This is a genomic window from Pseudorhodoplanes sp., assembly GCA_032027085.1.
GTDB lineage: Bacteria > Pseudomonadota > Alphaproteobacteria > Rhizobiales > Xanthobacteraceae > Pseudorhodoplanes.
On record JAVSMS010000001.1, the window covers coordinates 573498 to 629948 of the forward strand.

61 protein-coding genes (2 of these 61 running past the window's edge) are annotated in these 56451 nt (G+C 61.1%); 34 read left to right on the top strand and 27 right to left on the bottom strand.

Annotated features, from left to right (window positions below; all coding sequences use genetic code 11):
* The 3 genes in view from RO009_02810 to RO009_02820 are tightly spaced (at most 3 nt apart) and all read right to left on the bottom strand, a layout consistent with a single transcriptional unit that may run on beyond the window.
* A protein-coding gene (locus RO009_02810) for a DUF4159 domain-containing protein (GenBank protein MDT3683958.1) crosses the window boundary here: on the bottom strand, positions 1-2154 show its 5' portion. It extends 726 nt beyond the left edge of the window; the window shows 2154 of its 2880 coding nt (coding positions 1-2154); its start codon is at positions 2152-2154; the stop codon falls past the left edge of the window.
* A complete protein-coding gene (locus tag RO009_02815; GenBank protein ID MDT3683959.1) occupies positions 2151-3104 on the bottom strand; it encodes a DUF58 domain-containing protein in 954 nt (317 codons plus the stop codon). The genes RO009_02810 and RO009_02815 overlap by 4 nt, the downstream gene beginning before the upstream one ends.
* Before the next feature lie 3 nt (positions 3105-3107).
* Complete coding sequence (locus tag RO009_02820; protein MDT3683960.1) at positions 3108-4118, bottom strand: MoxR family ATPase; 1011 nt, start codon at positions 4116-4118, stop codon at positions 3108-3110.
* A 204-nt stretch (positions 4119-4322) separates the two neighbouring features.
* Between RO009_02820 and RO009_02825 the strand changes: the two genes are divergently transcribed.
* Genes RO009_02825 through RO009_02840 form a run of 4 tightly spaced genes read left to right on the top strand, consistent with a single transcriptional unit; the run spans position 4323 to position 7082 of the window.
* On the top strand, positions 4323-4922 hold the full coding sequence (locus RO009_02825; GenBank protein ID MDT3683961.1) for a DUF1285 domain-containing protein: 600 nt from the start codon (positions 4323-4325) through the stop codon (positions 4920-4922).
* On the top strand, positions 4922-5584 hold the full coding sequence (locus tag RO009_02830; GenBank protein ID MDT3683962.1) for a CoA pyrophosphatase: 663 nt from the start codon (positions 4922-4924) through the stop codon (positions 5582-5584). Before RO009_02825 ends, RO009_02830 begins: the two co-directional genes overlap by 1 nt.
* Entirely contained in the window at positions 5581-5844 is a 264-nt protein-coding gene (locus RO009_02835; GenBank protein MDT3683963.1) for a DUF6111 family protein, read from the top strand. Before RO009_02830 ends, RO009_02835 begins: the two co-directional genes overlap by 4 nt.
* Positions 5844-7082, top strand: a complete 1239-nt coding sequence (locus RO009_02840; protein ID MDT3683964.1) for a CCA tRNA nucleotidyltransferase — start codon at positions 5844-5846, stop codon at positions 7080-7082. Before RO009_02835 ends, RO009_02840 begins: the two co-directional genes overlap by 1 nt.
* A 48-nt stretch (positions 7083-7130) precedes the next feature.
* Here RO009_02840 and RO009_02845 read toward each other — a convergent pair whose 3' ends face one another.
* On the bottom strand, positions 7131-7832 hold the full coding sequence (locus tag RO009_02845; protein MDT3683965.1) for a porin family protein: 702 nt from the start codon (positions 7830-7832) through the stop codon (positions 7131-7133).
* 98 nt (positions 7833-7930) lie between these two features.
* Positions 7931-8269, bottom strand: a complete 339-nt coding sequence (locus RO009_02850; GenBank protein ID MDT3683966.1) for a hypothetical protein — start codon at positions 8267-8269, stop codon at positions 7931-7933.
* Positions 8270-8272: 3 nt separating this feature from the next.
* On the opposite strand from RO009_02850, the gene RO009_02855 reads away from it, so the two are divergent.
* The 3 genes from RO009_02855 to RO009_02865 all read left to right on the top strand — a co-directional run bounded on the left by RO009_02855 (position 8273) and on the right by RO009_02865 (position 11212).
* The gene (locus RO009_02855) at positions 8273-8587 is read left to right on the top strand and encodes a DM13 domain-containing protein (protein ID MDT3683967.1); all 315 of its coding nucleotides are present in this window, start codon (positions 8273-8275) and stop codon (positions 8585-8587) included.
* Positions 8588-8862: 275 nt separating this feature from the next.
* On the top strand, positions 8863-10269 hold the full coding sequence (locus tag RO009_02860; protein ID MDT3683968.1) for a hypothetical protein: 1407 nt from the start codon (positions 8863-8865) through the stop codon (positions 10267-10269).
* A 1-nt stretch (position 10270) separates the two neighbouring features.
* On the top strand, positions 10271-11212 hold the full coding sequence (locus RO009_02865) for a methylenetetrahydrofolate reductase (protein MDT3683969.1): 942 nt from the start codon (positions 10271-10273) through the stop codon (positions 11210-11212).
* A gap of 72 nt (positions 11213-11284) precedes the next feature.
* Here RO009_02865 and gtdA read toward each other — a convergent pair whose 3' ends face one another.
* Positions 11285-12352, bottom strand: a complete 1068-nt coding sequence (gtdA, locus tag RO009_02870; GenBank protein ID MDT3683970.1) for a gentisate 1,2-dioxygenase — start codon at positions 12350-12352, stop codon at positions 11285-11287.
* Between the two features lie 109 nt (positions 12353-12461).
* Positions 12462-13238, bottom strand: coding sequence for a glucose 1-dehydrogenase (locus tag RO009_02875; protein MDT3683971.1), 777 nt, complete (start codon positions 13236-13238; stop codon positions 12462-12464).
* A gap of 126 nt (positions 13239-13364) precedes the next feature.
* Between RO009_02875 and RO009_02880 the strand changes: the two genes are divergently transcribed.
* Positions 13365-13964, top strand: coding sequence for a nuclear transport factor 2 family protein (locus tag RO009_02880; GenBank protein ID MDT3683972.1), 600 nt, complete (start codon positions 13365-13367; stop codon positions 13962-13964).
* A 38-nt stretch (positions 13965-14002) separates the two neighbouring features.
* On the opposite strand, the gene RO009_02885 is transcribed toward RO009_02880, so the two are convergent.
* The 6 genes from RO009_02885 to RO009_02910 all read right to left on the bottom strand — a co-directional run bounded on the left by RO009_02885 (position 14003) and on the right by RO009_02910 (position 19704).
* Complete coding sequence (locus RO009_02885) at positions 14003-14566, bottom strand: NADPH-dependent FMN reductase (protein MDT3683973.1); 564 nt, start codon at positions 14564-14566, stop codon at positions 14003-14005.
* Between the two features lie 140 nt (positions 14567-14706).
* Complete coding sequence (locus tag RO009_02890) at positions 14707-15693, bottom strand: tripartite tricarboxylate transporter substrate binding protein (protein ID MDT3683974.1); 987 nt, start codon at positions 15691-15693, stop codon at positions 14707-14709.
* 134 nt (positions 15694-15827) lie between these two features.
* A complete protein-coding gene (locus tag RO009_02895; protein MDT3683975.1) occupies positions 15828-16898 on the bottom strand; it encodes a malate/lactate/ureidoglycolate dehydrogenase in 1071 nt (356 codons plus the stop codon).
* Positions 16899-16905: 7 nt separating this feature from the next.
* Positions 16906-17919: an ABC transporter substrate-binding protein gene (locus RO009_02900; GenBank protein ID MDT3683976.1), complete on the bottom strand. Its 1014-nt coding sequence runs from the start codon at positions 17917-17919 to the stop codon at positions 16906-16908.
* 3 nt (positions 17920-17922) lie between these two features.
* Positions 17923-18798, bottom strand: coding sequence for a fumarylacetoacetate hydrolase family protein (locus RO009_02905; protein MDT3683977.1), 876 nt, complete (start codon positions 18796-18798; stop codon positions 17923-17925).
* Between the two features lie 30 nt (positions 18799-18828).
* Positions 18829-19704 carry a polysaccharide deacetylase family protein gene (locus tag RO009_02910; GenBank protein ID MDT3683978.1) on the bottom strand — a complete coding sequence of 292 codons (876 nt, stop codon included), beginning with the start codon at positions 19702-19704 and terminating at the stop codon, positions 18829-18831.
* 139 nt (positions 19705-19843) lie between these two features.
* Here RO009_02910 and RO009_02915 point away from each other — a divergent pair, with 139 nt between their 5' ends.
* Complete coding sequence (locus RO009_02915) at positions 19844-20572, top strand: GntR family transcriptional regulator (protein ID MDT3683979.1); 729 nt, start codon at positions 19844-19846, stop codon at positions 20570-20572.
* 9 nt (positions 20573-20581) lie between these two features.
* Here RO009_02915 and egtD read toward each other — a convergent pair whose 3' ends face one another.
* The 3 genes from egtD to RO009_02930 form a co-directional block, all read right to left on the bottom strand.
* On the bottom strand, positions 20582-21556 hold the full coding sequence (gene egtD / locus RO009_02920; GenBank protein ID MDT3683980.1) for an L-histidine N(alpha)-methyltransferase: 975 nt from the start codon (positions 21554-21556) through the stop codon (positions 20582-20584).
* Positions 21557-21570: 14 nt separating this feature from the next.
* Positions 21571-22779 (bottom strand): ergothioneine biosynthesis protein EgtB, encoded by a 1209-nt coding sequence (gene egtB, locus RO009_02925; GenBank protein MDT3683981.1) that lies wholly within the window; start codon positions 22777-22779, stop codon positions 21571-21573.
* Positions 22780-23353: 574 nt separating this feature from the next.
* Positions 23354-23503, bottom strand: a complete 150-nt coding sequence (locus RO009_02930) for a hypothetical protein (protein ID MDT3683982.1) — start codon at positions 23501-23503, stop codon at positions 23354-23356.
* A gap of 290 nt (positions 23504-23793) precedes the next feature.
* Between RO009_02930 and RO009_02935 the strand changes: the two genes are divergently transcribed.
* Together RO009_02935 and RO009_02940 are read left to right on the top strand one after the other, a co-directional pair.
* On the top strand, positions 23794-24579 hold the full coding sequence (locus RO009_02935) for an alpha/beta fold hydrolase (protein MDT3683983.1): 786 nt from the start codon (positions 23794-23796) through the stop codon (positions 24577-24579).
* 92 nt (positions 24580-24671) lie between these two features.
* Positions 24672-25940, top strand: a complete 1269-nt coding sequence (locus RO009_02940) for a citrate transporter (GenBank protein MDT3683984.1) — start codon at positions 24672-24674, stop codon at positions 25938-25940.
* On the opposite strand, the gene RO009_02945 is transcribed toward RO009_02940, so the two are convergent.
* A complete protein-coding gene (locus RO009_02945; protein MDT3683985.1) occupies positions 25937-27361 on the bottom strand; it encodes a sodium:proton antiporter in 1425 nt (474 codons plus the stop codon). The genes RO009_02940 and RO009_02945 overlap by 4 nt on opposite strands.
* Positions 27362-27523: 162 nt before the next feature.
* On the opposite strand from RO009_02945, the gene RO009_02950 reads away from it, so the two are divergent.
* The 14 genes from RO009_02950 (at position 27524) to RO009_03015 (ending at position 40087) form a co-directional block, all read left to right on the top strand.
* Complete coding sequence (locus RO009_02950) at positions 27524-28489, top strand: amidohydrolase family protein (GenBank protein MDT3683986.1); 966 nt, start codon at positions 27524-27526, stop codon at positions 28487-28489.
* An 18-nt stretch (positions 28490-28507) separates the two neighbouring features.
* Positions 28508-29296: an IclR family transcriptional regulator gene (locus RO009_02955; GenBank protein MDT3683987.1), complete on the top strand. Its 789-nt coding sequence runs from the start codon at positions 28508-28510 to the stop codon at positions 29294-29296.
* Between the two features lie 58 nt (positions 29297-29354).
* Positions 29355-30200: a cyclase family protein gene (locus tag RO009_02960; protein MDT3683988.1), complete on the top strand. Its 846-nt coding sequence runs from the start codon at positions 29355-29357 to the stop codon at positions 30198-30200.
* Positions 30197-30538: a cupin domain-containing protein gene (locus RO009_02965; GenBank protein MDT3683989.1), complete on the top strand. Its 342-nt coding sequence runs from the start codon at positions 30197-30199 to the stop codon at positions 30536-30538. The genes RO009_02960 and RO009_02965 overlap by 4 nt, the downstream gene beginning before the upstream one ends.
* Positions 30539-30697: 159 nt before the next feature.
* Positions 30698-31501: an SDR family oxidoreductase gene (locus RO009_02970; GenBank protein ID MDT3683990.1), complete on the top strand. Its 804-nt coding sequence runs from the start codon at positions 30698-30700 to the stop codon at positions 31499-31501.
* Position 31502: 1 nt separating this feature from the next.
* Positions 31503-32414 carry a 3-hydroxyacyl-CoA dehydrogenase family protein gene (locus tag RO009_02975; GenBank protein MDT3683991.1) on the top strand — a complete coding sequence of 304 codons (912 nt, stop codon included), beginning with the start codon at positions 31503-31505 and terminating at the stop codon, positions 32412-32414.
* 30 nt (positions 32415-32444) lie between these two features.
* Complete coding sequence (locus RO009_02980; protein MDT3683992.1) at positions 32445-33749, top strand: ABC transporter substrate-binding protein; 1305 nt, start codon at positions 32445-32447, stop codon at positions 33747-33749.
* Positions 33750-33886: 137 nt separating this feature from the next.
* A complete protein-coding gene (locus tag RO009_02985; protein MDT3683993.1) occupies positions 33887-34612 on the top strand; it encodes an ABC transporter ATP-binding protein in 726 nt (241 codons plus the stop codon).
* Positions 34605-35309, top strand: a complete 705-nt coding sequence (locus tag RO009_02990; protein ID MDT3683994.1) for an ABC transporter ATP-binding protein — start codon at positions 34605-34607, stop codon at positions 35307-35309. Before RO009_02985 ends, RO009_02990 begins: the two co-directional genes overlap by 8 nt.
* 3 nt (positions 35310-35312) lie before the next feature.
* Positions 35313-36176, top strand: coding sequence for a branched-chain amino acid ABC transporter permease (locus tag RO009_02995; protein ID MDT3683995.1), 864 nt, complete (start codon positions 35313-35315; stop codon positions 36174-36176).
* Positions 36176-37192 carry a branched-chain amino acid ABC transporter permease gene (locus RO009_03000; GenBank protein MDT3683996.1) on the top strand — a complete coding sequence of 339 codons (1017 nt, stop codon included), beginning with the start codon at positions 36176-36178 and terminating at the stop codon, positions 37190-37192. Before RO009_02995 ends, RO009_03000 begins: the two co-directional genes overlap by 1 nt.
* Before the next feature lie 173 nt (positions 37193-37365).
* Positions 37366-38373, top strand: coding sequence for an amidohydrolase family protein (locus RO009_03005; protein ID MDT3683997.1), 1008 nt, complete (start codon positions 37366-37368; stop codon positions 38371-38373).
* A gap of 26 nt (positions 38374-38399) precedes the next feature.
* Positions 38400-38906, top strand: coding sequence for a DUF3551 domain-containing protein (locus RO009_03010; GenBank protein ID MDT3683998.1), 507 nt, complete (start codon positions 38400-38402; stop codon positions 38904-38906).
* Positions 38907-38917: 11 nt separating this feature from the next.
* On the top strand, positions 38918-40087 hold the full coding sequence (locus RO009_03015) for a glycosyl hydrolase family 28-related protein (GenBank protein ID MDT3683999.1): 1170 nt from the start codon (positions 38918-38920) through the stop codon (positions 40085-40087).
* Between the two features lie 6 nt (positions 40088-40093).
* Here RO009_03015 and RO009_03020 read toward each other — a convergent pair whose 3' ends face one another.
* Positions 40094-40930 carry an N-acetylmuramoyl-L-alanine amidase gene (locus RO009_03020; protein ID MDT3684000.1) on the bottom strand — a complete coding sequence of 279 codons (837 nt, stop codon included), beginning with the start codon at positions 40928-40930 and terminating at the stop codon, positions 40094-40096.
* 68 nt (positions 40931-40998) lie between these two features.
* On the opposite strand from RO009_03020, the gene RO009_03025 reads away from it, so the two are divergent.
* The 4 genes from RO009_03025 (at position 40999) to RO009_03040 (ending at position 43502) form a co-directional block, all read left to right on the top strand.
* Complete coding sequence (locus RO009_03025) at positions 40999-41229, top strand: hypothetical protein (protein MDT3684001.1); 231 nt, start codon at positions 40999-41001, stop codon at positions 41227-41229.
* Between the two features lie 22 nt (positions 41230-41251).
* Positions 41252-41533: a hypothetical protein gene (locus RO009_03030; GenBank protein ID MDT3684002.1), complete on the top strand. Its 282-nt coding sequence runs from the start codon at positions 41252-41254 to the stop codon at positions 41531-41533.
* A gap of 418 nt (positions 41534-41951) precedes the next feature.
* Positions 41952-42983, top strand: a complete 1032-nt coding sequence (locus RO009_03035; GenBank protein ID MDT3684003.1) for a DUF4344 domain-containing metallopeptidase — start codon at positions 41952-41954, stop codon at positions 42981-42983.
* A gap of 120 nt (positions 42984-43103) precedes the next feature.
* Positions 43104-43502: a hypothetical protein gene (locus RO009_03040; protein ID MDT3684004.1), complete on the top strand. Its 399-nt coding sequence runs from the start codon at positions 43104-43106 to the stop codon at positions 43500-43502.
* 87 nt (positions 43503-43589) lie between these two features.
* Here the strand turns inward: RO009_03040 and RO009_03045 are convergent, their stop codons facing one another.
* The 5 genes from RO009_03045 to RO009_03065 all read right to left on the bottom strand — a co-directional run bounded on the left by RO009_03045 (position 43590) and on the right by RO009_03065 (position 49722).
* A complete protein-coding gene (locus RO009_03045; protein ID MDT3684005.1) occupies positions 43590-44783 on the bottom strand; it encodes an NnrS family protein in 1194 nt (397 codons plus the stop codon).
* Positions 44780-45523, bottom strand: coding sequence for an ATP-binding cassette domain-containing protein (locus tag RO009_03050; protein ID MDT3684006.1), 744 nt, complete (start codon positions 45521-45523; stop codon positions 44780-44782). Before RO009_03050 ends, RO009_03045 begins: the two co-directional genes overlap by 4 nt.
* On the bottom strand, positions 45520-46338 hold the full coding sequence (locus RO009_03055; protein ID MDT3684007.1) for an ABC transporter permease: 819 nt from the start codon (positions 46336-46338) through the stop codon (positions 45520-45522). Before RO009_03055 ends, RO009_03050 begins: the two co-directional genes overlap by 4 nt.
* Positions 46335-47303, bottom strand: a complete 969-nt coding sequence (locus tag RO009_03060; protein ID MDT3684008.1) for an ABC transporter substrate-binding protein — start codon at positions 47301-47303, stop codon at positions 46335-46337. The genes RO009_03055 and RO009_03060 overlap by 4 nt, the downstream gene beginning before the upstream one ends.
* Before the next feature lie 82 nt (positions 47304-47385).
* The gene (locus tag RO009_03065) at positions 47386-49722 is read right to left on the bottom strand and encodes a TonB-dependent receptor (GenBank protein ID MDT3684009.1); all 2337 of its coding nucleotides are present in this window, start codon (positions 49720-49722) and stop codon (positions 47386-47388) included.
* A gap of 363 nt (positions 49723-50085) precedes the next feature.
* On the opposite strand from RO009_03065, the gene nirK reads away from it, so the two are divergent.
* Positions 50086-51213 (top strand): copper-containing nitrite reductase, encoded by a 1128-nt coding sequence (gene nirK / locus RO009_03070; GenBank protein ID MDT3684010.1) that lies wholly within the window; start codon positions 50086-50088, stop codon positions 51211-51213.
* Between the two features lie 30 nt (positions 51214-51243).
* Entirely contained in the window at positions 51244-52173 is a 930-nt protein-coding gene (locus RO009_03075; protein MDT3684011.1) for an SUMF1/EgtB/PvdO family nonheme iron enzyme, read from the top strand.
* Positions 52174-52185: 12 nt separating this feature from the next.
* On the opposite strand, the gene RO009_03080 is transcribed toward RO009_03075, so the two are convergent.
* On the bottom strand, positions 52186-52806 hold the full coding sequence (locus RO009_03080; protein ID MDT3684012.1) for a Crp/Fnr family transcriptional regulator: 621 nt from the start codon (positions 52804-52806) through the stop codon (positions 52186-52188).
* Here RO009_03080 and RO009_03085 point away from each other — a divergent pair.
* From RO009_03085 to RO009_03095, 3 genes are all read left to right on the top strand, one after another.
* Positions 52693-52941, top strand: coding sequence for a hypothetical protein (locus tag RO009_03085; GenBank protein ID MDT3684013.1), 249 nt, complete (start codon positions 52693-52695; stop codon positions 52939-52941). The two genes, RO009_03080 and RO009_03085, sit on opposite strands and share 114 nt — an antisense overlap.
* A gap of 181 nt (positions 52942-53122) precedes the next feature.
* On the top strand, positions 53123-53782 hold the full coding sequence (locus RO009_03090; protein ID MDT3684014.1) for an alternative oxidase: 660 nt from the start codon (positions 53123-53125) through the stop codon (positions 53780-53782).
* 75 nt (positions 53783-53857) lie between these two features.
* Positions 53858-54010: a hypothetical protein gene (locus RO009_03095; protein MDT3684015.1), complete on the top strand. Its 153-nt coding sequence runs from the start codon at positions 53858-53860 to the stop codon at positions 54008-54010.
* 174 nt (positions 54011-54184) lie between these two features.
* On the opposite strand, the gene RO009_03100 is transcribed toward RO009_03095, so the two are convergent.
* The 3 genes in view from RO009_03100 to RO009_03110 are tightly spaced (at most 16 nt apart) and all read right to left on the bottom strand, a layout consistent with a single transcriptional unit that may run on beyond the window.
* Entirely contained in the window at positions 54185-55123 is a 939-nt protein-coding gene (locus RO009_03100; GenBank protein MDT3684016.1) for a U32 family peptidase, read from the bottom strand.
* Between the two features lie 13 nt (positions 55124-55136).
* The gene (locus RO009_03105) at positions 55137-56132 is read right to left on the bottom strand and encodes a peptidase U32 family protein (protein ID MDT3684017.1); all 996 of its coding nucleotides are present in this window, start codon (positions 56130-56132) and stop codon (positions 55137-55139) included.
* Between the two features lie 16 nt (positions 56133-56148).
* On the bottom strand, positions 56149-56451 hold the 3' portion of the coding sequence (locus tag RO009_03110) for an SCP2 sterol-binding domain-containing protein (GenBank protein MDT3684018.1). It continues 129 nt past the right edge of the window; the window shows 303 of its 432 coding nt (coding positions 130-432); the start codon falls outside the window, past its right edge; the stop codon is at positions 56149-56151.

The following is a 56451-nucleotide window of genomic DNA, read 5'->3' on the forward strand; positions in this document are numbered from 1 at the left end:
GTAAGCGAGGCGCGTTTCCAGCGCCGCCTTCATCGCAAAATCGTCCGCCTGCGCGGAATTTTGCGGAGGAGCAGCCGGCGCGGGCCCTGCCGGATTTGGCCTGATTTGCGCGACGGACGGCACCGGCATTGCGACGGCGCCCGCAAGGATGGCAAACAAGATCGCCGCGGTAGCCGCGCGGCGGCGGCGCATCAGGCGACCGATGCCGCCTGAGAGCCAGAATACGATCAGCGCATCCATCAGCAGCATCGCAAGCGAAGCCAGCAGAATGGGCCCCCGCAGATCGAGCGGCTCGGTCAGCCGATAGGCTTCACGGCGCGCGTTCAGGCCGGCATAATCCATCGGTTGCAAGCGGTCGGCCGGCGCGAGTGTATTCACCGCCAGCAATCCTTCCGGTGGACCATAAAAGCCTGGCGGAAAATCTGCCGTTGCGCGCGCGCTGAAATTGGCCGGGACCGGCTTTGCGCTCGCCGTCGACGCAGTGAAGGCACCGAAGCCGTCCAGCACGCGCGCCGGTGCCAGGGTCTCCCGCTCGCGCGCGGCTTTCTCGCCCGGCTCGGTGGCCGCCACCGCTGTTCCCGACAACGCGACGACGCGCTTCAGCATGTCAACAAAGGCGCCCGACAGCGGCAGGTCGGACCAGCGCGTATCGGCAGTGACGTGAAACAGGACCACCATTCCTTTGCCACGCCGCGCGCCGGTGACCAGCGGCGTGCCGTCGGCAAGAGTCGCCCAGGTACGATCGGACAAGCCAGCTTCCGGTTCGGCAAGTACCTGGCGATTGACGGTGACATCATTCGGCACCGTCATGCCGGCAAACGGGCTTTCGCGCGAAAAAGCCGCGAGCGCCTGCGGCTTTTCCCAGCTCAGGCTGCCGCCGAGCGTGCGGCCGCCGCGGCGCAGCCGCACCGGCACAAGATCGTCGTCGGCCGCGGCAAGCCGCGGACCGGCAAAGCGCACCAGCACGCCGCCATCCTCGATCCATTTCGACAGCCGCTCGCGCGCGCCGCCGACGACGTTGCCGACATCCGCAAGGATCAGCATGGGCACATTCTGATCGAGGAACCGCACCACCGCCTCGGACGGCGACACCCGCTCGCCCATGCGCACATCGGCGAAGGGACCGAGCGCACGCGACAGATAATAGGTGGAGGCAAGCAACGGCTGCGCCGTATCCGCAGTCGCGCCCGTGATCACGCCGACGGTACGGCGCCGCCATCTATTGTCGAGCAATTGCACCGCGCCGGCCGAACGTTCATTCGCGATCTCAAGCCGTGCAATATCGTTGCGTATCTCTACCGGCAGGGTGAATTCGGCATCGGCCTCGCGCTCACTGCTCTTGTATTGATAGCGTGCTTCGCCGAGCGGCAGCCCTTTCAGGTCGAGCGCACGCACCACGCCTTGATCGGCGCCGGCAGCGGCCGATCGCAACACCTTCACTGTCAGCGAACCGGCGGCGTTGTTGGCCGCCGTCAAAGCCTGCGCCGGGGCCACCCCGCCCTCGACCACCGTGATCGAGCGATCGTCGAGCAATCCGGCCAAGGCAGTCACAAACTCGCTCGAGCGGCCGACATCCACCCCATCCGACAGCCAGATCAGTTCGACGTCGGGCGTCGCCGCGAGAAACCGTGTCAAGGCGGGCAACGCCTCGCTGCGCTCCACGGAATGCGGTTTGGGCTGCAACTGGCGCAATTGCACGCGCGCGGCGGCGGGGTTCTGCAGCGCGATGCCGCGATGCGCTTCCGAAACGGGAATAATGGCGACGCCGCGATTGTCGGCTTCGGCACGCGCCAGCGCATCTTCGCCAGTACGAATGCGCGCCTCCCATGTGGCGGCGGCCGCCCAGCCATCATCGATGAGCAACGCCAGCGGCGCCCTGCCGCCTGAAGTTGCAACCGACGGATTCCATTGCGGACCGGCTGCCGCAATGATCACCAACGCGGTCAGCGCCAGACGCAACAAGGTAAGCCACCAAGGCGTGCGCGCTGGCGTCTCTTCCTTCGGAACGATATCGAAGAGAAGCCGTGCCGGCGGAAATTCCAGCCGGCGCGGACGTGGCGGGATCAGCCGCAATAGCCACCACAGCACCGGAAGGCTGAGGAGGCCCAGCAGAACGAGAGGCTGCGCGAAGCCGATGGGAAGGCCGCCGATCATGCCGCCGTCTCCGGCGCGGTCTTGGGAGTCACGAGCGACCTGTTCGCGCTTTCACCCATGCGGCCATGCAATGACAGCACCAGTTCGCTGGCCGGCCGGTCCGTGCGATGAATGGCGAAGCTCCAACCCAGCCGATCCGTCTCCGCGCGCATCTGCGCGCGGTGTGTGGCGAGCCGTTCGAGATAGTCGTTGCGCCAGGTTTCGGCGCGGCCGGCGGTCACGCTTTCAGAGCCCTCCGGATCGAGAAACTCGACGCGCCCCGAATACGGGAACGTCTCTTCCGCGGGATCGACGATCTGCACGACATGGCCATGCGCACGCGAGCCGGACAGATATTCGATCTTGTCGGTGAAATCCGAGACGGGACTCCAGCAATCCGACAGCATTACGATTTCCGACAGCGGCGACGGCGAGAACGCCGGCGGCAGGCTGGCGCGTTCGCTGGTGTCGTGAACCAAAGCCTGCGCGATCTTGTCGATCACTTGGCGGCTGGCGGTCGGACGTATCAGTCCCGGAATGCCTACACGCTCGCCGCCTTCGACGAGCACTTCAGCGAGCGCCAGCGCCACGATCAGCGCGCGGTCGAGCTTGGATTCCGGTGCCAGGGACGACATGAACAGCATCGACGGCGAACGGTCCGGCCAGATCCAGACGGTGTGCGCAGCTTCCCATTCCTGTTCGCGCACATAGAGATGATCATCGCGCGCGGAACGCCGCCAGTCGACGCGGCGCGCCGGCTCACCGGACAGGAAGCGGCGATATTGCCAGAAATTCTCGCCGGTGCCGGAACGTCTGCGGCCATGCAAACCGTGAATGACCGTCGCCGCAATACGGCGCGCCTCTAAGATAAGACGCGGCATGCTCGCCGCCAGCGTTCGCGCCTGCCCGCTCGCGTGCCGAACCGCTTCCGCCTCGGCATTGTGGGTGTGTGGGCGAGGTTGGACGGCCATGTCTTAGCCGATGCGCGCCTTCAGCCGCGAAATGACAGCTTCGACGGTTTCGCCTTCTGCCCGCGCCGCGAAAGTGAGCGCCATGCGGTGCTTCAGCACAGGCTCGGCAAGCGCAAGCACGTCATCAACCGACGGCGCCAGCCGCCCGTCGAGCAGCGCCCGCGCACGCACGGCCAGCATCAGCGCCTGGCTGGCACGGGGACCGGGCCCCCAGGCGATCAGGTGCGAGACCTCGGCCGCCGCTTCGCCCGGACGCGCCGAGCGCACCAGAGCGAGAATGGCGTCGACCACGGATTCACCCACCGGCAAACGGCGCACCAGTCTTTGGGCGGACATAAGCTCGTCTGCCGACATCGCCGCTTTCGGCTTGCTCTCCTCGGCTCCCGTCGTGTCGAACAGCATGCGCCGTTCAGCGTCGCGATCCGGATAATGGACGTCGATCTGCATCAGAAAACGGTCAAGCTGCGCTTCCGGAAGCGGATATGTGCCTTCCTGTTCCAGTGGGTTTTGTGTCGCGAGGACATGAAACGGCTTCGGCACGTCGTGCCGCACGCCTGCAACGGTGACATGCTGTTCCTGCATGGCCTGCAGCAGGGCCGACTGGGTGCGCGGGCTGGCGCGGTTGATTTCGTCCGCCATCAGCAATTGCGCAAAAACCGGTCCCGGAATGAAGCGGAAGCTGCGCTTGCCGCCCGGACTTTCTTCCAGCACTTCCGATCCGAGGATGTCGGAGGGCATCAAATCGGGGGTGAACTGGATACGGCGGGCGTCGAGGCCCAGGACCGTGCCCATGGTGTCCACCAGCTTGGTCTTGGCGAGGCCCGGCACGCCAACCAGCAAGGCGTGGCCGCCGGAGAGAATGGTGGTTAGGGCCTGCTCAACCACATGCTCCTGGCCGAAAATGACGGCACCTATGGCATCCTTGGCGGCACGGGCGTGGGCGGCGGTCAATTCCGCCGTCCGTACAATCATATCTTCAAGCTTGTCGAGGCTTTCGCCGCTGGATACCGCCATGTCCTGCTCCTTGTTTGGCCCCGCTTGTACAGATTGAATGCACCAAGCGCGCCAGCGGAACCGAAGGCGAATCTCCCGCTGGTTCGTTACACATCTGCAGCTTACGCTATTTTCGCGAGCGCGCAGGGGGTGATCTCCCGATCACATTTATGCGCGCCAAGTCGCATCGTAAAAATGTCATTGAAAGCAGCCTCAAGAGAAAGAATGGCGAAGGAAAGGCAGGAAAACTCGGCCCATTTCGAGGGCATCGCGGGTGCTGCGCGCCGCGCTGGGGAAAAAGGTCCGCCGCCGGTCCACCTCTGGAACCCGCCCTTTTGCGGCGATCTCGACATCCGGATCGCGGCGGATGGAACCTGGTTCTACATGGGCAGCCCGATCGGCCGTTCGGCGCTGGTGAAACTCTTTGCCTCGGTGCTGAAGCGGGAAGGACAGAAATATTTCCTGGTCACGCCGGTTGAGAAAGTCGGCATCCGCGTGGACGACGCGCCGTTCCTCGCCGTCGACATGACCGTGAGACAATCCGCGGGGCGGCCGGTCCTCGCATTCCGTACCAACGTCGACGATCATATCACCTGCGACGCCGAACATCCTCTCCGCTTCCAGTGCGAAGAAGGCTCCGGCGGCTTGAAACCCTATCTGCATGTGCGACGGGATCTCTGGGCCAAGGTCACACGCGCCTTGTTCTACGATCTTGTCGCGCGTGGCGAGGAGCGCGAGGTCGGTGGACGGCGCATGTTCGGCGTCGCGTCGGGCGAGGCGTTTTTTGCGATGGCCGAAGCGGATTCGTTGAAGGAATTTGCCTGATGGATATTGCCAACGGATCTGCAGCAACAGCGGACACAGATTTTTTCCGCCGCGCTGAAAAACGACTGTCGCTCGATGTTCCGGCGGGGCTTACCGATCCTGACATGCTGCCGAAGCGGGGCGATCACGACCTTGATCCGGTAGCGTCGGCGATCGCCGCGGTGCGGCCGATCAAGCCGGCGGCGGTCCTCATTCCTGTGATCGAACGCAACGAGCCGATGGTGCTGCTCACCCAGCGCGCGGTGCATCTGCCGGATCATCCCGGACAGATCGCCTTTCCCGGCGGGAAGATCGATGCGTCCGATGCGACACCGCTGGCCGCAGCCTTGCGGGAAGCCGACGAAGAAATTGGCCTGACGGGGGCATTCGTCCAGCCGGTCGGCTATCTCGATCTTTATCTAACGACGCTCGGCTATCGTATCGTGCCGGCTCTGGCGCGGGTGCGGCCCGGCTTCTCGCTGGCGCTCAATCGCGCCGAGGTGGATGACACGTTCGAGGTGCCCCTCGCCTTCCTCATGGAAGCGGCCAACCATCAGCGCCACAGCCGCGAATGGCAGGGGATGACGCGGCACTATTACGCCATTCCGTTCGGCGAGCGCTACATCTGGGGTGTGACTGCGGGTATCCTGCGGAATCTCTATGAAAGGATTTATCAGGAATGATCAGGGGCATCCTCATCGATATCGCGCTGTTCCTGACCCCTTTTGTGCTCTATGCAGCCTTTCTGCTCGCCACGCGCGCCGGCGTGCTGCATCCGGAATCCTGGCCGTTGCGCGTCCTCGTCTGGCTGACGCTGTCGGCGCTTGTCTTGCTGATCGGCAGTTCCTTTTATTTGGCACAACGTTCCGGCGCGCCCGCAGGCTCGGAATATGTGCCGCCGCATATGGAGAACGACAAACTGGTGCCGGGGCAGATCAAGTGATGACGGCGCGCCTGGAAGACGCAAAATGGCTGCGGCACGGTCCCCTGGTGCGGCTGCTGGATGTGCTCGACCGCGACGGGGAAGAGGCGCGCGTGGTCGGCGGCGCGGTGCGCAACGCGCTGCTCGGAATGCCGATTCACGAATTCGATGTCGCCACCACGGCGGAGCCGCAGACCGTTGTCGCCCGCGCCGAACAAGCGAGCTTCAAAACAGCGCCGACCGGCATCGATCATGGCACCGTCACCGTCATCGTCGAGGGCCGGCCGTTCGAGGTGACAAGCCTGCGCCAGGATGTCGAAACCTACGGCCGCAAGGCGAAAGTCGCATTCGGCCGCGACTGGAAGGCGGACGCCGAACGGCGCGATTTCACCATCAACGCGCTGTCGGTGACGCGCGACGGCACCGTGCATGATTATGTCGGCGGACTGGCCGATCTCGCGGCGCGGCGCGTGCGCTTTATCGGACGCGCGGCGGACCGCATCGCCGAGGACTACCTGCGCATCCTGCGCTTCTTCCGCTTTCACGCCGCCTATGGCGAAGGGCTGCCGGATGCGGACGGACTGGCCGCCTGCATCGCGGCGCGTGCGGGTCTCGCGGGCCTGTCGCGCGAGCGTATCCGAATGGAATTGCTGAAGCTGCTTGCGGCACCGCACGCGGTGCCGGTGCTGGCTGTGATGTCGGAAACCGGATTGCTGGTGTCGCTTCTCGGCGGCGTGCCGCTGCTCGCCTCGCTGAGCAACATGATGAAAGCGGAGAATGCCATCGGGCTCGCGGCCGATCCCGTCCGCCGTCTCGGCGCGTTGGGTGTGATCGTTTCCGAGGATGCAAAGCGGCTGACGCAACGCTTGCGGCTCGCCAATGCCGAACACGATCGCCTAGAATCGATGGGCGACGGCTGGTGGCGCATCTGCGCGCAATCGTCGGCAAAGGACATGCGCGCCTTGCTCTACCGGCTGCAGACCGAGCGCTTTATCGACCGCATATTGCTCGCATGGAGTCGTTCGCCGGAAAGTCTGTCGGACGCGCATTGGCAGGAAATGGCCGGCCTGCCGCGCCGCTGGACGCCGCCGGATTTTCCGATCGCCTCCGCGCAAGTCATGGCGCGCGGCGTGCCGAAAGGTCCGCTGCTGGGGCGGGTGCTGCGCAGTGCCGAGCAAACCTGGATCGCCGCCGATTTTCCGGCCGATCAAGAATCCATTGACCGCATTCTCGACAACGCAATCGCAGCAACAAAATAAAAAAGCCCCGGCCGAGACCGGGGCTTTTGTTTTCAGATGCTTGCGCGATCAGTAGTTCGCGACAACCGGAGCCTTGCCCCAACCACCGAAGCGATAGTTGATGCCGGCCTTGATCAGGTGAACGTTGGTGTCCACATCAACCGGGAAAGCACCGAAGGTGTAGGTGTCCTTGCCGAAGTCGAGGTAATTATACTCGAGCTTCGCGGACCATTGCGGCGCCAGCGCCCATTCGACACCGGTGCCCAGCGTCCAGCCGACGCGCGTGTCGCTGGCTGTAACGCCGAGATAAGTATAGTCCTTGTCAGCCCAAGCAGCACCGCCCTTCACATACCACATCCAATTATCCCACGCGTAGCCGACGCGGCCAGTGAGGGTGGCATACCAATTGTGTTCCGACGTGAACGGCGCGCCCACAAGCGGAGCGCTTCCATCGGCACCCGACCACGACCAGTCGCCTTCGATACCGAACACCCAGCGATCAGCCTGCCAATTGTAGCCGGCCTGCACACCGCCAATGAATCCATCCGGATCCGTCGAGACGACCGCGCCCGTGGTGATATCGGTCGCATCTTCGCTGCTCCACGCACCACCAACATGCCCACCGAGATAGAAGCCGCTCCAGTTGTAAGCCGCAACGACGGCAGGTGCAGGCGCCTTGTAAACCGGACGGCCAAGATCGGCCGCCGAAGCAGACTGCGCGCCGAGAGCGAGGCCGGCAGCCGCCAGAAGAGAGAGTGTTACCTTACGCATTCGATGTCCCCCGTTTTGGGTGTGTTAGATTTCGAGCAGAAGGGAATCCGCTTGTCGTCCCAGACGCTCTGCTAAGAACCAATTAGGGCGAAAGTTCCTCATAAATCGTCACCATGCTGCCTTATTCCCCTTTCGCCGCGCCATGTGACTGTCACGCAACACTTATGATGCGTGAATGGAAGAGCTGACGGTGGGATGGTAGTGAGACGCTTTGGAAACTCGACGATCTGCGAAGGCAGGGTAAACAGGCAGTTAAATGTCATGCGGAGATTGTGGCGCGCGCTTGCCATATTTCTGCTCGGTGCCGTGGTCGGCACCGGTTCGGCGTCGCGCTCGGTTTCTTTCTTTTTCCGTTTGTTTTTCCACCTCCGCCCGCCAGCGAAACCATAAGTGAGGCGGATCGCGCGACGCTGGTTGCGACCGGCACCTTCATTCACGCCATGCCATCCGATCCCATTCATTGGGGCCGCGGAAAGGTCAGCGTCTATGAGCGGGCTGTTTTCCTTGAGCCGGATTTCGAGGTCGGACCTGGTCCGGCCTATCATGTCTATCTCGTGCCGAAGGCCATGATCCGTGACGAAGACGACATGACGAATGTGACGTTCGTCGATCTTGGCCGGTTGCGCGCATTCAAGGGAAGTCAGCGCTACGCCATTCCGGCCGGCGTCGATCTGAACGCTTTTCCCAGTGTCATCATCTGGTGCGAGCGCTTTGGCGTGCTGATTTCGCCCGCCGATCTGAAGCCGGTTTCCTGACCCACCCATCTCTTGTTCAGATGTCTGCGATCCCGCTTGCTAATGGTGGGATAATTCCCACTTTAAGAAAGCACTCAGCCGGCAAGCAGAGGCGAGCATCTCGTGAACATAACCGTACCACCTTTAATAGCTGTAGAATCAATAACTTAAAATTATGGGCGCTTGCCCATCAATTTGCCCACAATTCCGATGGGATGTTTTGTGGTTGACCCACTATGGCCGGGGCGGTTCGATCGCACAAAAATAAATTCGCAGGAAACGACTGGGAGCAGGGCATGAACGCAGCCGAGCTGTTGCAGGAAATTTCCGACTATTGCCGCAAGACCGGGCTTGCCGAGTCGACCTTCGGACGTCGCGCCGTCAATGACGGCAAGTTGACGAGCCGCCTGCGCAATGGCGGTCGGATCACGACCGAAACGCTCGATCGCATCAAAGCCTTCATGACAACTCACATCGACAGGGAGGGCGCCCGCCCCATGATCATTGAGCGAAGCGGACGCCCGTCCACGCCTGCTTTTGTTCCTGCCGCTCCGCCCGTGCCGATTGCAGACAACGACGACCCGCAGCGGAATTTCCGGTTCTTCGACAACCGGCAGAAATATCTGCTCTTTGTGAACACTTGCAGTGAGAAATGGGTGGTCGCCAATCGCGTTACGCTTGAACTGGCGAATATTCATCCGCGGCCGCCGGCGGTGCGTATCTTCGATGCTGGCATGGGCGATGGCACGGTGCTGACGCGCACCTTGCGCGCGATGCATCACAAATTCCCGACCATGCCGTTTTACATTTCCGGCAAGGAAATCAGTCTGGAGGATATCCGGCTGACGCTCGAAAAAATGCCCGACCGTCTCTACGAGCACCCATCCACAGTGCTCGTGCTTACCAACATGTATTATTCGGAAGCGCCCTGGCTGACCGTGAAGTCGCCGGCGGCTGCCAACAGTTTGATCTGGCATGAAGTCGCGCTGACCGGCTCATCGTCGCACGATTTCGAAGAGCAGATCACCGCCATGCAGGATTTCCTGGCGGAGAACTGGAAAGCCGGCGTCAGCACCAAGACCGGCAATCCCGTCTACGAACGTCCGGTGGTCCTCGTCATCTACCGGCAGGATCACAAATTCCTGCTCGATCCGATCATTCCGAAGCGCGGACAGGCGCATGCCAATTTCGATCTGATCATCGCTTCGCAGCCTTATCGTGCCCGCGCCTCAGCCGAATTCAAGGCCAGCAAGGTGATTGCGCCACTCGCGCGGGCGCTGGGGCCGGGCGGCCGGTTGATCGCGATTCACTCTGCCGGCGGCGACCCAGGCATGGAAATCATCCAGAAGGTCTGGCCCGGCGACAATCCGTATCACACCGACCGGCATGCCATCCTGCGCGAAGTCAAGCGCGTTCTCGGGCCGGCCGCGCGTGATCTCAACTTCAACACCTACGCGGATAATCGCTCGATCTTCCGATACGACATGCACACGCTGCCCAGCGAAGTCACCGGTTCGATCGGCACGTCGACAACGCTCGCAGCATGGAACGCGGCCATCTATGTCGCGCAGGTTGAGGACGAACGACTGAACGAGGTGGTCAAGGACAGCCATTATCTGGAGGCGACGCGCGAAGTGCTGCGCAAGCACAACGGGCTTTGGTTCAACGACGAATCCTATGTCATCTCCCGCAGGCGTGATTGATATGACAACCGCAGCCGTCATGACCGCTGTGCCTGAACCGACGAAAGATGCGGCGGATGCGAGCCGCCGTGTCACCGATTTTCTGCGCGGCTTCTCGCTGGAAGCGACGCATCCGAAAGCCGCCGATGCCGATGCACTGAAGGCCGAGTCGCCGGCCGGCACCCGCGTCTATCTGAGTGCGCTTCCGAACCGGTCGCTGGACGAACTTGCAAATCAGGCTCTACTGATCCGCAAGGCGGGGCTTGAGCCGGTGCCGCATGTCGCTGTCCGCAACCTGCAAAGCCGCGACGAGATCGTTCGGCTTCTGACGCGCCTGCAGCGTGAAGCGCAGGTAACACATCTGCTAGTGATCGGCGGCGACCGCAGTGACGCCGCCGGACCGTTCGCCACATCGCTGGATCTCATTGAAAGCGGCCTTTTGCAGCGTCACGGCATTCGCCATGTCGGACTTGCCGGGCACCCGGAAGGACATCCCCGCGTGTCGGGCGACGTGCTCGACCGGGCTTTGCGTGCCAAGATCGATGCGGCCGAACAGAGCGGGCTTGCCACAGATATTGTCACCCAGTTCAGCTTCGACGGCGATGCCATCATCGCCTGGGTGAGGCGACTGCGCGATTATGGCATCGAAAATCCGGTTCGCGTCGGCCTCGCCGGCCCGACCAATCTGACGACCCTGTTGCGTTACGCTCAGCGTTGCGGCGTGAAGGCCTCGGCCAGCGGCCTTGCCCGTCATGCCGGGCTGATCAAGCATCTGTTCGGCGTCAGCGCCCCCGACGGTCTCGTGCGCTCGCTTGCCGACGCGTCCGCCCGCGGCACGCTCGGCGACATTGCCGCGCATTTCTTTTCCTTCGGCGGCATCGGCGCGACCGCGCGCTGGACCGCGCATGCGGCGCAGGGGCGATTCACGCTGGATGGCGAGAGCGGATTCTCCGTCGAGCCGTGATGGATGGACGGAAAGGAAAAAACGGCGCGCAGATGAAGCGCGCCGTTTATTTTTTAGAAGACTCGCAGCGGATCAATTGATCTCGCGCCAGATGCCGAGCGATTCCTGCATGGGCCGATCCGAGATCGAAAACAACACGCTCTGCTCGTCCGCCTTGTGCGAATAGGATTTCCAGGACGGAATCACGAAGACGTCGCGCGGGCCCCATTCGAACACCTCGCCGTCGATCGTCGTCTGGCCCTTACCTTCAAGGCACGCGAAAATCGTTCCGTCGGTCGAGCGATAGCTTTGGCCCTTGAAGCCTTTCGGCAGCAGCGACAGATGCGCGCCCATGGTCGGCGACGACCAGCCCCCGTTGAATGGATTGGAGTAGCGCAGGCGGAAGCCGTGATATTGGTTGATCTCGTCGGTTCTGGCGATGCGATCCAGGATCGGGCGCACCCGCTCATAGGCATAGTTGATGATTGGCGTCTGCACCCTGGCCTCGGTGCCATCCGGCAGCACGCCGGAGCCATAGCGCCACAGCGAGTCGTTGTCGGTGAATTTGGTGTTCTGCACGGCGTCGTCGAGATGTTCGGAGAAGGCAGTCTCGAAGAAATTGATGGTGGGCACGTCGAGCACGTCGAGCCAGATCATCGGCTTTTTGGATTCGTTCCCGTGGTCATGTGCGGTCCAGCTCGGCGTCATGACGAAGTCGCCATACTTCATGATGGTCTTTTCGCCATCCACCTGGGTATAGGCGCCTTCGCCGTCGAGAATCAGGCGGATCGCACCAGCGGTGTGACGATGCGCGCCGGCAATCTCGCCCGGCAGGATGAGCTGCAGGCCGGCATAGAGCGATGTCGTGATGCGCGACTGGCCGCGCAGAGCCGGATTTTCCAGCACCAGCACCCGGCGCTCGGCCTCCTCGGCGGTTAGAAGGCCACCGGCCTCTTCCACCATCGGTTTCACGTCGTCGAAATGCCAGATCGCAGGCGCTGCGATGGTCTTCGGGCTCTTGGCGACGAGGTCCTTCAACACCTCCCACAGCGGCGCCATATCTCGCTGCGAAATCTTCTCGTAGAAGGCGGCGCGCTTGGGGTCTTTGCTGCCCTCATAGACCCTTGCCTTTTTATCCGCGGCGGCTGTTGCGGTGCCCATCGCTTCCTCCTGGAAGAATTGTTACGATTGCAACAATGCTAACCTCATGCCGCTCAATAAAAAAGAGGCTTATGGCATAACAGCCATTCGTCGCAGCCGCGGCCAAATCTTACGTGTTGATGGAACCACCATCCACCGCCAGCGTCTGGCCGGTCATGAAGTCACTGTCCGGCGAGGCCAGAAACACGAGGGCTCCCAACAGATCTTCCGGATAGCCGTCACGCTTCAGCGCTCTGCTTGCGATCACTGGCCCTCGCGCCTGATCGAGATGGGCTTGGTTCTCAAGCCCGGTCTCGCTCAGGATGAGACCCGGGGCGAGCGTATTGACGCAGATATTGTGTGCACCCAGCTCGCGCGCGAGAGCGCGGGTGAAGGAAACCACCGCGCCCTTCGAGGTGACGTAGTGCAGAAAATCCGGCAAGCCCTTATACGCGGTGCCGGACGCGATGTTGATGATCTTGCCACCCTTCTGCGCGACCATGTGCGGCACCGCATATTTCACCATCAGAAACGGTCCACGCACATTCACTGCCATCACCTTGTCCCACAAAGCGACATCGATGTCGGTGCATTTGACCGGCGGCAGGCTGGAATAGACCGCGGCGTTGTTGACGATGATATCAATCCTTCCGAAATCCGCGACCGTCCTCGCAATCAGCCCCTGAACCTGCGTCTCGTCGCTGACATCGAGCATGTGGTTCGCTATGCGAACACCGTGCGCGCCCGCAACCTCCTTGCCGAGTTCAGCGCCGTCGACGATATCTGCGATCATCACAGCAGCGCCTGCGGCCGCCAGCGCTTTGGAATAATGCGCGCCGATGCCTCGGGCTCCGCCGGTCACGATCGCGACCTTGCCGGCCAATCTTCTCGTTTCCGCCCTTGTCATGTTCTTCTCGTTGTTTAGAAAGTCGGAGCAGATCGGAGTGCGTCCAGGAAAAGTGGAAACCGGCTTTCCATCCAGACGCACGCTCAAACATTTATGCACGGCCCAACACAGGATGAAAGCGCTCCCATGAACAGCGAGACTTTGGACCGCCTTGCGATCCGCGACGTTATCGAGAACTGGGCGGTCTGGCGCGATGCCCGCATGTGGGACCGCTTCCGCGGTGTGTGGAGCGGCGAAGGCAAGATGATGGCCACCTGGTTTCAGGGCACGGCCGACGAGTTCATCAAGGTCAGCCAGGAGGGCTACGACAAGGGCGTGCGCATCCTGCATTTCCTCGGCGGCATGTCGATCGACATTTCCGGCGATCGCGCCATCGCTCAGACCAAGATGACGATCTCGCAGCGCGGCCCGGTCGAGGGCGTGATATGCGACGTCGTCTGCACCGGCCGCTTCTATGATTTCCTGGACAAGAAGGACGGTCGCTGGGGCATCGTGCTGCGCCAGCCGATCTATGAAAAGGACCGGCTCGATCCGGTCGATCCTTCCGCCGCGCTCACGCTTGACCAGGACCTGCTGATGCAATTCCCGGAAGGCTATCGCCACCTCGCCTATATGCAGGCGCGCATCGGTTACAAGGTGAAGAAAGACATGCCGGGTCTCGACGGGCCGGAAGTCGAGGCGCTTTATGCACGCGGCACAGACTGGCTGGCCGGAAAGGCCATCTAGTCGCACTCGGTCCCAAGCAAAGCAAGATCAGTTCAAGCCTATTGGACTTGCTTGCCGCCGACTCTGGCAATGAATTTCTCAAACTCCTCGAGCTGACGCCTGACGAGGTTCTTCGTGGTCTCGTCGGTCAGCGTCCCGGACTTTTCGTCGAATTTGGTCGCACAATTGCTCACGAAGATTTCGGGCTTGGTGAAGGTGATGGCTTCAAGGAAGACCATCATCTTGCGCAGATCATATTGCATGCGTGCACCGCCAACTTGGCCAGGCGAAGCCGATTGGATTGCGACCGGCTTGCCCACAAATGGGTGGCCTTTCAGGCGCGATACCCAGTCGATGGCGTTCTTAAGACCGCCCGGCAGTGAAAAGTTGTATTCCGGGGTGACGAAGATCACGCCGTCGGCTGTACGGATCGCGTCGGCAAGGGTGGTCACCGGAGCCGGGAAACCTTGCGCCTGCAGATCAGCATTATAAAGCGGCATGTCGATTGAAGGCGATGGGGTGATCGTCATTCCGGACGGCGCCAGGCCCGGCAAAGCATTCGCCAGCATTCTGTTGAATGAACCCTTACGCAACGAACCACAGATCGAGACTACCTTCGTCATGCTTCTACCTTCCATCGACAGGCATAATCATCGTTCAGCGTGACTACCGCATCGCTACCGGAAACGTTTGTTCATGCTGAACGATGGCGGGCCGGCAAAGAGTAGTTATCCTGCCGGTCCCGCCTCTTAAGACTTTCCGGCTATCGTTGCTCGATCCCGGCCTTCTTCATCAAGTCGCTCCATTTGGCGACTTCCGATGCGACATGCTTGGCGAGTTCGTCGTTGCTCGATGTCTGAACAACGATCCCTGTTTTTGCAATCGCCTGCTTCACCGCGTCCTTCGCGAGCGTCTGATGAACGGCCTTGGTGAACCTGTCGACAACAGATTTTGGTGTGCCTGCCGGCATGGCAAATCCATACCAGCTTGTCACGTTGTATCCGGGCACGCCTGCTTCAGCCAACGTCGGCACATCGGGCAAGGCAGGATTGCGTAGAGGCGAGGTGACGGCCAATGCCTTGAGCTGACCGCTCGCAACCTGCCCGCGCACCGCTGGAAGCAGCTCGAAAGTCATCTGGACATCGTTTTGCAGCATCGAAGTGATGACGGCAGGAGTTGTCTTGTAGGGAATGTGTTTCACATCAACGTTGGCCATGACGCGGAACAACTCGCCCGCGAAATGCTGCGTGGTTCCGATGCCGCCCGCAGCGCCGTAATTGTATTTGCCCGGCTCCTTCGTGAAGACGGCAAGCAATTCCTTCACGTCTTTGGGGGCAAAGTTGGGCGCAGTCACCAGCAGCAGCGGCACGGTCCCGATCTGCGAGATCATCTGAAAGTCTTTGACCGAATCATAGGGCAACTTCTTGTAAAGTGCGCCCGCGACCGCATGCGCATTGCTGAGCACAAGCACCGTGTAGCCATCCTTTTCGGATTTTGCCACGGTGTCCGCGCCAAGCGTCGAACCAGCGCCCGGCTTATTCTCGACAACGAAGCTCTGACCGAGCGATGCCTGCAAATCCTGCGCGATGATGCGCGAAACGATGTCGGTGCCACCGCCCGGACCATACGGCACCAGAAACTTGACGGTGCGGGTCGGCCAATCCTGCGCCGCGGCAGGCGCAAAACTCACGGCCGCAAGGCCCAACGCCCCGCCAACCAACAAAATCAACTGTCTCAGATCCAGCCTCATGGGTCCCTCCTTGATGGCGAAATGCAATTTCTTCTTTGCGTTATTCAGTTTGCAGTGCGTCGTATGTGTTACGGCAAGGGCGACGCTTGTCCCTCTTCAATCACACTCATTGTCACGCGAATTGTCAAAACCTGTCACATCAGCGAGCGATTCAACCCGACACTCTTCGCCGCCGCGTTGAGCGCCGCCAGTGTGTCATCTGGAAGCGGAATGCCATTTTTCAGCCGCGACTTGCGCATGCGCAATTCCGGCTCGCCGGGCACAAGCACGGGCGTATCGGCCTGCGCCGGACGCGCGCTTTTGACGAAGCTGAGAAATCGCGCGACCTCCATCGGGAAGAATTCTTCCGGATCAGCCTGTGCCGGATCGACATAGATCGAGAACATGCCCTGCGACCAGCGTTTCTCAAAGGTCGATGCCCCGTTTCCAGTCAGCGCGCCGCCCAGCAATTCGCACATCAGCGCAAGACCGGAGCCTTTGTGTTGGCCAAAGGCACGGATCGCGCCCTCGCCCTTGGTATTGTCGCGGGCGAGACTCGTGCCGTAGTCGCCATAGAGCAATCTGGGATCGCCGCTCATGCGGCCGTCCAGGCCGATCAGCGCATCTTGCGGCAAAGGCTTGCCGCCCTGACTCGCTACCAGCGCCTTGCCCTCGGCGACGAGCGACGTAGCAAAATCCAGAATCACCGGTTCCTGGCCCCCGCGCGGAATGCCGATACAGACCGGCGCGGTCGAAAAACGCCGGTCAACGCCGCCGAACGGCGCCACCAGCACGCTGCCCGCGACATTGACGAAATGGATGGAAACGACGCCGGCTGCCGCCGCCATTTCCGCCCATTCGCCAACGCGGCCGACATGACCGGAATGGCGCAGTCCGACAGCCGATAAGCCCATGACCTTGCATTTCTCGATGCCGATAGCGATCGCCTGCGGCGCGATCGTCTGGCCGAAGCCGAACTGGCCGTCGAGGATGGCGAGTGCCGGGGTATCGACCATGCGCTTCACCACCTGATCGGCGATCAAGAGGCCGTCCTGCTTCCATTTCACATAGCGCGGCACGCGCGCGACGCCGTGACTGTCATGACCCGTGAGATTCGCGCCAACCAGATATTTTCCGATGCGCGCGCCTTCCGCAGCGGAACACCCAATCCGAACAAAAATGTCAGCAACAAAGCTTTCCAGCGTGGCGGCATCGATATTCGGCATGTCGATCTCACGACCCTGGCATGGCTGCAAGCTGCGGGATCACCACGTCTTTCCAGCTTTTCGGCAATTCTTTCAGACTGCGGTGACGGTTCATGAAATTTGCATAGGCGGCGATGCCATGCACTTCGTTGCCGAAATCATCCTTAAGTTCCTGCAGCACCGCCTCGAGCGTTCGAATATCGAGGCTGCGTGAGGGCTCGAATTTCAGGAAGATCAGTGCCGCCCGGCGCGGGTCCTTGCGGATAAGATCGGCCGCCTCTTCAAGAGCCTTGACAATCACCGGCGCGAACTTTGGCTGGGCCTGGAGATTCTTTTTCGTCATCGCCAACACCAGGAACGACGCCTTGCCGCCCACAATATCGGTCGAGGTCAGCATCTTGTAGACATTCCGCTGTTTCAGCACGGCCTGCGAGAACGGTGGAGAAGCGAAATAAGCGGCAAATCCGTTCTTTCCGTCTTCCAGCGCCTCCACGGCTTCAGCATGAGGCAAGGCCACTACTTGGCCGCGCAGCTTGTCCGCCTGCCCCGCTCCGAAGATTTTTTCCGACTGCATACGCAGCACATACATCTGCGGCGCGGAAAGAAGCGGCATCGCAATGCGATCTTTCGGCTTGAAATCAGCAAGCGATTTCAGGTCTGCGCGATTGCTTACAAGGACGAGCGGCATGGTAGTCAGCCCCGACACGACCACCGCTTCCTGCGGCGTATCCCTCGTCTTGTCACGGGTCAGCAGAAATGCGGACACGCCAAAGGGCGCAACATCGACATGGCCGGCAAGCAGCGCCTCCTGCATCGCAGCCGAATTCGGCATGCGTCGGAAGTCAGGCTTCAGCGGCAATCCGGCCGCCTTGCCGTGCTTCTCAAACAGCTTCAGGTCAGTCGCAACATAGATCGGCAGAAAGGCCAGACCATTGCCCATGCCGATGCGCAAGGACTGCTGGGCCAACGACGGCATTGGCGCCGCGGCCGCAACCAGGGCCGCGACGCCGATCGCGAACGACAAAAGCCGCAGCGACATCATGCGCTACTTTTTCTCGTCTTCGATCGGATTGCGGAGGAGGCCAACGCCCTCAATCTCGATCTCGCAGATGTCGCCGTTCTTCATGAACACCGGAGGTTTGCGCGCCTGCCCGACACCGGACGGCGTGCCGGTGATGATGAGATCGCCCGGCTCCAGCGTCATCGCGCGGGTGAGATCGACCAGCGTCTCCGCCACCGGGAACATCATGTTGTCGGTGTTGTCGGATTGCATGACCTGGCCGTTGAGGCGGCATTCGATCTTCAGACCCTTGCCGCCTGCCGGCACTTCATCGGCGGAAACGAAAAACGGACCGAAACCACCGGTCTTGTCGAAATTCTTGCCGATGTCCCATTGCGTGGTGCGCTTCTGCCATTCACGCACGGAGCCGTCGTTGAAGCAGGACCAGCCGGCGATCACGGAATAGGCATTCTCCTTGGTCAGATGCTTGGCGCGCTTGCCGATGACCAAGGCGAGTTCCGCTTCATAATCGAAAGTATCGGACGCCTGCGGCCGCACCATCGGCGCGTTGTGCGGCGTCAGCGAAGAGATCACGCGCAGAAAGTAGGTTGGGAATTTTGGCACATTATCGGCGTAGCGGCCTTCCTTCACGTGCTCCATGTAGTTCAGGCCAAGGCAGACGATCTTGCCGGGATTGGCGACCGGCAATGCATAATTGATTCCGGCAAGCGGACGATGTGCAGAAGCCGGCGCTTTCTTCACCAGATCGGCAAGCGAGGACAGATCTCCGTTCGTGCTCCTGAGGAGCGCGGCGAGATCGGCGGGCACTTTCGAGTCGACCGCCTGCAGGTCAACCACCGTATCGCCTTGCACGGCACCAAGATGCAGCTTGCCGTCCGCTTCCAATCCAACGAGTTTCATTTTCTTCTTCCTTTCAGTAATTACGGAATATCAGACGGCGGACAGAACGTGATCGGCAATCTCCTGCCGGGTCGCGACCCAGAGCTTGCTGTCGGCCTTGGCCTTGCGTGCAATTTCCTCGAACGCCCAGGCGCCGTAGGGTCGGCCGTAGCAATGCGTATGCGCGGTCACGTCGATCATGATCGCTTCGTCGTTCTGCAACGCGTGCGCGACGAAGTCATCATAGAGCTCGACGAATTGCCGCGGCGAGCGCCCAAACCGCATCGCATGTGGCAGGTCGTTGATTTCCATGGTCAGCGGGATGGCGACAAGCTTGCCGGTGCCGAAATCCTGCACATAGGGCCGATCGTCATCGAACACATCGCCCTGCCAGGCATAGTCGGCTTCGAGCAGAAGCTTCGCCGTGGCGGCGGCCGGCGTGCCGCGCGGACTGATCCAGCCGAGCGGGCGAACACCGGATGCTCGTGCGAGAAGATCAGTGGTTTTCTGGATGTTCGCTCTGTCTTCTTCGAGCGTTAACTTGGCCGGAATGATCTCCTGTCCATAGCCATGCGCCACGATTTCGTGGCCTTCATCGGCAATACGCCTGACGATCTCCGGTATCCGCTCGCCGAACACGCCGCTGGTCATCACACTGGCCCTGGTGCCCACGCGCTTCATCACGTCGAGCAGCCGCTCGATGCCGCGCACCGCGCCATAATGGCCCCACATCAGCGCGTTGGTGTCGAACGTGCCGGTCGGCAGCGGATTTCCCATGGGGCCGAGGCCAGGCGCCTTGCCGTCGGACCAGCCCTCGAAGGCAATATTGATGACGACGGCCACCTTCTTGCCGCCCGGCCAGCGGAAATCCGCTCCGAGGCGGCGCACACGTGCCTCTTCCGCCACCACATCCTTTACGTCAGTCATTATTCCGGTTGTCTCCGATGCGGGCAGCTGCGCCTTTCGCGACTAAAGCTCCGGCACCCTTTCCTGTCAATATTTGTTCGAACATTCCGTGGAATCCATGCTATTGATCGATCCTCTTAGCTGTAGGGATTCGGCGATCTTGACCCTGATCGATCTCGGACAGAAGCAAGGCGAGACCCTGACCTCGGCCGTCTTCGACGCGCTACGCCGGGCGGTCATCACCGGCGAGTTTGCGCCGGGAGAAAAGCTGCGCGTCCGGCAATTGGCAGAACGCTTCGGCACCGGTCTTTCACCCATCCGCGAGGCGCTCAACCGCCTGCTGCGAGACGGATTGGTCGAACAGAGCGACCTGCGCGGCTTCTCCGTCGCCCCGACGACGGAAGCTGATCTTGATGAACTGACAAAGGCGCGGATCTGGGCGAATGAGAAGGCGCTGCGCGAGTCGATCGCGCATGGCGATGCCGCCTGGGAGGAGAGCGTGTTGATTGCCTATCACCGACTCTCGAGGATCGAGGCGCGACTCGAAAGCTCACCGCCCGATATCGATCCTGCCTGGGATGCCGCGCATGCCACCTTTCATCGGCAACTGACCGCGGCTTGCGGGTCGCGCTGGCTGATCGGCTTCTGCACGCAGCTCTTCGATTTGGCCGACCGTTACCGTCATCTGTCACGCCTGGCACCGCAGGCAGGTATGCGACGTCGCAACGACGAACACCGCATGATCATGGAAGCAACCGTCGCACGCGACGCTGACAAGGCGGCCGCATTGCTCAGCGAACATTTCCTGACGACGGCGCGGTTGAGCCGCGCGGCTCTCCATCAGGTCGCGGCAGAAAAGCGTCCGCGCGCCCGACGCAGCAGAACTTAGGCAACGCCGTTATTTGCGAACCAGCGCATATACGGCGAACAGGTTCTGACTGTCGGTCCAAATCTCAACCGGCGTCCAGCGCGAGCCGCGCGCCAGTGCGCTGAATGAGCCCGGGGTATATTTGTAGCTGTTCTCGGTGTGGATGGTGTCCCCGGCGCGGAAATCGATCACCTGCCCGGCCACCCGCACCTTTTGCCGTTTCAACGAGGCGAGGTGCATCTCGATGCGCCGCCGCTCGCGGTTATAGAAAGCGTGATGTTCAAAGGTCTCGCGCTTAAAATCGGCCGCCAGTTCCCGATTCATCCGATCGAGCAAATTGAAATTGAACGCCTCGGTGATGCCGGCCTTGTCGTTGTAGGCGGCGTTCAGGATATCGACGTCCTTCACCAGGTCGACGCCGATGATCAGCAGCGAATTGTCTCCAAGCAGCAGACAGGCATGCTTCAGAAACGCCGCGGCATCATGCGGCTCGAGATTGCCGATGGTCGAGCCGGGGAAAAAGCCGACCCGCGGCTTGTTCGCCGCGATCATTGGCAGGTCGAAAGGCTGCATGAAATCGGCCGCCACCGGTGCGACCGTCAGCGCCGGAAATGCCTTGCGCAATTCCGCAGCTTCGCGCTCCAGAAACTCGCCTGAAATATCCACCGGGACATAGGCGGCCAGTTTCGCAGCTGCGGCGTCCAGCAGAATTTTCGCCTTGGTGGCGGAGCCGCTGCCAAACTCGATCAATACCGCCCCATCAGGGATAAGCGCCGCCATCTTTCCGGCATGTGCGCGCAAAATCTCAAGTTCGCAGCGGGTCGGATAATATTCGGGCTGTCGCGTAATTTCCTCGAACAGCCGTGAACCTTCCTGGTCGTAAAAATATTTCGGCGGAATGCATTTCGGAGTGCGTGTCAACCCGGCGACTGCGTCGACAGCGAAGATTGCAGCTTCGTGCGATTCTGCATTGAACTGAACCCGTGGTTTGGCCAGCGCGCCCATGACGACCCCGCTTTTTATCGATAATCGACCAGCCGCAGGCCGGTGAATTGCCAGCGCGCCTGCGGGTAGAAGAAATTGCGATAGGTCGCACGGGCGTGACCTTGCGGTGTCGCCAGCGAGGACCCACGCAGGACCATCTGATTGACCATGAACTTGCCGTTATATTCGCCCAGCGCACCCTCCGGCGCGCGATAGCCCGGATAAGGCGCATAGGCACTGCGTGTCCATTGCCAGACGATGCCGAAGGCGTCGTCGATCAGCCCTTCTCGCGCCGCCACCTCCCATTCCATTTCAGTCGGCAGATACTTGCCGGCCCAGCGCGCAAAGGCGTCCGCCTCGTAGTAGCTCACGTGGCAGACCGGCGCGGCTAGATCGACCGGCTGCACTCCTCCAAGTGTCATAGCGTGCCATTGACCGTCACGCTGCTGCCAATAGCCCGGCCCTTCCCAGCCTTCGTTCTCGACCTGGGCCCAACCATCCGACAGCCAGAGTGAGGGCGTGGTGTAGCCGCCGTCCGCCATGAATTCGAGCCATAGCATGTTGCTGACCAGATGCCGTTCAATCCGCGCTGGCTGCAACAAGGTCGAATGAGCGGGTCTCTCATTGTCGAAATGGAAATCGCCGCCTGCGTGCCCGACCGTGTGGATGCCGGCGGGCAGACTTGCGAAGGCATCCCGCCCGGCCTGTGCAGGTGGCATCACCCAATCTGGATCATAAGCCGGAAAGGTCGGATTCTGCGCGAAGGCATGCAGGATATCGGTCAGCAGCAATTCCTGATGTTGCTGCTCGTGATGCAGGCCGATCTCGACGATCGGAAAAATCTGGGCACAGGTGCTCTCGTCCGCCTGCTCGATCAGCGCCACCACCGCGTCATCGACATGCGCCCGGTAAGCGGCAACTTCCTCCGCACTGGGGCGCGTGATCAGACCACGTTTCGGGCGTGCATGCCGCGGACCGGCCGCAACATAATAAGAGTTGAACAGAAACGGAAAACGCTCGTCATAGACCCTGTAGCCGGGCATATGCGGGACGAGCAGGAACGTCTCGAAAAACCACGTGACGTGTGCGCGGTGCCATTTCGTCGGGCTGGCATCCGGCATCGATTGCACGACCTGATCTTCCGGCGACAGACGCGCGGCGCGTGTTTCAGTTTCGCTGCGCACGCGGCGGAAGGCGCTCACCCAATAAGGGCGGGCATGCGCTTCACTGCCGGAACGCTCCATACTGTCCTGCTTCCGCAAGGAGGTCGCGGTCGGCATTCATTATCTCCATCGTAGGCGGGACATATAGAGTGGGTGCGCACACTCACAATGCCAACAAACGTGCATGGTTCCCTGTCAGCCTAGCGTGGTGGTTCGGAAGTCCGCTTCATTCTTGCCGCATGCTCTTCAGGACTTCCGAACCAAACCACACTAGAATCATAGGCTTGCTAGTGTCCTTCGAATCCGAAGTCCGCTCACGGCCAGGCCGCAGATTGAAGCGGACTTCGGATTCGGGACACTAGCGCCAAACGGGACATCGCGCAGCCGCTCGCACGCGATCGTGAGGCACCATGGTAATCCCTAAAACACTGAATCAATGATCGTTTTTCTTAATTGATCAAAAGGCATACGAAAAACATACGACATGCTGCCGCACGATTGAGGACATGCGCCGACAACGGATTTGCGCCGCAATTGGGGAGCTAAATGCAAACTTGCGCGTTATTGCTGACGCAGGCGAGGCACATTTTATCCGCATTCCATGTTCACGGCCCGCCTGCCTCGATATCGAGGGAGACAAAATATGGCTACACGCTCACGACGCCGCGCCGGAGCACGACGTGCCTCCGGCATCAAGCAATCGCTGAATGAAGCTCAACGTGCGGTCGGCGGCTATGTCCGCTCCGGCAGCAAGCAGGTCAATGATGCCGTCAGCACGTTCCTGAGCAAGTTTGACACCGGCCATTTGCTGGATGCGCTTCGAAAGAAGACAACCGGTGGCGGACGCCGGTCGAGTACGCGCCGCACCGCGGCGCGTCGCGCAGCGAGCCGCAGCACAACAGGCCGCAAGCGCCGCTCAGCGCCGAAAGTCCGTCGCGCAGCAGCGCGCAAAACCACCGCAACCCGGCGGAGCACCCGCCGCAAATAACCGTCCAAGACACTCCCAGACCATGCGCGGGCTGGTGCACCGGCCCGCGCATTTCTTCCCCTCCTTGCGCAATTGCGCTAGGTTGCCCCGTCTCAGGGGCGCGTCGCATGTCGGTCAGCAGTCTTCACAGCGTTGACGGCCGTATCACGGCTGCACGCACTGGCGACGGACCGGACTTGGTGATTTTGCATTCGTTGCTGACGGACCGGCATGCCTTCGATCCGGTCCTGCCGCAACTTGCAGCGAATTTCCGCGTCACGCTGATCAACCTGCCCGGCTTCCACGGCTCGCAGCCGGTGGAGGGAACGCTTGGTGACGCCGTGGCTTTCGTACAGCGCGCCTTCGACGAATTCGGCATCGCGCACGATACCATCCTGATGGGCAACGGCTATGGCGGCACAGTCGCGCTGGCTTTTGCCATCGCCCATTCCAACCGCCTGGGACGGCTGGTGCTGGTCGATGTCGCGCCCGGCTTCCCGGAGCAGGGCAAACAGGCCTTCCGCGTGATGTCAGAGAAGGTTGCGGCGGTCGGACTCGGCGCCATTGTGGATATCGCAGCCAATCGGGTTTTTCACCAAGCCTATCTCGCCCAGCACCCGCAGGCGGTCGAGGAGCGCCGCGCCGTTTTGCTCAACATCGATCCTGTGGCGTTCCGCGCCGCCTGCCAAATCCTGGTCGATGCCGATCTGGTGCCCGACCTGCCGAAGGTGAAAACGCCCACACTGGTGGTGTATGGGGAACTCGATCAGGCGACCCCGCCCGCGCTCAACATGGTCATTGCAAGCAAGGTGCCGGGCGCGAGGGTAGTCGAGCTGAAAGGCTGCGGCCATTGCCCTCCCCTGGAGCAGCCGCAGGAATTTCTTGCTGCGGTCGAGAAATTCATCTCTGGATGAATTCCCCCTTTTGCCGATGGCCCACGGCGTTTCTCCGCGCTAATAGAGAATGAAAAGCGGGTCCGCACCGGACCCAGGCTGTTGGGGGGATTATGGTCGAGCCGTTCTACCTGCTGGGCATTCCAGTTGATTTCATCCTGTTCGCGCTGACCCTGCTTGGCGTCGCCCTCTTACACCACTACACCCTCCAGGTCGCGCTGACCGGGCTCGCGGCGATCTCGCTTTACAAGATCATTTTCACGGGCTTCAAATTCGGCACCGGCATTTCGGGCTTTGTGCAGCACCTGCACCATGAATGGGTGATCCTGGCGAACCTGTTTTTGCTGCTAATGGGTTTTGCGCTGCTCTCCCGGCATTTCGAGAAAAGCCAAATTCCCGAAGAGATGCCACGCTTCCTGCCCGATGACTGGAAGGGTGCTTTTGCACTCTTGGCCATCGTCTTCGTCTTGTCGAGCTTTCTCGATAATATTGCCGCCGCGCTGATCGGTGGCACCATGGCGCGCCATGTGTTTCGCGGCAAAGTCCATATTGGCTATCTGGCGGCGATTGTCGCCGCCTCCAATGCCGGCGGCTCCGGCAGCGTGGTCGGCGACACGACGACGACGATGATGTGGATCGACGGCGTCAGCCCGCTGATCGTGTTTGACGCCTATATCGCCGCCGTGGTGGCGCTTGTCATTCTCGGGATTCCAGCCGCGTTCCAGCAGCATCGTCATTCGCCTATTGTGAAGGAGGCACCGAGAGAGCTTCAGATCGAATGGCCGCGCGTGGCCATCGTCGCTCTCATTCTGGTTGCCGCCATTCTCGCCAATGTCACGGCCAATCTGAAATATCCCGCGCTGCTCGATCTGATCCCTGTCATCGGCCTTGCGGTCTGGGCGGTGATCCTGATCACGGCGCCGTGGCGCCGTCCGGATTGGGAGGTAATGCCGGAAACCTTCAAGGGTACAATCTTCCTGCTCGCGCTCGTCACGTGCGCATCCATGATGCCGGTCGAAAAACTGCCGCTCGCGTCATGGCAAACCGCGCTCGGGCTTGGCTTCGTCTCCGCCGTGTTCGACAACATTCCGCTCACGGCACTGGCGCTTAAACAGGGCGGCTATGACTGGGGCTTTCTCGCTTTCGCAGTCGGCTTCGGCGGCTCGATGATGTGGTTCGGATCATCCGCCGGTGTTGCGCTGTCCAACATGTACCCGGAAGCGAAATCTGTCGGCCTCTGGTTGCGCCACGGCTGGTACATCGCCGTGGCCTATGTGGTCGGTTTTTTCGTCATGCTCGCCGTTCTCGGCTGGCACCCGGATGAGGGACACAAGAAGCGCGTGGATCTCGCGCCCACTTCGATCGCCGTAGTGCATGGCTAAAGAAACTTCAGGACCGGCGAGATCGGCAGGAAAGTCAGCAGCAGGAATAGCGGCACCAGAATGAGCGATGCCCAGAAGAAATACGCGAAAAAGCTGGGCATCTTGATGCCGCGTTCCTCGGCAATCGTGTAGATCATGAAATTGGGCGCGTTCCCGATATAGGTGAGCGCGCCCATATAGACTGCGCCCATCGAAATTGCGGCAAGGGTTCCCCCTAGCGGACCCATCAATTCGGCTGGATCGCCGCCGGCAAGCTCAAAAAACACAAGATATGTCGGCGCATTGTCGAGGAACGCCGACAGAATGCCCGTCAGCCAGAAATAGGCCGCCTCGTGCGGAAGCCCGTCATTTGCGGTGACCGCGCTCAGCAGGAAGGCAAATTGACCGTCGCGCCCAGCCTGCAGCATCGCCAGCACCGGCACGATTGCGGTGAATATCCCCGCGAAAAGAATCGCCACTTCCCGGATCGGTTCCCAGGTGAAGCCGTTCGATTCCCGATGCTCATTCGGCGTCAACCATAGCGACAGTAAAGCAATCGCGATCAGTTCGAGATCGCGCAAGAGATTTTGTAACGCAACCTCAGTTCCGAATACATTGAATGTGATGCCCGGCCGCCAGAAGGCGGGCAGCAGGATACTGCCGACGATGCCTGCAATCAGCAGGAAATTGATCTTGCCCCGCAGGCGGATCTGCGATGGCGCCTGGAATTGATCGGCGGCGTCCTTCTCCTTGCGCCAGAGGAATTCATCCAGAACAAAGAACAGCGTCAGCACCACAGTGGCGACGATGGTGGTCTGCAACCACAGATTCTGCGCGGTCCAGAAGAAATCGACGCCCCGCAGAAAACCGACAAAGAGTGGCGGATCGCCGAGCGGCGTCAGCGCGCCGCCGACATTGCCGACAAGGATGATGAAGAACACGACGACATGGACGCGGTTTTGCCGCTGCTCGATCGCGCGCAGCAGCGGGCGGATCAGGATCATCGCCGCGCCCGTCGTCCCGACGATACTGGCGCTTGCCGTGCCGAGCGCCAGCATGATCGTGTTGTTGACGGGCGTCGCGCGGATCTGTCCGCTGACCAGAATGCCGCCGGCGACCGTGTACAGCGCGAACAAGAGAACGATGAAGCTCAGATATTCAGCCAGCATGGCGTGAACGAACACTTCAAACGCCGTGGCCACGCCAAATCCCGCTGCCAGCGGCGCCAGTGTCAGCAGAGCCCATCCCGCAGCAATCTTGCCGTAATGCGCATGCCAGATTTTCGGAAACAGTAGAGGTCCAGTCGCGATCGTCAGCAAAAGGCCGGCAAAGGGCAAAGCCCAAGGCCACGACAAGACCGAGCCGTCCAGCGCTGCGGCATGAGCCGGCTGCGCAGCACAAAATATGAGGATGGAGAAAGCAAGCGACGAACGGATCAACATCCGGGGTGCCTTGCATCAGGAGGGAGCCGAAAGCAACGCGGTCATTTGGCCCCTTTGCCCGCCGGCGAGCGCTTGCCAGCGTCGTGATTTCACGCTACCAAATGGTGATACATGTGTACTGCATAGCGGACCAAGAAGCCGCACGCCTGTCGGGAGGTCGCGTTGACGAAGTCTGTCAAAAAGATTGCGCTCGAAGAGCATTTCTTGGCTCCCGGCTTTGAGGAGTATTGGCTGAGGACGGTCGAGGACGTTGACCCGAAGCTCTACGGCCAGGTGCTGTCGCGCCTGAAGGATTTCGGGGAATTGCGCATTGCGGCCATGGACAAGGCGGGTATCGAACGTTCGGTGCTGTCGCTGGCCGGTCCCGGCGTGCAGGCCGAGCGCGATGTTGGCAAGGCCACGCGCAAAGCCATCGAGGCAAACGATTTTCTCGCCGGCGAAATTGCGAAAAATCCCCCACGCTATTCCGGCCTCGCGCACATTGCTTTGCAGGATCCGGTCGCCGCGGCAAACGAGCTGGAGCGCTGCGTGAAAGAGCTCGGCTTCGCCGGCTGCATGATCAATGGCCACACCAACGGGCAATATCTCGACGATCCCTCGCTCTCTCCGTTTTGGGAACGCGCCGAGGCGCTCGAGACAATCGTCTATCTGCATCCCGCCGACCCCGTGTCGCCTTTTGCCGTGCTTGACGGCTACAAGGGCCTGAAGCGCGCGACCTGGGAATGGACCCTCGAAACCGGCTCGCACGCCTTGCGCATGGTGTTCGGCGGTCTGTTCGACCGTTTCCCGAAGGCGACCCTTGCGCTCGGCCATCTCGGCGAAACCCTGCCCTATCTGCTTTGGCGCTTGGACAGCCGCGCCAAGCTCTACGGGATCAAGCTCAAACGTCAGCCTTCCGACTACATCCGGGAGAACATGGTGGTGACGCTGTCCGGCATGTACTCGGCGGAGCCGCTCAATTGTGCGATCGCCGCACTGGGCGCCGACCGGGTCATGTTCTCGGCCGATTACCCCTTCGAATCCGCCGAGGAAGCCGCGCATTTCATGGATACCGTGCCTCTCGATGAGAAATTGCGCGAGCAGATCGCGTTTTCGAACGCCCGAAAGATCTTGCGACTTCCGAACTGAACCCTCGGGATCACAACGATGAACAAACACGTGACAGCACAGCCCACAGGCACCCACGACAAGAGCAGTGTGCAGGTGATCGCCCGCGCTGCGTCCATTCTGCGCGCGCTGGAAGACGCCACGCCGGGATTGAGCCTGGGTCAGATTGCGCAGCGGGTAAACCTCGCGCGCTCCACCGTGCAGCGCATCGTTTCGGCGCTGGAGACCGAGAAACTGGTGATTGCAGCCTCGCCGAACGGACGGGTGCGTCTTGGACCGACGATCCTGCGGCTCGCCGCTTCCGTTCGTACTGATTTTGTCACCATCGCCAAGCCATTCATCACCAAGCTGTCGCATGACCTGCATGAGACGGTCGATCTCGCGGCGGTGAAAAATGATCACATGGTCTTCATCGATCAGGTCATAGGATCGCAGCGCCTGCGTACGGTTTCCGCAGTCGGCGAATCCTTTCCTCTCTATTGCACGGCCAATGGCAAGGCCTATCTGGCGCAACTTGCCGATGAGGAAATCGAGAAGCTGATCGGCGCCTCCTATGAGGCGCGCACGCCCAAAACCATCACCCGGCTCGATGCGCTGCTTGATGAACTGAACTCCGTGCGCCGCCATGGCGTCGCTTTCGACCGCGAGGAACATACGCTCGGCATCAGTGCGGCCGGCATCGCACTGCATGACTTCCACGGCAACCCGGTCGCCATCTCTGTGCCGGTACCGAGCCAGCGGTTCAAGGAGCAACAAAAAGATATCGCCGAGCGGCTTTTACGCACCAAGGCGTCGCTCGAGGAGCATATCAATGCCGCGATGAAGTGACGGCCGGGATTTGACGAACAAGCGCACATTGCGCGCCAAAAAACGGGAGACTTAGAAGATGACAATCAAAATCCGCGGCATTGCGTTCGAGGACAATCTTGAGAACAGCATGGGGCTGGAATTCTACAATCTGTCGCATCGCTTCGGTTACCAATCACCGAATTGGCCCTATTTCGAGGACGTCAAGATCGAACGCATCCACTACATGGCGAAGTCGGGCGTGCTGTCGCAACGCATCACGACCTCCATGCACAACACCACGCATATCGATGCGCCGGCACACGTGGTGCAGGGTACGCCGTTCATCGACGAGGTGCCGCTGCCCCATTTCTTCGGCACCGGAATCGTGGTCTCGATCACGAAGAAAAAGTGGGAGCCGATCACCTATGACGATCTGGAAAAGGCCGCCGGCAAGCATGTGCGCCCGCATGACGTGGTGATCGTCAATACCGGTTGGCATCATCAGTACGAAGATAGCGAGGACTATTTCTGCCGCGCGCCGGGCTTCGTGCCATCAGCCGGCGACTGGTTCGTGGAGAAGAAGGTGAAAGTCGTGGGCCATGACACCCAGGCCAACGACCATCCGCTCGCCACCGCCATCGGCCCGCAGCGCAACGGTCCGCTGCATCCGCATCTCGCCGAAGAATACAAGGAGTGGTCGGGCGGCCGCGACTGGAAGGACGATTTCCCCGAATGGGAGCCGGTGCACCGCAAGTTGTTCTCGAACGGCATCCTTGGCATCGAGAATGTCGGCGGCGACCTCGACAAGGTCACCGGCAAGCGCTGCACCTTCGCCTTCTTCCCGTGGAATTGGGATCGCGGCGACGGTTGCATCATCCGCCTCGTCGCGATGATCGACAAAAACGGCGGCTACCGTATCGAACGCGGGGAGGACCTGAAATGATCGTCCGCAAGCTCAACGACGCAAAATCCTACGAAGCGCCCAATCACCGCGCCTGCGCCTCGCTGCGCCTCTTCGGCATGGACGCAGGCGGGCCGTCCAAGTTCATTGTGGGCCTCTCGCATTTCCTGCCTGGCGGTGGCGCCGGCCCGGACGCCTCGCCGACCGAGAAGGTCTATGTGGTCGTAGCCGGCAAGCTCACGCTGATCGTGGACGGCAAGGAAACGGTGCTCGGGCCGGGTGACTCCTGCTTCATCGGGCCGAACGAGAAGCGCGAGATCATCAACCGCACCAACGAAGTGGTGACGATCATCACGGCGATGAACAATCCGCAGGTGTAAGCCTGCTCCCTCTCCCCGCTTGCGGGGAGAGGGTCGGGGTGAAGGGGGCATCTGCAGACGCTCTGAGTTTCTGGAGGCCCCTCACCCGCCCGCCTTCGCAAAGCTTCGGCGGGCGAACTCTCCCCGCAAGCGGGGAGAGGTAAAGCAAGGGAGAAATCAATGACCGAAGCCTGGCTCAAAAATCCGCTGTCGCTGTTCGACATCAAGGGCAAAACTGCAATCGTCACTGGCGCGTCCGGCGCTTTCGGCGCCCTCGCGGCGCGGGTCCTTGCGGGTGCCGGCGCGTACGTCGTGCTGGCCGCCGGAAAAGCGGATGAGCTCAAGAAGACAGCGGCCGAATGCGAAAAGCTCGGCGCCAAGGTCGAGAGCGTGGCGATCCGCCCTAGCTCGGAAGCGAACTGCGACAAGATCGTACAGGCGGCCGTCGATAAATTCGGCCGTGTCGATATCCTCGTCGTCGGTTCCGGCAAGAATGACGTGTCGAAAATCGTCGACATGTCGCCCGAACGCTTTCTCGACGTCATGGACGCCAATGTCACCCAATCCTGGCTGATGGCACGCGCCGCCGGCCGGCAGATGCTGAAGCAAGGCGGCGGCGGCAAGATCGTGCTGATGTCTTCGGCACGCGGGCTGCTTGGGCACCCCGCCGGCTACACCGCCTATTGCGCCTCGAAATCGGCCGTCGATGGCATCACCAAGGCTCTCGGCTGCGAATGGGGGGACACCGGCATCACCGTCAACGCCATCGCGCCAACCGTATTCCGATCGGCGCTCACCGCCTGGATGTATGAGGACACCGACAAGGCCAAGGATGTGCGCAAGGGCTTCCTCGCCCGTGTGCCGAAGGGCCGGCTCGGGGAACCCTCCGATCTCGCGGGACCCCTTCTCTTCCTCGCCTCCTCGGCGTCCGATTTCTATACGGGCCACATCCTGTATGCCGACGGCGGCTACACCGCAGGCTGACATGGCTGGCACGCCCCGCATCGCCGTCATCGGCGCCGGGCTCATGGGCCACGGCATCGCGCAGGTCTTTGCGCTGCACGGTCATGATGTCACCGTCTACGATTCCTTCGACGGCAATCTGCAGACATTGAAGGACCGCATCAGCACGAATTTGCGCGATCTCGGCGACGATCCGAAAGCCGTCGAACGCGTGACGCCGCAAAGCGATCTCGCTGCCGCCGTACGCAATGCTGATTATGTGGTCGAGGCCGTGCTGGAGGATCTGCCGCTGAAGCAGAAACTCTTCTCTGAAATCGAAAGCCACGTCCGGCCGGACACGATTCTCGCCAGCAACACGTCGGTCATTCCGATCACGAAAATCATGGAGGGGCTGCAACACCGAGAGCGTGCGCTCGGCACGCATTGGTGGAATCCTCCCTATCTCGTGCCGCTGGTCGAAGTGATCGGCACCCAATGGTCGTCACAAGCGACGATCGGCTGGACCATGAATCTGCACAAGGCCATTGGCAAGACGCCTGTGCACGTGAAGAAAGACGTCGCCGGCTTTGTCGGCAACCGCCTGCAGCACGCATTGTGGCGCGAGGCGGTCTCGCTGGTTGAAAACGGAATCTGCGATGCCGAAACCGTCGATACCGTGATCAAGGCGAGCTTCGGAGGCCGGCTGGCGGTGCTCGGCCCGCTGGAGAACGCCGACCTCGTCGGCACCGATCTGACGCTCGCCATCCACAAGACCGTGCTTCCTGAGATCGACAGTCGGCGCGGCGCTTCGCCTTATCTCGAAAAACTGGTCGCAGAAGGCAAGCTCGGCATGAAATCCGGCGAGGGTTTCCGGAAATGGGTACCTGAGCAGCAAGCAGAGCTCAGGGCAAAGATTACCCGACATCTCAAAAAGGCGCGCGCAGAAGACGCCTGATCATTATTCAGGTCATACGGGAGGAACATCGTGACGAAGGACAACGGCACTTCCAAGAACAAGCTCGGCAATGGCGTCTCGCGCCGAAACGTCATTCAGGCAGGCGCAGCCACTCTGGTCGCCGCACCCGCCGTTTTGCGGATCATTCCCGCCAACGCGCAAAGCAAGGTCATCAAGATCGGCAATGTGAGCCCGCGCACCGGCCCGCTGGCCGGCTTCGGCGAGGCCGATCCTTTCATCATCGATCAGGTGAAGGGCATTCTCTCGAAAGGCATCCAGAGCGGCGGCAAGACTTATCCGGCCGAGATCATCTCCAAGGACAGCCAGTCGAATGCCAGCCGCGCCGCCGAAGTCGCGGCCGAGCTGATCCTGCGCGACAAAGTCGATCTGCTGGTCGGCGCCGGCACGCCGGACACGACCAATCCGGTCGCCGATCAGGCGGAGGTCAATGAAGTCCCCTGCATCACCACCAACTGTCCGTGGCAGCCCTATTTCTTCGGCCGCAAGGGCGACCCCAAAAAGGGCTTCAACTGGACCTATCACTTCTTCTGGGGTCTGGAAGACGTCATCGCCGCATTTCTTGCCTTGTGGGACGGCGCGCCGACCAACAAGGTTGTGGGTGGCGTGTTCCCCAATGACGCCGACGGCAATGCCTGGGGCGATTCCAAGCTGGGTCTGCCGCCGGCGCTTGCGCAAGCGGGCTACAAGCTCATCGATCCGGGCCGCTATCAGGTGATGAACAACGACTTCACCTCGCAAATCTCCGCGTTCAAGGCGGCGGGCTGCGAAATTGTCACCGGCAACATGATCCCGCCGGATTTTGCGACCTTCTGGTCGCAGGCGGCGCAACAGGGCTTCAAGCCGAAGATCGTCACCATCGGCAAGGCGCTGCTGTTCCCCTCGGCCGTGAACGCGCTCGGCGCGCGCGGCCATGGCCTCACCACCGAAATCTGGTGGACACCGAACCATCCCTTCAAATCGGGTCTCACAGGGCAGTCGGCGAGAGAGCTGGCCGAGGCTTACATGAAAGCTGCGAATCGTCCGTGGACGCAACCGATCGGATACCAGCACGCGCTGTTCGAAGTCGCCATCGATACGCTCAAGCGGGCCAAATCGCTCGAGCCGAAGGCGATCCTGAATTCCATCATTGCGACCGACTACCGTTCAATCGTCGGTCCGGTGAAATGGACCGGCCAGCCGGTGAAGAATGTGACCAAGACGCCGCTGGTCGCCGGGCAATGGAAGCGCGTAGACGACAAGTTCGATCTGGTGATTACGGCGAACAAGCGGGCACCGGAAATTCCGGTCGGCGGCAAGTTGGAATTGTTGTCGTAGCCCTCCACGTCGTCACCCTGAGGTGCGAGCGGCCGAAGGTCGCGAGCTACGAAGGGCGACGACGTGGCCGACATCCTTCGAGGCCCGGCCTGCGGCCGGGCACCTCAGGATAACGTTGCCAAGGCAGGATTTGCATCGTGCCCCTCCTCACCTTGACGCAAACTTCCAAACGCTTCGGCGCCGTCATTATCGCCGATGGCATCGACCTTTCGGTCGAGAAGGGCGAGGCGCTCGGCATCATCGGGCCGAACGGCGCCGGCAAGACCACCTTGTTCGGTATCATCAGCGGCACCGTGCCGCCGGACTCAGGTCAGGTGGCATTCGACGGCCGCGACATTACGCGCCTCGCGCCGGACAAACGTTGTCGCATGGGCATCGCACGCTCGTTCCAGGTTCCGCAGCCCTTCGGCGGCATGACCGTGTTCGAAAATCTCGTCGTCGCCGCCGCCTTCGGCCAGGGCCGAAGCGAGCGCGATGTTTACGCTGACAGCCATCTTGTCCTCGAGCATTGCGGTCTCGCCGCGAAGGCAAACCGGCCGGCGGGCGCGCTCACGCTGCTCGATCGCAAGCGGCTAGAGCTTGCCCGCGCACTGGCGACCGGCCCGCAATTGCTGCTGCTCGATGAAGTGGCCGGCGGCCTCACCGAGCATGAATGCGAAGCGCTGGTGACGCTGATCAAGGACATCCGCAAGATCGGCATCACCATCGTCTGGATCGAGCATATCGTGCACGCCCTGCTCGCTGTCATCGACCGTCTCGTGGTGCTGCATGGCGGCGCTTTCATTGCCCAGGGTGACCCGCAGACCGTGATCCGCTCGCCGCAGGTCAACGAAATCTATATGGGGATCCCCGCCGATGCCTGAGCCGCTGCTCGCCATCCGGTCGCTCAATGCGTTCTACGGCGATTTCCAGGCGCTGTTCGACATTTCATTAGCGGTGCCCGCAGGCGAGGTGGTGTCGTTTGTTGGCGCCAATGGTGCGGGAAAGAGCACACTCCTGAAAAGCATCGCCGGGCTGATGCCCGGCCGCCGCGATGCGATTGTGTTCGCCGGCGAAGAGATCGGCGACAGACCCGCCTACGAGGTTGCCAAGCGCGGCATTGCATTGGTGCCTGAAGGCCGCCGGCTCTTTCCATCCCTGTCGGTCGAGGAAAACCTGATGATCGGCGGCCAGCTCGGCCGCGAGGGACAGTGGTCACTGGCGCGCATCTATGAACTCTTCCCGGTTCTGTTCGAACGCCGCCGTGTGCCCGCAACATCTCTGTCCGGCGGACAGCAACAGATGTGCGCCATCGGACGCGCGCTGATGTCCAATCCACGCCTCTTGATGTGCGACGAGATCAGCCTCGGCCTCGCGCCCATCGTGGTGCGCGACATCTATGCACGGCTGCCGCAGATCGCAGCCGCGGGCATCACGCTCATCGTCGTAGAGCAGGACGTGGCGCAGGCGCTGAAGGCCGCCGACCGCATTTATTGCCTGCAGGAAGGCCGTGTCGTGCTGCACGGCAAAGCCGGCGAAGTTACGCGCGAGGCGGTATCGGCCGCGTATTTCGGGGTGTGAAACGTGGAATGGGTGAACACGATCGTGCAAGGTATTCTGACCGGCGGGCTCTATGCCATGTTCGCCGCGGGCCTTTCACTCATCTTCGGCGTCATGCGCCTTGTCAACATCGCGCATGGCGACCTGATCGTGCTTGCGGCCTATATCGCGCTCGTCGTGGTCGAGACGCTGGGTATCGATCCGCTGATGTCGCTACTCTTCGTCGTGCCGATCATGGCCGTGATTGGATATGTCCTGCAGCGCACGATCCTCAACCGCACGCTGGGCGATGATCTGCTGCCGCCGCTGCTGGTGACGTTTGGCCTCTCGGTCATCATCCAGAATGCGTTGCTGGAAGTCTTCACCGCCGACAGCCGCAAGCTCAATGCCGGTCCGATTGAAACCGCAAGCATGGAGGTTTTGCCCGGCGTCTCGCTCGGTATTCTGCCGCTGGCGCAATTCATCATTGCCGTCGCCGTGATTGCACTGATGCAGATGGTGTTCTACCGCACGGCGATGGGGCGTGCATTCCGCGCCACGTCCGACGACCAGCCGGTGTCGCAGCTTATGGGTCTCGACAACCGCCACATTTTCGGTCTTGCGATGGCCTTGTCGCTAGCCATTGTCGCCATCGCCGGCGTGCTCCTCGCCGTGCGCGCCAATTTTGATCCCTCGATCGGCCCTGCCCGGCTGATCTTCGGCTTTGAAGCAGTCATTATCGGCGGGCTCGGGTCGATGTGGGGTACGCTCGCCGGCGGCATCATCCTCGGCGTGTCGCAGGCGATTGGCGCCAAGATCGATCCCGGCTGGCAATTGCTCGCCGGTCATTTTGTCTTTCTTTTCATCCTTGCAATCCGCCCGCAAGGCCTGTTCCCGAAGGTGCAGTGATGAGCAGCGCCGCCATTCGCGTCGTCCACTTCACCCGCTCCAGCCAGATCGGCATCGCGGGCTTCGCCCTGCTCTTGATTGCGCTGGCGACGGCGCCCTATTGGGCCGAGCGCTCTGACCTGCGTCTGCTGGCGGAGATCTTCACCTACGTGACGCTGGCAAGCCTCTGGAATCTGCTCGCGGGCTATGCCGGCCTCGTGTCGGTCGGCCAGCAGGCTTACGTCGGGCTCGGCGCCTACATTCTTTTCGGGCTTGCGATCTTCGCCGGCCTCAATCCCGTCTGGACCATTCCCGTTGCAGGCGTCATTTCCGCCATCGTTGCCTACCCCGTTGCTCTCCTGATCTTCCGCCTGCGCGGGCATTATTTCGCCATTGGCACCTGGGTGGTGGCGGAAGTCTTCCGGCTGCTCGCAGCGCAGATCGGCCCGCTCGGTGGCGGCTCCGGCATCTCCCTGCCGGTCGCAACCGTCACCGCCATCGCCGAGACGCGGCAGATGCGCGAATTTCTGATCTACTGGATCGCACTGGCGCTGCTCGTCGTTATTCTTGGCCTGATCGTGATGCTGCTGCGCTCACGCTACGGGCTCGCGCTCACCGCGATCCGTGACAATGAGACCGCCGCCTTGTCGAACGGCGTCAATGTCACCCGCACCAAGCTTGTGGTCTATGTGATCACCGCCGCCGGCACGGCGATGGTCGGCGCGCTCATCTTTCTGCAGAAGCTGCGGATTTCGCCGGATACCGCTTTCAGCGTCAATGAATGGACCGCCTTCGTCATCTTCATCGTGGTGATCGGTGGCGTCGGCCGGCTGGAAGGCCCGATCATCGGTACCATCGCCTTTTTCCTGCTGCGAGAGACCATGGCCGATCTCGGCGCGATCTATCTTCTGATGCTCGGGGTCGTCGCCATCGCGGTGATGCTGAAGACACCGAAGGGCCTCTGGGGTTATGTCGCGGACCGTTTCGGCTGGGAGCTGTTTCCGCTGGCGCGGCGGGTCGAGCAGCGAAAGGATTGATTGGCGATCCGCGGCCGCACCTGAAGCGGGCCAATATGGTCATCCCCCTTCACGGAAAACCTCGCGCTTCTGGAAGGACTTCCTTTGCGCCGGCATTCGCCGGAATATCGAGACCGCTATGGCAGTTGAAATGCGGCCCGGTGATTCTGGGCGGCTGACCGCGGGAGGAAAGAATGAATCGGGATCTCCTGATTGACATTTTCTGCCACATCTATCCGGATCGATTCTTTCAGGAGATGACCAAAGTTTCTCCGCAACTCGAGAATCTGGGCAAACGCCTGCGCTCGGTCCGAAAGTTGTTCGATCTCGATGAACGATTCCGCGAGATGGACACGCTGGGCGACTACCGGCAGATCATTTCACTGCCCAATCCTCCCATTGAAGACATAGCCCAATCCGCGATCGGCCTCGACCTCGCGCGCATTGCCAATGACGCGATGGCCGACCTGTGCCGCAAGCATCCGGAACGGTTTCCAGCCTTCGCCGCCGCCTTGTGCCTGACCGACATCGAAGGATCGCTCGCCGAAGCCAGACGCGCCATCGATACCCTGGGCGCGCGCGGGATCCAGATTTTCACCAATGTCGCGGGACGTCCACTGGACGCCCCCTCCTTCCGCCCGGTCTTCGACCTCATGGCGCATTACGACCTGCCAGTCTGGCTACACCCCGTGCGTACTGCGGCGATGACCGACTATCCCGCCGAGCCGAAATCTCGCTTCGAAATGTGGTGGTGCTTCGGCTGGCCCTATGACACCTCGGTGGCCATGGCGCGACTGGTCTTTTCCGGGTTGTTCGATCGCCACCCGAGCATAAAGATCATCACCCATCATTGTGGCGGCATGATCCCCTATTTTGATGAGCGCGTCGGGGCGGGCCTGGAAGTGCTCGGCAGCCGCACCAGCGACGAGGACTATTCGCAAATCCTTCCTTCGCTGAAGCGGCCGCATCTGGAATATTTCCGCGGCTTCTACGCCGACACTGCCATGTTTGGAGGCCAATACGGCGTGCGTTGCGGTTACGAATTCTTCGGCGCCGACCGCCTCGTGTTCGCAACCGATGCGCCGCTTGGCCCGATCAAGCCGACGATCGGAGTTGTCGACAGACTCGGCCTCGATGAAGCAAATCTCCGTAAGATCAAGTCGGGCAATGCCGCAAGGCTCTTGAACATGGCGTTCAACTAGCGTCTGGTGATGCGAGGAGAAGTCTGATGACTCGCAAGTTATTCAATTTTTCAAAGGCGCAGGCGATCCTGTTCGTATTGTGTGCCGCGGCTTTGCTTGCCACCTCCGGGACCGCCGAGGCGCAGAGGACCGGCCGCTCGCCCTATTGCGCGATATTGAGCGGCGACGGCGGCATGGATTGCAGCTATCCGACCCTGCAAAGCTGCCTCGCCACAGTGAGCGGTGTCGGCGGCGCCTGCAACCCAAACCCGCGTGCCCCGGGCGGGGCAGCTCCGCCAGGCTTCCTGCAGCGTCTGATGCAGGGCAACGGACCTGCGTTTGCGCCCGTTGACGTCGGGCCTCCACCCGATGCCGGCCCGGCCGTCGCTTCCACGCGTCGCCCCACCAGACGCGAATGGCCCTATTGCGCGACATACTCGAATGGCTCGACCAATTGCGGCTTTCCTACACTGCAAAGCTGCCACGCAGCCGTTAGCGGTGTGGGAGGCGTCTGTCGGGCCAATCCTCGCGCGGGACGCAATCCGCGTTCCTGAGTGGCGCAAGCATGACCAGGCCTCCCTTTGTCAACGTGACAGCGCCGCCCTTCGGCGCCAAGGGCGATGGTCGCAGCGACGATCGCGCCGCGATTCAAGCGGCCATTCACGCGGCGGCGAATAATGGCGGCGGCTCCGTTTATTTCCCGAAAGGCGTTTATCTGATCGGCGCGGAGCCGAACGGCATCGGCGGTCTGCAACTGCGCTCGCATGTCACGCTACAAGGCGAGGCGCCGCGCGCGGTCATTCTGAAATTAGAGGACGGAGCTAACAAGACGCTCATCTATGGCCCCTCCGGGGTGGAGCGGCTTTGGGGCAGTGAGTCAGCCGACGGCCTGCAGAACTGGTCAATCGTCAATATTGAACTTGACGGTAACCGCGCAAAGAATAAGTCCGGCAACGGCGTCTGGATCTACGGCTTCAAGCCAATCATTGACAAACTCTTTATCGGCAATGTCGCCGAACATGGCTGGCGCACCGAGTGGGGCAGCGCCGGCCCGCCCTTTGGCATGGAAGGCATTATCCGCGATGTCTATATCGACACCTGCGGCAAACACGGTTTCTGGTTCGCTGGCCCGCATGATTCAACGATCAGCAACGTACTGGTTGTGGATCCGTCGCAGTCCGAGCGTGCGGCATGGGACGCTTTTCGCATTGAGGGGCGCGCGACGTCACGTTTCGTGACCTGCCATTCCTGGGCGCGCTCAAACAGACCGAACCGGCATCGTTACGGACTCTATGACACCTCCGGCGGCAACGATTTCATCGGCTGCCAGTTCGAAGGCGCCTTCTCCGCGAACGTCTACGCGGCCGGCCATGGCACGACATTCGATGCCTGCCGCTTCTTTGCCGCCGGCAACGGCATCAATGTACTGGTCCGCACCAGCGAGATCATCATGACCGCGCGGCTTGAAGGTCCGCTGGAGGGCGCTCCGCCCTGCAGGGGCATCGTACTCGGACAACCGGGTGACTGGGTCGCCGCCTGCGACATCAACGTCTATGTGGGAAAACATGCGGCCGGAGCGATCGACTTTACCCATTCAGCAGGAACAAATTCGGTCCGCGTTCGAGGCTTTCTTGAAAGCGGCGTTCCTTACGTCGGGCATCCGCGACCGGATGATGATGTCGACTTTTTCTGCTCCGGAAAAAGCGGCACCGTTCTGCGCCAATCCGCCAAGTGAGGCCAGTTATTTGCGCTTGCGACCTGAGCTCGCCTCGCGCGATCCGCGCGACCGGCAGAATTTCTCGACAGCCTCTTTAGTCGCCGCAGCCAGAAGCCGCTGCCGCGCCTCGCTGGCTAGGATCGCTTCTTCGTCGGGATTGATGATCATACCCGCTTCAAAAAGAACCGCCGGCATGCGCGCCCCACGCAGTACATACAGCTTATCGAAGCGATAAATGCCCGCCTGCTTGTCGAGCAATTGGCGCCGCCGGGAGCGCATAAATTTCTCGGTATAGTGCGGCGTGAATTGCAGACCCTCTTCCTTCAACGCACGACCCAGCATCCTGGCAAATTGCAGGCTGCCGGCGCGATCGGCATTCTCATAAGATATGAAAATCGAATGCCCCTTAAAGCGATCGTTGAAGCGTTTCGGGCCGCCCTCCTCGTCCATATGAAGCAGCAGCCAGTCCGGAACGGAATCATGATGGATTGACAGCAGAAGATCGGCGTTGGCCGCATTCGCATCCACGACCCGCTTGATCAAGGCACTGCGCGCCGCGCCCGACGCAACCTGCAAAGCCGTCTTCGCAAATCCCGCCTCCAACAGCGCCCGCTCAATCTCACGGGCAAGGCGCAGGTTGAAGTCATATTCGGTCATGCTGCGTGCGGAAATGGCGCCGGGCTCTTCAGCGGTGTGCCCCACATCGAGCAGTACCCGGAACTGCGTCTGATCGCAGGACGGCCGCGGTTTGGATTTTTCCGCTTGGACAACACCGCTCGCAAAGGCCGTCGCGGCTATGGAAGCCGCAAGCAGCGGCGCAATATGCGCGCGTCGCCACCGCAATATGTTCAGACGAACCATTTCGCTCTCGGCTTGACACGACGAAGGCCCCACCCTATTGCCCGGGGTCTCCAAAAGCGAGTACCTGCATGGCGAATAGCGAACTGACACCGGCCGAATTCGAACAGGCCAAGAAAATGGCGGAGCGGATGGCGGAAGCGACCGCGGGCGCCTCGGCCGGGGTGACCCTTTATGCGATCAGCCTGCTCAGCGCGTCAATCGTCAGAAATCACGGGATTCGCTTTGCCGATGGACGGAATTTGCTGAGAGGCATGTATTCCGCCTCCGAAAAGCTGCTGCGGAAGATGTACGGCGGATAACAAAGTCAGCGGGAGAGATTCCATGCTGCGGACGATGTTGCCGAGCATTTCGATTGCGGCGGCCGGTTTTGGCCACGGATTCGCGCCGGCCAACCGCTCCGGCGTGCTTGCTCCGAACAACCTCTTCTGTCTGATGCAGCGCGAGACGGCCACGGTGAATTGCATGTTCGCGACCATGCAGCAATGCCGCCGTCGGCAGATGTCGGGCGCGAAGGTGAGTGCATTGCAAACTCCGCTCTTGGCGCATCGCATTACGATCCGCGCGAACGACGTTGTTTGGAAATATCTGCGCCGTGCCTTGTGAAGCCAGGGGCACAGTCGAACTGAAGCTGTAGCGCCCTGAAGTCACTGGGAGGCCCTGCCCTCACCAGAACCTGCCCGCACCGCTGCCCCGCATTTCCGTCCGCTTTTTTGGGCGGTCTGAGGTATCGCCGCCCTCGGATATCACGGAAGAAGACGCTCCCGGACATTGCGCGCTGCTCGGAATGGTTGAAAAGCAAAGCCGTGCCTGAAAGGTCGCCCTGGCACGAAAATGCATACCACTGGTCCCGAATAGCGGGCCGCAATGGCTTCGCCAATGTGAACTAGATGACACACGCGAGACCGTGCTCGCGCTAATTACTCATGCAGTCTCCATTACCGACCGAAAGCACCCGATGCGCAGGCCAATCGACGACAGATCTAGCGAGGGTCAACTCCGCCAGCTTGACCGGTGGGCGGTCATGTCTCTTGCTTCGATCGTCGGGATCGCAATCTTGTCAGCACTGCTGCTGAGTTCCGGCAGCACCGCAGCGCGATTCCAGGAACCGGCATCTTCCTTGTCACACAAGCCGAAGGGCGAGTTACAAGCGCCGTTCGAAAAAACCTCGGAGGCTACCGGCTCAAGCGCGCTGAATACAAATCAGTTTGATATCGCATATGCGGAGCCGAAAAACCCGATACATCGTCCGATTTTTGAAATGCTGAAAGAGGAACACATCCTGGAGAAAATGCAGGCGGTCCTCGCGCCGGTGAAATTACCGGTCCGTATTACGCTGAAGTTGGAGGGATGCGATGGTATTGCCAACGCAACCTTCTGGGACGACGTCATCAAAGTCTGCTATGAATATATCGAACACGTATGGAACCATGCGTCCAATGTGGCAACCGGCGGATTATCGCCGAGAGATGCTTTGATTGGTTCCACGGTCGATGTCTTCTTGCACGAAGCCGGGCACGCCGTTGTGGAGGTGCTGGATATTCCATTTTTTGGTCGCGAAGAAGAGGTCGCGGATTATTTCGCGACCTACATTTTGCTCCAGTTGTGCATGGACGACGCCCGGCGGCTGATCCTTGGTGCTTCCTTTGTCAGCGGCAGGGAAGCGATCGAAGAGCAAGGAAAGGCGCCAGAACTGCGCCTATTGGCCGATACTCATTCTTTACCAGCACAACGTCACTTCAATCGCTGGTGTATGGCCTACGGTGCAAACCCCGTCATGTTTTCCGAAGCAGTCAGCGTTGGTATGCTGCCGATAAGCCGCGCGAAGCATTGCCGTTATGAATACCAGACAAACGAATTTGCCTTTAAGGCGCTGATCTCACCGTACATCGACGATGAGTTGAAGCGGAGCGTTCTGACCAGGACGTGGTTTGACTTGCCGACAATGAGGATACAGACGTGTCCTGAAGCAGTGCCGGTCGCAGTATCGCATCGTCTGCCCGCAGTGCGGCCGGAAACTGCGCCTGGCGTCTATCCAGCTCTGGCTCAGAAGTAGCAAGTTCGGCCGAGCCATTCCCATCCGCAAGATCATCTCGTCATTGTGAGATAGCTGACAGAACAACGGCCAATCCTGCGCTAATTGGGTGGATGCAATTTTTGTTTAAAGGAGGCGTCCATGCATACGTTAAGGGTCCGATTCACCAACAATCAGCTTCCCCTCATCGACCGGTCGAGGGGCATGTCGCTTGCTCTGGCCGTCGCGGTCGCCACCTTTGCCTCTCTGCCGCTGGGTGCTGGTACCGCCGCGCGATCCGATAGTTGGTCGCCTGCTTCAGAAAAATTGGAAGACAATCTGGCGGCACCACAGGGCAAGGCTGAGCAGACCACGACTGGAGCGGGAGGCGCATCCGAAGCGGGGGTCCGGGACAGTCACATCGCCCACCCTGCCATTCGCAACTCTATCAGTATATCAGAGAACTCCTTCGGTTTTGATAAGCTCAATGCTGTTCACGATTACAGCTTGCCGGAGCACCAATACGGAGAGCGGAGACAGACTCTCCCGCTTGTGAACTGATCCAGTTTGGAGCTGCGGTTTGCGTCTAGTGCCGTGTCATCGAGATGATTTGAATCGCTGCGGGTCATCAGCAATGGCTCCGCCTCATCAAAGGGGATTCCTCAACAAAGGCAAGAAGCCGACGAGCCAGATCGCAAAGGCGAGCGACCACAGTATCGCGCTAAGGACATAGTGTCCGCCCAGCATGAAGGCGCCAACCTGGATTTCCGGCAACACTCTGACGAGACCAGCGCACGTCATCACGATGACCGCCGCATGCGCGTGCCAGGGAAGGTCGAGCGATCGGCCGGTGTGGCGCAGGCCGGCAATGATGAACACGCTCATCACGGCAAGGCCGAGGCTAGCCACCGAGAGCAGATGCAATCCGCTGGCCGTTGCGACAGGAGCGCCGAGTTTTGCCAGACCGATCAGCAAAAACCCGACGCCGGCGAACGCATTGGCGCCGGCGAGCGCAAGCACCTGCGTCCGGAAGACAGCCTTCCCAATGAACCACTCGGCCAGACGGTCGAAGAAGGCCGCCGCCGCCGCGAGCGCCAGATAAGCGGGAACGGTCGAGGCCGGCGCGACCAAAGCCGCTATGGCATAGATTGCGACCAGAGCGGCCGTGAGGTTCTGCCGGCCGGGATGGGGACGATAGGGCGTCGTCTCCCCGCTTGGATCCAGCGCAAGGTTGATGATCACGACGTTGATGCGGGCAATGGCGAGCGAGAAGAAGATCAGAAAAATCATGAGCGCCGCGTGCAGCAACCGCGAGGCGAGGTCCGTCATTCCGTTCAGCCACGCGAGCCGAATGGCCAGTTCGGTGAACCAGAGCAACCCCACCCAGACGGCGAAGGAGGTATGTCGCGTGCTGCCGCGTTCGATCAGCGCCTTCGAGACATACCAGAACAGCAGGCCGAGAAAGATCAGATCAGTAACAGCCGCGACGACAACAAGCGCGTCAGCACCCACAAAGCCGATCAGCCGTCCCGGAAGCCAAAGAAACACAAGAACGAGGAGCGTACGGCCTCGGCGCGGCGGAGTGTCGGTCCATTCCGGAGTAGCCGACATGAGAAACCCCGCCAGCGCCGCGCCATAAGTACCGAAAATCATTTCATGCGCATGCCATTGGCTTGCGGGAATATCGTGTGCAAGCGGCAGCGCGAAAGCAAACATTGCGACCCACGCCAGCGGAGAGAGCACGGCGTAACAGGCGGCAACAGGGAAGAAAAGGAGGAGTCCTTCCCCCAGCAGCGGACTGGCGATGCTGGTCGGTTGGTCGGTACGACACGCGAGCGTCAAGCGGCATTCTCCCGCTCACCGTCGAACAGCTCCCGGAATTCTGGATCCCGCGACCACGATTCGACTATTTCAAAGACGGCGCGATCACTGCGCTCTCCGGGCTTTCCCTCAATCACCCGGTTCGTGACCAGACCTTCCGCGCGGCCGGAGAGAACGACGAGACGATGCGCAACGCGCACCGCCTCCGACAGGTCATGCGTCACGAACAATGCGGAGAAATTCTCGCGTGCCGCTGCCTCAATCACCAGATCCTGAAGGATCCGCTTCAGCCCGACATCGACCGCGGTGAACGGCTCATCGAAGAACACGACGTCCGGACCGACCGCCAGCGCGCGGGCCACTGCCACCCGTTGACGCATGCCGCCGGAAAGCTCCACCGGATATTTTTCGAGATCTCGCGGATGCAAGCCGACTTCCTGGGCACGCCGTTCCGCGGCTTGTCGGCTCGCCGCCTGCCCCGTCCCGCTCGCGCGCAGACCATAGGCGATGTTGTCCTGCGCAGTCAGCCAGGGCAGCAGCCGCGGCTCCTGGAACACGACCGCATGACGGTGATAACTGCGCCGCACCCGCCCACGCAGCGGGTCGATCAGGCCGGCGGCAATTTGCAGCACTGTCGTCTTACCGCAGCCCGACGGCCCCAGCAGCGCCACGACCTCGCCTGTCGCGAGCGAAAGATCGAGCTTTTCAAACACGGGGCGGCCAAGAAAAGCATGACCCACGTCCTCGAGCAGGAGCTTCATCGCTTGACGCCCCAGGGCAGTCCGGCTTCCCGCCAGCGTTCAAACCGGTCGCGAAGCGGATGCAGCAATATGTATTCCGTGACCAGCGCAAAGGCGACGACGGCCACGATCAGGGCCATCACCCGCGGGATGTCGAACAGCGCCCGTGCCGTCGCCAGTTCGCCGCCGATCCCTCCTGTATTGGATAGAAGCTCGGCCATAACCGTTATTTTCCAGGCCGAGCCCGCCGTCGTCGTCCAGGCCGGGAAGAGGTAGGAGATCAGGTGCGGTCTTGTCACTGTGCGAAAGCGCATCCAGGCGCCAGCGCCGAACGAGCGCGCCATGACATCAAGCGCGCGGTCGCGTGTTGCGACCCCTTCAAGCCCGCCGGCAAATGAGATCGGCAGGGCCGCAACAACCACGGTCATGACGGCAGAGCCACCGGTCGATCCGAACCAGATCAGCGCCAGCACGATCCACGCGATGGGCGGGACGCCGAGGATAACGGTGACGATGGGGCGCATCAGCCGCATCGCGGCGAAAGAATATCCCGCGATCGCGCCGGCGGTCGTGCCAAAGCCGACAGCCAGCAGGAAGCCTATGGCGGCCCGCTCGGCGGTCAGCTTTGCCGCTTCGGCGAAGGTCGGCTCGTGTATGATGGCGGACAATGCTGCCAGTGTCTCGAGCGGCGACGGCAGGATGAAAGACCCGTAGAACTCATGACCTGCCTGCCAGGCTGCTGCAAGGCAGAACAGGCCTGCAGCGCCGGCCCAAGCCGACCAAATGTAGCGGCCGGTCCAGCCGACGAAGGCCATGCTCTGCGCGAACGGTGTCACAATGGGTAAAACGCGTCGCCTGGCAACTTGCCGCCGATGATGCGCGGATCGTCCTTGGCCAGGATGGAAAAGAATGCCTCCAGTTCCGGGCGAATTGAGGAGGCTGGCAGCGCAGCAAGATTGCTGTGGGGAATCGCCTCCGCAACCACGGGACTCATCAGCCCGAGTTCCGTCGCCGAAACAAGAGACGCGCGGTACGGATGGTTGACGACGAAGTCCACGGCGGACTGCAAGGTCGCCTGAAACCCTACAAGCCCGGCGTGGCCGAGTGCGTCGACAAACGGCCGTGTGACGGCAAGGCCGGCCTGCGGGATGAAGCCGCTGCCCCCGACGACCCTTGCCCATTCCTTCTGAAAATCGATCGCACGGGTGAGACCGCTCAAGCTGACTTTCCCGCGCAGGATCGCGGCGGTGACGGCGGGTTCCGCCATGAGCGCGCCATCGACGCGGCCGGCAAGCAGCATTTGAACTGCTTCGGGCGGCGTTCCGGCATAGTCGAACTGAATGTCCTTTCCGGCCTTCAAGCCCGCCTTTGCCAGCAGGCGGCGCAGAAGAAGATCAGGCATGTCGTTGCGGAACGGCACCGCAATCTTCTTGCCGGCGAAATCCTCAATCCGGCGGAACCGGTCGTTCCCCACGATGTAGAGAAGCCCGCGCGTCATGATGTTGAGCAGATGGACGCCGAGCCCGCGATTGTGGAGATTCGCCGCCACGTTGCTGGGGACGATGACGGCTTGCATCGCGCCGGAACTCAACCCCGCGCGCATTTCGTCCGGTGTGCGCCATGTCTTGAAGACAGCCGACGCGTCGATCTCCTTGAGCGCTCCGTTCGCGATGGCTTGCGCAAGCACGATCGAAGGCGCCGCCGGCGGCCCCCACAGCGTCAACGGCGCCGCCGCCCGCGCAAGACGCGGTGCGGCGAGCGCAAACGGCAAACCGGCGACGAAACTGCGGCGGTTCAGCATGCGAACCTCCTTGTTATTGGGCGCGCGCCTTAAGCGCGCGCCGTTTGTCCGACCCTCGGAGAGGGTTTTCTAGCCTGACCACTCAGAATCTCGCTTTCACGCCCCCGAAGTAACCGCGCCCGTCGCCGGGCAGGAACGCCGCCTGATCGGAACGTGCCTGATCGACGACGAGGGTTGAAGCGGCATAGGTTTCGTTGAACAGGTTTGTGATCTCGCCGAAGATCGAGATTGTGTCATTGACCCTGTATTCGGAACGCAGATCGACCACCACATAGGGATCGGCGTAGAGCGTATTCATGTTATCGACCGGCGTCTCCTGCGGAACCCAGCGGACCGCACCCTGGATCATCCACTTGCCGGTCGCCTGGTACTGAAGCATCGCGTTGACAAGATGGCTCGGCGCGCCGGCAAGCTTATTGTTGCCGCGGACCGGATCGTTGTCGAAGCGGAAATCCTGGTAGGTATAAACGACGCGCCCCGACAGCTTATCGGTGAGCGCCGCTCCGACACCGAGCTCGACGCCGAAATGCGTGGTCTTGTCGGCGTTGATGGCGCCGAGCGAGGCGCCCGTCGCGTCACGCAGGCTCAGCAATTCGTTATCCACCCAGGAGTAATAGACGACCGCATCCCATGAAAATTGCGCGGTGCGGCCGCGCCAGCCGCCCTCGACCGTGGTTGCGGTCTGCGCTTCCAGGTTGGGCGTGGTGAACACCGCTATGGCCAACGGCTGCTGCGGATTGCGGCCGGCGCTTGAATTGGGCGTACCATTCACTGTGGCCAGCAGATCGTCGTGCGTGGGCGGCTCGAAGCTGCGGCTGACCGCGGCGAAATAGGTCTGCACATTGTCCGGCCGGTAGGACAAGGCGAGGCTCGGACTCCAGCCGTCATAGTTGTGCGCATAGCTCGTACTGACCGTCGGCCGCGAGCCAGTTGCCTGCAGCACATTTGGATTGTTGGCGAAGTATTGAATCCACGGCCGAGTCGCGAGGCCATAGGTGTCCTTGTTGTCGCGCGTTGCATGTGCATACGAAATCGCGGGCGAGAGCGTGACGTTTTCCCAGATCGGGATGTTGAAGCCGGCAAACAGCGACAGCGTCGAGGCATCAAGCTCGCTCTCGCCGAATTTCGCGCCCGTGGTTCCGCCCTGGTTGATGAAGTTGCCGCGGTCGGCGGAGCCGATGGTGTACTGACCCGTCGCCTCGAACAGCGGCAGAACATTGAAGCCGGGGTTGAAGGCGTAGCGCAACAAGCCGGTGAAATCCCCGCCCTCGGTGGTGCGCACGCCGGACGAAATCGGAAAACGGAAGGTGTCGTCGGTGTAGGTATAGCCGACCGCGGCATCGATCAGGTGTGCGCCGTAGGTCGCGGTGGTGCGCGATCCGGCCAGGAACTGGCTCGCTTCGCGCATCGGCCGGTCGCGCAGCACATTGGGGCCGGGATTGATGGCGCCTCCCGGGGCAGGTGTCGGCCCGGAATGCACCTGCCGCGGATCGGCATACATCCCCGCCTTGGTCAGCGGGCCGGCCACATCGAATTTCAGGTCGGTATAGCCCAGGAACACGCGAGTACTGACATTCTCCGAATGCTTGATACCGATATTGGCGTTCACGGCATTGCGCTCGGAATCATTGTAGACGCGGAAGCCATCGCGCTGGTTGGTGTCGAACTGGATCATGCCGTCGACATTATCCTTGCGGAAGCCAGCCTGTCCGCCGGCGCTGATCTGGCCGAAGCTGCCACCGCTCGCCGAGAGCTGCGCACCCGGCTGTGTCGAGCCGGTCGGCGAGACGAAGTTGAGCGCGCCGCCGAGCACGGTGGCGCCGAGGCGGTTCGCCATATAGCCGCGATAGACCTCGATCGCCTGCGCCTGCTGCGGATTGGCGAAGCCGACGATGTAAGAGCCGTCGGCGCGGTTGATCGGCAGGCCGTTCTGCAACACCAGAACGCCGCGCTCGACCGGGTTCTGTTGCAATCCGGAGCCGCGGATCTGGATGCGCGGCTGGTCATTGCCGCCGAAGAAATTCTGCACCACGACGCCTGGCGCGCTCTCGAGCGCCCTTGCGATCGTGAGATTGGCGGTGTCGGGGAAGTCTTGCTGACGTACAAGGGTGACGCCGCCGGGCAGCGCCTGAAACCGTTCCGCCACCGTCGCCGCAGCCGGCGCGGCAGGTGCAGTACTCTGTGCGGTCGCGGGCGCGCCGGACGCCGCGCGCGCAGGCGCCTGCCGCCGGTCTTCCACAGTGATCGTATCGAGTGTGATCGTAGAACCCGGCGTGGCCGATTGCGCGAAGCAGGCATGACTTACGGTCGACAGCAGCAGTCCAGTCGCCAGGCCAGTCAGACACCTCGTTCTGCCTTTTCGAGGCGCCTCCGGCCTCTGTCCCGTGCAAGTGATTCGATCTTCGGCATCCGCGCTCATTCCAGCTCCCCCCGGGGCAATCGACTGAACATGCGACTCGCCGCAGCACATGAAGCCAGCACTGTTCGCTGGACCGCGGTTCGTCAGTTGGGTTTGATCTGGATGGCAATTCGGCTGTCTTGATCGCGAAAACTATAAAAAGGCGATTGTCACCTCAGTTTGATTTCGCGCAACGAAGAACTACTTATTTGATTTTTCTCACAGTTTCTCTTTTGAAAAATTAAAAACTATATCGATCAAATATCGACCGCCGCTGCGCAAATCGTCTTCAGCGGCCGGTCTAATTTGCTGATCCGCAACGCACACGCGTTACACGCGCCACAGTCTCCGAACATCGGCAAACAATAGCCTGCGGAGATAATCATGTTCACCCGATATGTCTTGCTGGCAGGGGTTGCGTTAGCAAGCGTTGCGCTCGCCGCGCCCGCCTTGAGCAATGACTTGTACAAACTTCCCCGCCAACAAGTTCAACTGGTTCCGCCGCCTTTCGTTCATCCGCATGAACAGGCCACAAAGGAAGGCCCCAAGATCGTCCAGTTTCGGATGACGATTCAAGAGAAGGAAATGGTTATCGATGACGCGGGCACCAAAGTGCACGCGATGACCTTCGACGGTTCGGTCCCAGGTCCGTTGATGGTCGTGCATGAAGGCGACTATGTCGAACTGACTCTGATCAATCCCGCGACCAACTCGATGCCGCACAACATCGATTTTCATTCGGCGACCGGTGCGCTGGGCGGCGGCGGTTTAACGCTGATTCATCCCGGCGAAGATGTCGTGCTGCGCTTTAAGGCAACGCGTTCCGGAGTCTTCGTCTATCACTGCGCACCAGAGGGCATGGTCCCCTGGCATGTGGTGTCAGGCATGAGCGGGGCCATCATGGTCCTTCCGCGCGACGGCCTGAAAGACAGGAATGACAAGCCTCTGCGTTACGATCGCGTCTATTATATCGGCGAGAACGACTTCTACGTGCCGCGCGACGAGAAGGGGCGTTTCAAGACTTACGCCACTCCCGGCGAATCCCATGCCGATACGACCGAGGTAATGCGCAAGCTTATTCCGACCCATGTCGTCTTTAACGGCAGGGTCGGCGCGCTGACCGGCAAGAACGCCCTACAAGCCAAGGTCGGCGAGACGGTCTTGATTATCCATTCGCAGGCCAACCGCGACAGCCGTCCGCATCTTATTGGCGGTCACGGCGACTACGTCTGGGAAACCGGCAAGTTCGCCAATCCACCCGAGAAAGATCTGGAAACCTGGTTCGTTCGCGGCGGGTCGGCATCAGCCGCGCTCTACAAATTCCTCCAGCCTGGAATCTATGCGTACCTGAATCATAACCTCATCGAAGCCTTCGAACTTGGCGCCGCGGCACACTTCAAGGTCGACGGCACCTGGAACGATGACCTGATGAAACAGGTGCGCCCGCCCGCTCCCATCCGCGATGGCAGGCTTGGCGCGCTGGACACGAAACCAAGCGTAACAACCCGGTAAACATCATCAGGAACGGCAGCGGCAACAGCCATGCGATCGAATTCGACGTCCTTCGAGACGACAAGCCTCATTCGATTTGCAGCAGGGCTGGTTGTCGCTGCCGCTTTGATCGGAGACATCCAAACAGGCGCGGCATTCCACCAGCCGGAAGTTGTCCACATTGATCCGGGTGTCTTCACCTATCGCGTTGCCGGCGAGTTCACACAAACCAACCGCCCGGTCAATGCCCCGCTCGTCAGCATGCGAATCGATTATCCCCTCATCATCATGAGGATGCAGGTCAGCGCAGCGGATTTCGACCGTTGCGTCGCCGACGGTGCCTGCCGATCGCGAGACACTGAGCCAAAACGGTCAGATTTGCCGGTCACCGGCGTGAGTTGGCATGACGCTGCCGCCTACGCGAAGTGGCTATCCGCCAAAACCGGACAACGCTGGCGCCTGCCCACAGATGAAGAATGGTCTTATGCGGCTGGCTCACGGTTCAAGGATGACGCCGTAGCCGCGGAAGACGCTGGCGATTTCAGCAAACGCTGGCTGGCGAAATACGGCCAGGAAGATCGCGCGGAACGAGCCGCCGAGCGGACATTGCGGCCTTTCGGTGCCTTTGGTGCCAACGAGCACGGGCTTCTCGACATCGCCGGCAATGTCTGGGAATGGACCGATACCTGTTTCATTCGCCAAACGCTCGACGCCGCCGGCCGCCCCGATGAGACTCCCACGATCAATTGCGGCGTACGGGTCGTCGCCGGCGAACATCGCAGCTACGTTTCCGATTTCATCCGCGACCCGAAGTCTGGCGGCTGCTCCATTGGCACCCCGCCCACCCATCTCGGATTCAGGCTGGTGCGAGATGATGAGCCGGCGCAGGTGTCGCAGCTCTCTCGCCTGTTCCTACGCATCCGCAACGTTGAGGAGACTCCTCGCAATCGTCCCTGGCATCAATGGACCAGGCTCGATTGAACAGGCGTGCCGCTAACCCTCTTCTCCCGCGATGCGCGCGAGTTCATTCATATCGTGGACGATCACCCTCCGCCGAGCGCTCGCCACAACACCTCGATTTTCCCAGGCGCTGAGTGTGCGGCTCGCCGTATGAAGCGTTGCCCCCGTCATTTCGGCAAGATCTTGCCGCAAAAGGGGAAATGCGATCTCGATTCCGCGCGATGTCCGCCGCCCGGCCTGGCGGGCAAGCCGCAGCACCGTATGTGCAATGCGACGCTCAACTCCCTGGGTTGAAAATTCCCGCAGACGCTGCTGAATTTCAGTGTAGCGCCGAGCAATGATCGTCAGCGCATTCATCGCCACCTCGGGGCGGCGCGCCATGATCTGACGGATATAGGCGCGGGGCCAGCCGAGAAGACGGCTTTCGATGACAGACGTCACAGTGCTCGGATGCTGGCTGTCCCCGCTCAGGACGGCATAACCAACGACGTCGGCCGGGCCAAAATAGCGGATGATCACCTGTTCGCCTTCGGGGGTCGATTGGGTCGCCCTGAGACGGCCGTCGAGTACAAGATAGAATATCGCGGCGTTATCCCCCTGGTGAAAGATGACATCGTGCTGAACCGCATGCTTGAAAAATCCGGTCGCCCGGATTTCATCAAGAATTTCAGGGGCAACGTCGCGAAAGAGATCCGCTCGATTGAGGATGCCGAGATCTGTTTGACACTCCATCCCGCGCCTCATTCGAGGTCCGGCAACGCGGTAAGCAGAGCCCGCAATGGGACATAAATCACCGGTGTGGGGTATTCTCTTTGACCGGCATCAAGGACCCCACGAAATATCTGTATATATTATAAAAATTATGGTGACGCTGTGAAATCCGGCGGCAGGCGTTGGGGCGCGCGATCGCGTTGCGCCCCATAGCTGCGGCGTCCTGGACAGGTAGGCGGACGCCCGGGCGGCGGGATCGATGCTCAACATTGACAAATCAGACCTCAACCGCGACCGCGCTGCCGCGACATTCTCCGACCGCGTGGCAGCCGGCGTTGTGCGGATGATGGCGTCGACGGCATCCGTATTGTTCGGACGCCGTTATGGCGACCGGGTGGTCGTTCTGGAGACCATCGCGGCTGTGCCTGGCATGGTTGCGGCCACCCTCCTGCATCTCAAATGCCTGCGCGCAATGATCGACGACCGAGGCTGGGTCCGTAGATTCATGGACGAAGCGGAGAACCAGCGTGCTCATCTGATGGTCTTTGTCGCCATCCAGCAACCCAGCGCCGCCGAACGTCTGCTCATCGTCCTGGCTCAGGGTTTTTTCTATAACGCATTTTTCCTTCTTTACCTCTGCTCGCCGCGCACCGCCCACCGGCTGGCCGGCTATCTGTCGGAAGCCGCGGTGCGCGGCTATTCGCAATATCTCGCCGGCATCGAATCGCTCAGCCGGGAGAATGTTGCCGCCCCCGCTTTCGCCATCGCGTACTGGAACCTGGAACCCGACGCACAGTTGAGCGACCTGATTGTCGCCATGCGCGAGGATGAGGCAATTCATCGCGACATCAATCACGCCTTTGCCGATGCCCTCGCCGCCGGAAATCCGTTACCGGAGCGTCCCGGCCGAGCCATGTGACTTTGGTTTCATTCCCACGCCTACATGCGGCAGGCACTTGCTGCCGTAGAGACTTGGAACTGCGAAGGTCACGACGTGGTCGCCCTGATTCAGGTCGGTGATGTCGCCCCCAATCTCGACAAGGTGAAAAGTGTCAAGCTCCCCGGCCTTCACGGCAAGCGCATGGTCGCGATCTTGCTGAAACTCATCAGCAGCCTGTTCGCACTACCGGGCACGCCGGCGAACTGACAATCACTGCGTCATGAACAGGGATGACCGCAATGGCGGCGGATTTCAGAATCGCTGTCGGCGTGGTGCTCGTCACCGTGGACCGTGACGCCAAATCTTATTTTCCGACCCTGTTCCGGCAATCTACCGGAACTCGTGCGATAGTAAGCTTGCTCACATCGTGCAAGGGACGGGCTATTCAGCCCGATAAGCCTCTTGCGCTTGCCCATGCATGAAAGCCGCGCCTGAGCTCCCGGCGAGGAATCCGTTGGAAAAGGCTGCGATAGGCATAAGCGATTTCAATTCGCGGAGGGCCTCCTCACCGTCAAGCCGGCAGTCCAGCGCACGCCGGAAAAGTTCGGCCACCGCGATCATGTCACAATTATGCGGCGATAGGCGGAACGAAGTGACGCCCGCAGCCCGCAGGCGCTCAAGATCGCCGAGCAGGTTGCAATAGGTGGCCGACAGCGTCTGCACACCGTTGACGGCAAGGAAATCCTGGCCATCAAGCGTTTCCACCATGAGCCCGTCGCAATCCTCACCACAAACAAACTGGCAGTTATCCTTGGCAAGACCATGGACGCGGGCATGGTAGCAGCGCGCCGAAATGGCGAGCGGAACGCGGCCAAAGGCCCACATTTCCGTCCTGGCACGATGAGCCGCCGCCACCCTGGCAAGCACCGAGACGGACGCGAATGGCAGTTCGGGCGGCAGACAGATATGGTTCGCACCTCGCCCGGCCAGGAAGCCGAGCGTCCCCTCATTGTACACATTGGTCAGCGGACCGACCGAAAATGCGCGACCAGGCTCAAGATAAGCGAGCATGGTCAGATCGTTGACCTCGATTTCGAGATCGCCGTTTGCGGCGATGTCGGCGCACATCTCCCGCTCGCGCTTGAGGGTGACCAGAGCCAGGGAGGAAAGCACCACAGTCTTGCCGGCGCGCTGGAGCCGCTCGATTGCCTGGGGAATCCGGTCGACATAGTATGGCAGTCGTTTGGAACATACGACCTCGCCAATGCACACGCGGTCGATCGGAGCCTCATCGGCAATACGGGCGTAAAAGTCGCTCCATCGTTCAGGGCTCCAGTTGAACAACAGCGGTCCAAGGGTGAGCATGGAATCGCTTGTCATGTGTCACCTCCGCTTAGCGCCAGGTCTTTTGATAAGCACCGGCAGTTGTTGCTTGCCCCTCGCTCAAGCGTCTTAGTTCACCTGCCGGAATGGAAACACCGATTGTCTGCGCGCCGAGAGCGCGCCGGAAGCTCGCGACCACGTCGCGAACATAGGAACGGCTGCGCTGGCGGCCCTCGATCTTGATCGCGGTCACGCCGGCGGCAGACAATTGCGGCAACAGCGTCGCGGCGTCGAGGCTCACCGGATCCTCGAACACGTGACCGCGATACGGACCCGCCGAGAAGGCGCCCTTACAGATCGTCGGATACGGTGCGCTCTGATCTTTGGGCACGCGGTCGATGGTGAATTCCCCCAGGCGGGAAACGAGCTCATCGCCTTCGACGCTGTAATGCACATGGCTCGCCGGAGAGCACACTCCATGCATATTGGGCGACTTTCCCGTCACGTAGGACGATAGTGCGCAGCGCCCTTCCGCCATGACGCAGAGTCCGCCGAACACAAAGACTTCCGTTTCGCAAGGAATCTCCGCATTGATCGCAGCGATCTCGGACACCGTCAGCACGCGCGGCAGCACCACCCGTTTGACGTCAAAGGTTTCGGCATAGAAACGGATGGCATCTGCATTGGCAGCGGCGGCCTGCACCGAAAGGTGCCGCCGCATGTCCGGATGCCGCTCGGCCGTATAGGCGAGCAACCCGATATCCGCGACAATGACAGCGTCGACACCAATGCGCGCCGCATCATCGACCGCGCAATGCCAAATGTCCAGCGCGCCCGCGCGGGGAAAGGTGTTGATAGCGACGAACACCCGCGCGCCGCGAGCATGCGCGTATTGAACGGCCCCTGTCAGTTCGTCTCTTGAAAAGTTCAGGCCGGGAAAATTGCGCGCGTTCGTCTCGTCACGGAATCCACAATAGACGCTGTCGGCACCGGCATCGACGGCCGCCCGCAGCGCGGCTGGCGTCCCCGCGGGGCATACGAGTTCAAGGCTCTGCGCTGCATTCATTACAATCAATCACAATTCATCGGTTCGCTTGAGGAGCAAGGCCGGCGACGCGAATCACCGACGGAATGATGCGGCGTGCGAGTTGCTCGGCGGCGCCGGTCGGCGCGAGCGCGGCTGCAATTTCGCTCGGGAGGTCGATGTCTGCATCGTCTAGCGCATTGCGCAGCGCCAGCACGGCTTCCGTATCGCCCTCAAACACGATGTCGCGGGAGAAGAACAAGGCGTCGCCATCATAGGCACCATGGAGCATGCCCAGTAGCGCCGCGAGCGGCCCGGCTATGCGCGCGTCCCACGCGCCCGCATCTTCGCGGCGCCGCGG

Bases quoted from the DNA above. Each gene is read 5' to 3' on its own strand.
- RO009_02815 (MDT3683959.1), bottom strand. From the start codon at position 3,104: ATGGCCGTCCAACCTCGCCCACACACCCACAATGCCGAGGCGGAAGCG.
- RO009_02820 (MDT3683960.1), bottom strand. From the start codon at position 4,118: ATGGCGGTATCCAGCGGCGAAAGCCTCGACAAGCTTGAAGATATGATT.
- RO009_02825 (MDT3683961.1), top strand. From the start codon at position 4,323: ATGGCGAAGGAAAGGCAGGAAAACTCGGCCCATTTCGAGGGCATCGCG.
- RO009_02830 (MDT3683962.1), top strand. From the start codon at position 4,922: ATGGATATTGCCAACGGATCTGCAGCAACAGCGGACACAGATTTTTTC.
- RO009_02835 (MDT3683963.1), top strand. From the start codon at position 5,581: ATGATCAGGGGCATCCTCATCGATATCGCGCTGTTCCTGACCCCTTTT.
- RO009_02840 (MDT3683964.1), top strand. From the start codon at position 5,844: ATGACGGCGCGCCTGGAAGACGCAAAATGGCTGCGGCACGGTCCCCTG.
- RO009_02845 (MDT3683965.1), bottom strand. From the start codon at position 7,832: ATGCGTAAGGTAACACTCTCTCTTCTGGCGGCTGCCGGCCTCGCTCTC.
- RO009_02855 (MDT3683967.1), top strand. From the start codon at position 8,273: ATGCCATCCGATCCCATTCATTGGGGCCGCGGAAAGGTCAGCGTCTAT.
- RO009_02860 (MDT3683968.1), top strand. From the start codon at position 8,863: ATGAACGCAGCCGAGCTGTTGCAGGAAATTTCCGACTATTGCCGCAAG.
- RO009_02865 (MDT3683969.1), top strand. From the start codon at position 10,271: ATGACAACCGCAGCCGTCATGACCGCTGTGCCTGAACCGACGAAAGAT.
- gtdA (MDT3683970.1), bottom strand. From the start codon at position 12,352: ATGGGCACCGCAACAGCCGCCGCGGATAAAAAGGCAAGGGTCTATGAG.
- RO009_02875 (MDT3683971.1), bottom strand. From the start codon at position 13,238: ATGACAAGGGCGGAAACGAGAAGATTGGCCGGCAAGGTCGCGATCGTG.
- RO009_02880 (MDT3683972.1), top strand. From the start codon at position 13,365: ATGAACAGCGAGACTTTGGACCGCCTTGCGATCCGCGACGTTATCGAG.
- RO009_02885 (MDT3683973.1), bottom strand. From the start codon at position 14,566: ATGACGAAGGTAGTCTCGATCTGTGGTTCGTTGCGTAAGGGTTCATTC.
- RO009_02890 (MDT3683974.1), bottom strand. From the start codon at position 15,693: ATGAGGCTGGATCTGAGACAGTTGATTTTGTTGGTTGGCGGGGCGTTG.
- RO009_02895 (MDT3683975.1), bottom strand. From the start codon at position 16,898: ATGCCGAATATCGATGCCGCCACGCTGGAAAGCTTTGTTGCTGACATT.
- RO009_02900 (MDT3683976.1), bottom strand. From the start codon at position 17,919: ATGATGTCGCTGCGGCTTTTGTCGTTCGCGATCGGCGTCGCGGCCCTG.
- RO009_02905 (MDT3683977.1), bottom strand. From the start codon at position 18,798: ATGAAACTCGTTGGATTGGAAGCGGACGGCAAGCTGCATCTTGGTGCC.
- RO009_02910 (MDT3683978.1), bottom strand. From the start codon at position 19,704: ATGACTGACGTAAAGGATGTGGTGGCGGAAGAGGCACGTGTGCGCCGC.
- egtD (MDT3683980.1), bottom strand. From the start codon at position 21,556: ATGGGCGCGCTGGCCAAACCACGGGTTCAGTTCAATGCAGAATCGCAC.
- egtB (MDT3683981.1), bottom strand. From the start codon at position 22,779: ATGGAGCGTTCCGGCAGTGAAGCGCATGCCCGCCCTTATTGGGTGAGC.
- RO009_02930 (MDT3683982.1), bottom strand. From the start codon at position 23,503: ATGGCCGGTGTCAAACTTGCTCAGGAACGTGCTGACGGCATCATTGAC.
- RO009_02935 (MDT3683983.1), top strand. From the start codon at position 23,794: ATGTCGGTCAGCAGTCTTCACAGCGTTGACGGCCGTATCACGGCTGCA.
- RO009_02940 (MDT3683984.1), top strand. From the start codon at position 24,672: ATGGTCGAGCCGTTCTACCTGCTGGGCATTCCAGTTGATTTCATCCTG.
- RO009_02945 (MDT3683985.1), bottom strand. From the start codon at position 27,361: ATGTTGATCCGTTCGTCGCTTGCTTTCTCCATCCTCATATTTTGTGCT.
- RO009_02955 (MDT3683987.1), top strand. From the start codon at position 28,508: ATGAACAAACACGTGACAGCACAGCCCACAGGCACCCACGACAAGAGC.
- RO009_02960 (MDT3683988.1), top strand. From the start codon at position 29,355: ATGACAATCAAAATCCGCGGCATTGCGTTCGAGGACAATCTTGAGAAC.
- RO009_02965 (MDT3683989.1), top strand. From the start codon at position 30,197: ATGATCGTCCGCAAGCTCAACGACGCAAAATCCTACGAAGCGCCCAAT.
- RO009_02970 (MDT3683990.1), top strand. From the start codon at position 30,698: ATGACCGAAGCCTGGCTCAAAAATCCGCTGTCGCTGTTCGACATCAAG.
- RO009_02975 (MDT3683991.1), top strand. From the start codon at position 31,503: ATGGCTGGCACGCCCCGCATCGCCGTCATCGGCGCCGGGCTCATGGGC.
- RO009_02990 (MDT3683994.1), top strand. From the start codon at position 34,605: ATGCCTGAGCCGCTGCTCGCCATCCGGTCGCTCAATGCGTTCTACGGC.
- RO009_03000 (MDT3683996.1), top strand. From the start codon at position 36,176: ATGAGCAGCGCCGCCATTCGCGTCGTCCACTTCACCCGCTCCAGCCAG.
- RO009_03005 (MDT3683997.1), top strand. From the start codon at position 37,366: ATGAATCGGGATCTCCTGATTGACATTTTCTGCCACATCTATCCGGAT.
- RO009_03010 (MDT3683998.1), top strand. From the start codon at position 38,400: ATGACTCGCAAGTTATTCAATTTTTCAAAGGCGCAGGCGATCCTGTTC.
- RO009_03015 (MDT3683999.1), top strand. From the start codon at position 38,918: ATGACCAGGCCTCCCTTTGTCAACGTGACAGCGCCGCCCTTCGGCGCC.
- RO009_03020 (MDT3684000.1), bottom strand. From the start codon at position 40,930: ATGGTTCGTCTGAACATATTGCGGTGGCGACGCGCGCATATTGCGCCG.
- RO009_03025 (MDT3684001.1), top strand. From the start codon at position 40,999: ATGGCGAATAGCGAACTGACACCGGCCGAATTCGAACAGGCCAAGAAA.
- RO009_03030 (MDT3684002.1), top strand. From the start codon at position 41,252: ATGCTGCGGACGATGTTGCCGAGCATTTCGATTGCGGCGGCCGGTTTT.
- RO009_03035 (MDT3684003.1), top strand. From the start codon at position 41,952: ATGTCTCTTGCTTCGATCGTCGGGATCGCAATCTTGTCAGCACTGCTG.
- RO009_03040 (MDT3684004.1), top strand. From the start codon at position 43,104: ATGCATACGTTAAGGGTCCGATTCACCAACAATCAGCTTCCCCTCATC.
- RO009_03050 (MDT3684006.1), bottom strand. From the start codon at position 45,523: ATGAAGCTCCTGCTCGAGGACGTGGGTCATGCTTTTCTTGGCCGCCCC.
- RO009_03060 (MDT3684008.1), bottom strand. From the start codon at position 47,303: ATGCTGAACCGCCGCAGTTTCGTCGCCGGTTTGCCGTTTGCGCTCGCC.
- RO009_03065 (MDT3684009.1), bottom strand. From the start codon at position 49,722: ATGAGCGCGGATGCCGAAGATCGAATCACTTGCACGGGACAGAGGCCG.
- nirK (MDT3684010.1), top strand. From the start codon at position 50,086: ATGTTCACCCGATATGTCTTGCTGGCAGGGGTTGCGTTAGCAAGCGTT.
- RO009_03075 (MDT3684011.1), top strand. From the start codon at position 51,244: ATGCGATCGAATTCGACGTCCTTCGAGACGACAAGCCTCATTCGATTT.
- RO009_03090 (MDT3684014.1), top strand. From the start codon at position 53,123: ATGCTCAACATTGACAAATCAGACCTCAACCGCGACCGCGCTGCCGCG.
- RO009_03100 (MDT3684016.1), bottom strand. From the start codon at position 55,123: ATGACAAGCGATTCCATGCTCACCCTTGGACCGCTGTTGTTCAACTGG.
- RO009_03105 (MDT3684017.1), bottom strand. From the start codon at position 56,132: ATGAATGCAGCGCAGAGCCTTGAACTCGTATGCCCCGCGGGGACGCCA.